At 67.7% G+C, this 55,533-nt stretch carries 59 protein-coding genes and 1 pseudogene; 27 read left to right on the top strand and 33 right to left on the bottom strand.

Annotated elements, in window-relative coordinates; all coding sequences use genetic code 11:
* Positions 1 to 6 precede the first annotated feature (6 nt).
* Positions 7 to 1,260: a formamidase gene (fmdA, locus tag G6N46_RS06940; protein WP_138248859.1), complete on the bottom strand. Its 1,254-nt coding sequence runs from the start codon at positions 1,258 to 1,260 to the stop codon at positions 7 to 9.
* A gap of 126 nt (positions 1,261 to 1,386) precedes the next feature.
* Here fmdA and G6N46_RS06945 point away from each other — a divergent pair, with 126 nt between their 5' ends.
* Positions 1,387 to 1,671, top strand: coding sequence for an FmdB family zinc ribbon protein (locus G6N46_RS06945; RefSeq protein WP_167526395.1), 285 nt, complete (start codon positions 1,387 to 1,389; stop codon positions 1,669 to 1,671).
* An 87-nt stretch (positions 1,672 to 1,758) separates the two neighbouring features.
* Here G6N46_RS06945 and tsf read toward each other — a convergent pair whose 3' ends face one another.
* Both tsf and rpsB read right to left on the bottom strand, forming a co-directional pair.
* Positions 1,759 to 2,574, bottom strand: a complete 816-nt coding sequence (tsf, locus tag G6N46_RS06950) for a translation elongation factor Ts (protein WP_020102030.1) — start codon at positions 2,572 to 2,574, stop codon at positions 1,759 to 1,761.
* Position 2,575: 1 nt separating this feature from the next.
* Complete coding sequence (gene rpsB / locus G6N46_RS06955; protein WP_064858018.1) at positions 2,576 to 3,391, bottom strand: 30S ribosomal protein S2; 816 nt, start codon at positions 3,389 to 3,391, stop codon at positions 2,576 to 2,578.
* A 288-nt stretch (positions 3,392 to 3,679) separates the two neighbouring features.
* Between rpsB and G6N46_RS06960 the strand changes: the two genes are divergently transcribed.
* Positions 3,680 to 4,168, top strand: a complete 489-nt coding sequence (locus G6N46_RS06960; RefSeq protein ID WP_138248858.1) for a murein hydrolase activator EnvC family protein — start codon at positions 3,680 to 3,682, stop codon at positions 4,166 to 4,168.
* A 117-nt stretch (positions 4,169 to 4,285) separates the two neighbouring features.
* Here G6N46_RS06960 and G6N46_RS06965 read toward each other — a convergent pair whose 3' ends face one another.
* From G6N46_RS06965 to G6N46_RS06990, 6 genes are all read right to left on the bottom strand, one after another.
* Positions 4,286 to 5,182 (bottom strand): tyrosine recombinase XerC, encoded by an 897-nt coding sequence (locus G6N46_RS06965; protein WP_138248857.1) that lies wholly within the window; start codon positions 5,180 to 5,182, stop codon positions 4,286 to 4,288.
* Between the two features lie 68 nt (positions 5,183 to 5,250).
* Positions 5,251 to 6,426, bottom strand: coding sequence for a Fic family protein (locus tag G6N46_RS06970; RefSeq protein WP_234880614.1), 1,176 nt, complete (start codon positions 6,424 to 6,426; stop codon positions 5,251 to 5,253).
* A gap of 75 nt (positions 6,427 to 6,501) precedes the next feature.
* Positions 6,502 to 7,668 (bottom strand): lactate 2-monooxygenase, encoded by a 1,167-nt coding sequence (locus G6N46_RS06975; RefSeq protein WP_138248856.1) that lies wholly within the window; start codon positions 7,666 to 7,668, stop codon positions 6,502 to 6,504.
* Positions 7,669 to 7,741: 73 nt separating this feature from the next.
* Positions 7,742 to 8,587 carry a siderophore-interacting protein gene (locus G6N46_RS06980; protein WP_138248855.1) on the bottom strand — a complete coding sequence of 282 codons (846 nt, stop codon included), beginning with the start codon at positions 8,585 to 8,587 and terminating at the stop codon, positions 7,742 to 7,744.
* Between the two features lie 37 nt (positions 8,588 to 8,624).
* Complete coding sequence (locus G6N46_RS06985) at positions 8,625 to 9,695, bottom strand: cellulase family glycosylhydrolase (RefSeq protein WP_138248854.1); 1,071 nt, start codon at positions 9,693 to 9,695, stop codon at positions 8,625 to 8,627.
* Between the two features lie 5 nt (positions 9,696 to 9,700).
* On the bottom strand, positions 9,701 to 10,306 hold the full coding sequence (locus G6N46_RS06990) for a TetR/AcrR family transcriptional regulator (RefSeq protein WP_138248853.1): 606 nt from the start codon (positions 10,304 to 10,306) through the stop codon (positions 9,701 to 9,703).
* 173 nt (positions 10,307 to 10,479) lie between these two features.
* Between G6N46_RS06990 and G6N46_RS06995 the strand changes: the two genes are divergently transcribed.
* From G6N46_RS06995 to G6N46_RS07025, 7 genes and pseudogenes are all read left to right on the top strand, one after another.
* Positions 10,480 to 12,237: an FAD-dependent monooxygenase gene (locus tag G6N46_RS06995; RefSeq protein ID WP_138248852.1), complete on the top strand. Its 1,758-nt coding sequence runs from the start codon at positions 10,480 to 10,482 to the stop codon at positions 12,235 to 12,237.
* Complete coding sequence (locus G6N46_RS07000) at positions 12,234 to 13,367, top strand: VOC family protein (protein WP_138248851.1); 1,134 nt, start codon at positions 12,234 to 12,236, stop codon at positions 13,365 to 13,367. Before G6N46_RS06995 ends, G6N46_RS07000 begins: the two co-directional genes overlap by 4 nt.
* Positions 13,364 to 14,302: a fumarylacetoacetate hydrolase family protein gene (locus G6N46_RS07005; RefSeq protein WP_138248850.1), complete on the top strand. Its 939-nt coding sequence runs from the start codon at positions 13,364 to 13,366 to the stop codon at positions 14,300 to 14,302. The genes G6N46_RS07000 and G6N46_RS07005 overlap by 4 nt, the downstream gene beginning before the upstream one ends.
* A pseudogene (locus G6N46_RS28345) lies at positions 14,299 to 15,687 on the top strand (AMP-binding protein); the annotation flags it as partial. The gene G6N46_RS07005 and the pseudogene G6N46_RS28345, both read left to right, overlap by 4 nt.
* 49 nt (positions 15,688 to 15,736) lie before the next feature.
* On the top strand, positions 15,737 to 16,489 hold the full coding sequence (locus tag G6N46_RS07015) for a cytochrome P450 (protein ID WP_407665083.1): 753 nt from the start codon (positions 15,737 to 15,739) through the stop codon (positions 16,487 to 16,489).
* 71 nt (positions 16,490 to 16,560) lie between these two features.
* Entirely contained in the window at positions 16,561 to 16,758 is a 198-nt protein-coding gene (locus tag G6N46_RS07020) for a ferredoxin (RefSeq protein WP_138248847.1), read from the top strand.
* A gap of 1 nt (position 16,759) precedes the next feature.
* Positions 16,760 to 17,845, top strand: a complete 1,086-nt coding sequence (locus G6N46_RS07025) for an S-(hydroxymethyl)mycothiol dehydrogenase (RefSeq protein WP_138248846.1) — start codon at positions 16,760 to 16,762, stop codon at positions 17,843 to 17,845.
* On the opposite strand, the gene dprA is transcribed toward G6N46_RS07025, so the two are convergent.
* From dprA to G6N46_RS07040, 3 genes are read right to left on the bottom strand one after another with little or no spacing between them, the layout of a single operon-like run.
* Entirely contained in the window at positions 17,842 to 18,978 is a 1,137-nt protein-coding gene (dprA, locus tag G6N46_RS07030) for a DNA-processing protein DprA (protein ID WP_138248845.1), read from the bottom strand. The two genes, G6N46_RS07025 and dprA, sit on opposite strands and share 4 nt — an antisense overlap.
* On the bottom strand, positions 18,975 to 20,483 hold the full coding sequence (locus G6N46_RS07035; RefSeq protein WP_138248844.1) for a YifB family Mg chelatase-like AAA ATPase: 1,509 nt from the start codon (positions 20,481 to 20,483) through the stop codon (positions 18,975 to 18,977). Before G6N46_RS07035 ends, dprA begins: the two co-directional genes overlap by 4 nt.
* Entirely contained in the window at positions 20,483 to 20,839 is a 357-nt protein-coding gene (locus tag G6N46_RS07040; RefSeq protein ID WP_138248908.1) for a YraN family protein, read from the bottom strand. The genes G6N46_RS07035 and G6N46_RS07040 overlap by 1 nt, the downstream gene beginning before the upstream one ends.
* Positions 20,840 to 21,085: 246 nt before the next feature.
* Between G6N46_RS07040 and G6N46_RS28245 the strand changes: the two genes are divergently transcribed.
* Entirely contained in the window at positions 21,086 to 21,253 is a 168-nt protein-coding gene (locus tag G6N46_RS28245; RefSeq protein ID WP_165605545.1) for a hypothetical protein, read from the top strand.
* A 57-nt stretch (positions 21,254 to 21,310) separates the two neighbouring features.
* Here G6N46_RS28245 and G6N46_RS07045 read toward each other — a convergent pair whose 3' ends face one another.
* Genes G6N46_RS07045 through G6N46_RS07055 form a run of 3 tightly spaced genes read right to left on the bottom strand, consistent with a single transcriptional unit; the run spans position 21,311 to position 24,917 of the window.
* Complete coding sequence (locus G6N46_RS07045; RefSeq protein WP_138248843.1) at positions 21,311 to 22,873, bottom strand: acetolactate synthase large subunit; 1,563 nt, start codon at positions 22,871 to 22,873, stop codon at positions 21,311 to 21,313.
* 44 nt (positions 22,874 to 22,917) lie between these two features.
* Positions 22,918 to 23,718: an acyl-CoA thioesterase gene (locus G6N46_RS07050; RefSeq protein ID WP_138248842.1), complete on the bottom strand. Its 801-nt coding sequence runs from the start codon at positions 23,716 to 23,718 to the stop codon at positions 22,918 to 22,920.
* The gene (locus G6N46_RS07055; protein ID WP_138248841.1) at positions 23,715 to 24,917 is read right to left on the bottom strand and encodes a CoA transferase; all 1,203 of its coding nucleotides are present in this window, start codon (positions 24,915 to 24,917) and stop codon (positions 23,715 to 23,717) included. The genes G6N46_RS07050 and G6N46_RS07055 overlap by 4 nt, the downstream gene beginning before the upstream one ends.
* 113 nt (positions 24,918 to 25,030) lie before the next feature.
* Between G6N46_RS07055 and G6N46_RS07060 the strand changes: the two genes are divergently transcribed.
* The 4 genes from G6N46_RS07060 (at position 25,031) to G6N46_RS07075 (ending at position 28,365) form a co-directional block, all read left to right on the top strand.
* Positions 25,031 to 25,870, top strand: coding sequence for an alpha/beta fold hydrolase (locus G6N46_RS07060; protein WP_138248840.1), 840 nt, complete (start codon positions 25,031 to 25,033; stop codon positions 25,868 to 25,870).
* 270 nt (positions 25,871 to 26,140) lie between these two features.
* Positions 26,141 to 27,529 (top strand): WS/DGAT/MGAT family O-acyltransferase, encoded by a 1,389-nt coding sequence (locus tag G6N46_RS07065; protein WP_138248839.1) that lies wholly within the window; start codon positions 26,141 to 26,143, stop codon positions 27,527 to 27,529.
* Between the two features lie 48 nt (positions 27,530 to 27,577).
* Entirely contained in the window at positions 27,578 to 27,907 is a 330-nt protein-coding gene (locus G6N46_RS07070) for an ArsR/SmtB family transcription factor (RefSeq protein ID WP_138248838.1), read from the top strand.
* Between the two features lie 2 nt (positions 27,908 to 27,909).
* Complete coding sequence (locus G6N46_RS07075; RefSeq protein WP_138248837.1) at positions 27,910 to 28,365, top strand: SRPBCC family protein; 456 nt, start codon at positions 27,910 to 27,912, stop codon at positions 28,363 to 28,365.
* Positions 28,366 to 28,395: 30 nt separating this feature from the next.
* Here G6N46_RS07075 and G6N46_RS07080 read toward each other — a convergent pair whose 3' ends face one another.
* The 3 genes from G6N46_RS07080 to G6N46_RS07090 form a co-directional block, all read right to left on the bottom strand.
* Positions 28,396 to 29,196, bottom strand: coding sequence for a mycofactocin-coupled SDR family oxidoreductase (locus G6N46_RS07080; protein WP_138248836.1), 801 nt, complete (start codon positions 29,194 to 29,196; stop codon positions 28,396 to 28,398).
* Positions 29,196 to 30,803 carry a flavin-containing monooxygenase gene (locus G6N46_RS07085; protein ID WP_138248835.1) on the bottom strand — a complete coding sequence of 536 codons (1,608 nt, stop codon included), beginning with the start codon at positions 30,801 to 30,803 and terminating at the stop codon, positions 29,196 to 29,198. The genes G6N46_RS07080 and G6N46_RS07085 overlap by 1 nt, the downstream gene beginning before the upstream one ends.
* A 67-nt stretch (positions 30,804 to 30,870) precedes the next feature.
* Entirely contained in the window at positions 30,871 to 31,140 is a 270-nt protein-coding gene (locus G6N46_RS07090; RefSeq protein WP_163692636.1) for a hypothetical protein, read from the bottom strand.
* A 250-nt stretch (positions 31,141 to 31,390) separates the two neighbouring features.
* Here G6N46_RS07090 and G6N46_RS07095 point away from each other — a divergent pair, with 250 nt between their 5' ends.
* The 6 genes from G6N46_RS07095 (at position 31,391) to G6N46_RS07120 (ending at position 37,786) form a co-directional block, all read left to right on the top strand.
* Positions 31,391 to 32,572: an acyl-CoA dehydrogenase family protein gene (locus G6N46_RS07095; protein ID WP_138248833.1), complete on the top strand. Its 1,182-nt coding sequence runs from the start codon at positions 31,391 to 31,393 to the stop codon at positions 32,570 to 32,572.
* A gap of 1 nt (position 32,573) precedes the next feature.
* A complete protein-coding gene (gene bphC, locus G6N46_RS07100) occupies positions 32,574 to 33,482 on the top strand; it encodes a biphenyl-2,3-diol 1,2-dioxygenase (RefSeq protein ID WP_138248832.1) in 909 nt (302 codons plus the stop codon).
* On the top strand, positions 33,479 to 34,942 hold the full coding sequence (locus G6N46_RS07105; RefSeq protein WP_138248831.1) for an FAD-dependent oxidoreductase: 1,464 nt from the start codon (positions 33,479 to 33,481) through the stop codon (positions 34,940 to 34,942). Before bphC ends, G6N46_RS07105 begins: the two co-directional genes overlap by 4 nt.
* Positions 34,943 to 35,192: 250 nt before the next feature.
* On the top strand, positions 35,193 to 35,993 hold the full coding sequence (locus G6N46_RS07110; RefSeq protein ID WP_020103748.1) for an IclR family transcriptional regulator: 801 nt from the start codon (positions 35,193 to 35,195) through the stop codon (positions 35,991 to 35,993).
* Positions 35,990 to 36,898, top strand: coding sequence for a LipP1 family hormone-sensitive lipase (locus G6N46_RS07115; protein ID WP_138248830.1), 909 nt, complete (start codon positions 35,990 to 35,992; stop codon positions 36,896 to 36,898). Before G6N46_RS07110 ends, G6N46_RS07115 begins: the two co-directional genes overlap by 4 nt.
* A 33-nt stretch (positions 36,899 to 36,931) precedes the next feature.
* Entirely contained in the window at positions 36,932 to 37,786 is an 855-nt protein-coding gene (locus G6N46_RS07120) for an SDR family oxidoreductase (RefSeq protein WP_138248829.1), read from the top strand.
* Here the strand turns inward: G6N46_RS07120 and G6N46_RS07125 are convergent.
* Positions 37,783 to 38,712, bottom strand: a complete 930-nt coding sequence (locus G6N46_RS07125) for an AraC family transcriptional regulator (protein ID WP_138248828.1) — start codon at positions 38,710 to 38,712, stop codon at positions 37,783 to 37,785. The genes G6N46_RS07120 and G6N46_RS07125 overlap by 4 nt on opposite strands.
* An 80-nt stretch (positions 38,713 to 38,792) precedes the next feature.
* On the opposite strand from G6N46_RS07125, the gene G6N46_RS07130 reads away from it, so the two are divergent.
* Positions 38,793 to 39,305 carry an anthrone oxygenase family protein gene (locus G6N46_RS07130; protein ID WP_234880613.1) on the top strand — a complete coding sequence of 171 codons (513 nt, stop codon included), beginning with the start codon at positions 38,793 to 38,795 and terminating at the stop codon, positions 39,303 to 39,305.
* A 69-nt stretch (positions 39,306 to 39,374) separates the two neighbouring features.
* Positions 39,375 to 40,790 (top strand): amino acid permease, encoded by a 1,416-nt coding sequence (locus G6N46_RS07135; protein WP_138248907.1) that lies wholly within the window; start codon positions 39,375 to 39,377, stop codon positions 40,788 to 40,790.
* Here G6N46_RS07135 and G6N46_RS07140 read toward each other — a convergent pair.
* Both G6N46_RS07140 and G6N46_RS07145 read right to left on the bottom strand, forming a co-directional pair.
* Positions 40,768 to 41,349 carry a TetR/AcrR family transcriptional regulator gene (locus tag G6N46_RS07140; protein WP_138248826.1) on the bottom strand — a complete coding sequence of 194 codons (582 nt, stop codon included), beginning with the start codon at positions 41,347 to 41,349 and terminating at the stop codon, positions 40,768 to 40,770. The genes G6N46_RS07135 and G6N46_RS07140 overlap by 23 nt on opposite strands.
* Positions 41,350 to 41,743: 394 nt before the next feature.
* On the bottom strand, positions 41,744 to 41,989 hold the full coding sequence (locus G6N46_RS07145) for a hypothetical protein (RefSeq protein WP_170215066.1): 246 nt from the start codon (positions 41,987 to 41,989) through the stop codon (positions 41,744 to 41,746).
* Between the two features lie 65 nt (positions 41,990 to 42,054).
* Here G6N46_RS07145 and G6N46_RS07150 point away from each other — a divergent pair, with 65 nt between their 5' ends.
* Together G6N46_RS07150 and G6N46_RS07155 are read left to right on the top strand one after the other, a co-directional pair.
* Complete coding sequence (locus G6N46_RS07150; protein ID WP_138248824.1) at positions 42,055 to 42,363, top strand: SMP-30/gluconolactonase/LRE family protein; 309 nt, start codon at positions 42,055 to 42,057, stop codon at positions 42,361 to 42,363.
* Positions 42,364 to 42,447: 84 nt separating this feature from the next.
* Positions 42,448 to 43,230, top strand: a complete 783-nt coding sequence (locus tag G6N46_RS07155; RefSeq protein WP_138248823.1) for an SDR family NAD(P)-dependent oxidoreductase — start codon at positions 42,448 to 42,450, stop codon at positions 43,228 to 43,230.
* A gap of 31 nt (positions 43,231 to 43,261) precedes the next feature.
* Here G6N46_RS07155 and G6N46_RS07160 read toward each other — a convergent pair whose 3' ends face one another.
* The 3 genes from G6N46_RS07160 to G6N46_RS07170 are packed head-to-tail and all read right to left on the bottom strand — an operon-like array spanning position 43,262 to position 45,478.
* The gene (locus tag G6N46_RS07160) at positions 43,262 to 44,062 is read right to left on the bottom strand and encodes an SDR family NAD(P)-dependent oxidoreductase (protein WP_138248822.1); all 801 of its coding nucleotides are present in this window, start codon (positions 44,060 to 44,062) and stop codon (positions 43,262 to 43,264) included.
* 4 nt (positions 44,063 to 44,066) lie between these two features.
* Complete coding sequence (locus tag G6N46_RS07165) at positions 44,067 to 44,345, bottom strand: hypothetical protein (protein ID WP_061004221.1); 279 nt, start codon at positions 44,343 to 44,345, stop codon at positions 44,067 to 44,069.
* A complete protein-coding gene (locus G6N46_RS07170) occupies positions 44,345 to 45,478 on the bottom strand; it encodes a 3-ketosteroid-9-alpha-monooxygenase, oxygenase component (RefSeq protein WP_061004219.1) in 1,134 nt (377 codons plus the stop codon). Before G6N46_RS07170 ends, G6N46_RS07165 begins: the two co-directional genes overlap by 1 nt.
* Positions 45,479 to 45,621: 143 nt before the next feature.
* Here G6N46_RS07170 and G6N46_RS07175 point away from each other — a divergent pair, with 143 nt between their 5' ends.
* Positions 45,622 to 47,328 carry a 3-ketosteroid-delta-1-dehydrogenase gene (locus tag G6N46_RS07175; RefSeq protein WP_138248821.1) on the top strand — a complete coding sequence of 569 codons (1,707 nt, stop codon included), beginning with the start codon at positions 45,622 to 45,624 and terminating at the stop codon, positions 47,326 to 47,328.
* Between the two features lie 3 nt (positions 47,329 to 47,331).
* On the opposite strand, the gene G6N46_RS07180 is transcribed toward G6N46_RS07175, so the two are convergent.
* Positions 47,332 to 47,718, bottom strand: coding sequence for a DUF2237 family protein (locus tag G6N46_RS07180; protein ID WP_064860423.1), 387 nt, complete (start codon positions 47,716 to 47,718; stop codon positions 47,332 to 47,334).
* Between the two features lie 3 nt (positions 47,719 to 47,721).
* Entirely contained in the window at positions 47,722 to 48,204 is a 483-nt protein-coding gene (locus G6N46_RS07185) for a PTS sugar transporter subunit IIA (RefSeq protein WP_138248820.1), read from the bottom strand.
* Positions 48,205 to 48,341: 137 nt separating this feature from the next.
* Between G6N46_RS07185 and G6N46_RS07190 the strand changes: the two genes are divergently transcribed.
* Positions 48,342 to 49,853, top strand: a complete 1,512-nt coding sequence (locus G6N46_RS07190; protein WP_138248819.1) for a PTS transporter subunit EIIC — start codon at positions 48,342 to 48,344, stop codon at positions 49,851 to 49,853.
* On the opposite strand, the gene G6N46_RS07195 is transcribed toward G6N46_RS07190, so the two are convergent.
* On the bottom strand, positions 49,850 to 50,518 hold the full coding sequence (locus tag G6N46_RS07195) for a PadR family transcriptional regulator (protein ID WP_138248818.1): 669 nt from the start codon (positions 50,516 to 50,518) through the stop codon (positions 49,850 to 49,852). The two genes, G6N46_RS07190 and G6N46_RS07195, sit on opposite strands and share 4 nt — an antisense overlap.
* A 60-nt stretch (positions 50,519 to 50,578) precedes the next feature.
* Complete coding sequence (locus G6N46_RS07200) at positions 50,579 to 51,112, bottom strand: TetR/AcrR family transcriptional regulator (protein ID WP_138248817.1); 534 nt, start codon at positions 51,110 to 51,112, stop codon at positions 50,579 to 50,581.
* Between the two features lie 142 nt (positions 51,113 to 51,254).
* Between G6N46_RS07200 and G6N46_RS07205 the strand changes: the two genes are divergently transcribed.
* A complete protein-coding gene (locus G6N46_RS07205; RefSeq protein WP_138248816.1) occupies positions 51,255 to 52,454 on the top strand; it encodes a cytochrome P450 in 1,200 nt (399 codons plus the stop codon).
* Here the strand turns inward: G6N46_RS07205 and G6N46_RS07210 are convergent.
* From G6N46_RS07210 to rplS, 5 genes are all read right to left on the bottom strand, one after another.
* Entirely contained in the window at positions 52,445 to 53,164 is a 720-nt protein-coding gene (locus G6N46_RS07210) for a trimeric intracellular cation channel family protein (protein ID WP_064860426.1), read from the bottom strand. The genes G6N46_RS07205 and G6N46_RS07210 overlap by 10 nt on opposite strands.
* Positions 53,165 to 53,167: 3 nt before the next feature.
* Positions 53,168 to 53,473, bottom strand: a complete 306-nt coding sequence (locus G6N46_RS07215; RefSeq protein ID WP_003893809.1) for a DUF2469 domain-containing protein — start codon at positions 53,471 to 53,473, stop codon at positions 53,168 to 53,170.
* An 83-nt stretch (positions 53,474 to 53,556) separates the two neighbouring features.
* Positions 53,557 to 54,240: a ribonuclease HII gene (locus G6N46_RS07220; protein ID WP_061004203.1), complete on the bottom strand. Its 684-nt coding sequence runs from the start codon at positions 54,238 to 54,240 to the stop codon at positions 53,557 to 53,559.
* 15 nt (positions 54,241 to 54,255) lie between these two features.
* Positions 54,256 to 55,107, bottom strand: a complete 852-nt coding sequence (gene lepB / locus G6N46_RS07225; protein ID WP_138248815.1) for a signal peptidase I — start codon at positions 55,105 to 55,107, stop codon at positions 54,256 to 54,258.
* 43 nt (positions 55,108 to 55,150) lie between these two features.
* Positions 55,151 to 55,492 (bottom strand): 50S ribosomal protein L19, encoded by a 342-nt coding sequence (gene rplS, locus G6N46_RS07230; protein WP_020103768.1) that lies wholly within the window; start codon positions 55,490 to 55,492, stop codon positions 55,151 to 55,153.
* Positions 55,493 to 55,533: the final 41 nt, after the last annotated feature.

Consider the following 55,533-nt stretch of genomic DNA (forward strand, 5'->3'; position numbering starts at 1 on the left):
GCGCGGTCAGAAGCTGGCGTGTGGCGCGCCCATTCCGGGATCGATCTGGTACGGCCCGGACGCCGACGGCGCCACCGGGAAGTCGAAGATCGCCGTCGGGATGTACACCGTCGCACAGGAATTCGGGATGTCCACCACCCCGGAGAGCCGCCCCTCGATCGGCGCGGACCCGAGCAGCAGGTAGGCCTGCTCCGGGCTGTAGCCGAACTTGGTCAGGTAGTCGATGGCGTGCAGACAGGCCCGCTGGTAGGCCAGATCCGAGTCGAGGTACTTCTGCTCGCCGTCGAGGGTCACCGAGGTGCCCGAGAAGGCCAGCCATTCCGAGTACTGCGGATCGGTGTTGCCCGGCATGAAGATCGCGTTCTCGTGCACGCCGTAGGTCTCCATGCCGCCCTTGATCAGATCCACGTGCAGGTCCATGAACCCGCCCATCTCGATCGCCCCGCAGAACGTGATCTCGCCGTCGCCCTGCGAGAAGTGCAGGTCGCCGAACGACAGGTTCGCACCGGGGACGAACACCGGATAGAACACCCGGCTGCCCTTGGTGACGTTCTTGATGTCCTGGTTTCCGCCGTTCTCCCGGGGCGGCGCGGTGCGGGCGGCTTCGGCGGCCGCCTTGGTGAAGGCGTCGCCGCTCAATGAGCCGAGGATCGCGTCCTGCGGTTCGGGCGGCAATGCCAGCGGTGGCACGCGGTCGGGATCGGTCGCGATCAGGGCGCCTTCGCGGGCGTTCCACTTGGCCAGCAGCGCGGCCGACGGCGCGGTACCCATGAGGCCGGGATGCACGATGCCGGTGTACTTCACCCCGGGCACGTGGCGTGAGCTGGCCTTCTGCCCGGAGAAGTCCCAGATCGCCTTGTAGGCGTCGGGGAACTGATCGGTGAGGAACCCGCCGCCGTTCTGCTTGGCGAAGATGCCGGTGTATCCCCAGCCCTGTCCGGCCAGTGGCCCCGAGTCTTCCTGCGGGATGGGCCCCACGTCGAGGATGTCGACGATCAGCAGGTCACCTGGCTCGGCACCCTCGATCGCGAACGGCCCGGACAGGCAGTGCACGCCCTTGAGCGGGGCATTGAGGATGTCCTCGGCCGAGTCGTCGTTGTGGATCGCGCCGTCGAACCACTCCCGGCAGTGCGCCCGGAAGCTGTCCCCCGGCTTGACGGTAACGGCGGGCGGGATATCCGGGTGCCAGCGGTTGTGGCCGACCAGCTTCTGGTCGGTGAACTTCTTCGTCGAATCCAGGGGGAACAGCAATTCCGGCACATTTACCTCCGTAGCGACACCAACACATACTTCCGAATGGAAGTATTCAATAATGAAGGTGTCTCGTCTGCGGATCGGGCAAGTTACATCCGGATGACGTTGCCCGAGAGGGCTTATGGTGTCGTTGTGCCTACCTACGTATTCCGGTGTGGCCGGGGTTGCCCGGACTTCACCGAACAGCATTCGATGGCGACCGCGCCCGCCGATACCCCCTGCCCGAGCTGCAGCGGCCAGGCCAAGCGCAGAATCGGCGCGCCCGCGCTGGGCGCCGGCAACTCATCGGGCATGCGGCTGCAGGACGCCACCCGCGTGACGGCGGACCGCCCGGACGTCGTCAGCAGCCTGCCCGCGAGTCGCCGTCGCACGCCGGTGACCGCGAATCCGTTGCACCGCAAGCTCCCCCGGCCCTAGCCGGAAAAGCAAAACCCCGCGCACTCCGGGATCGCCGGAATTGTGCGCGGGGTTTTGTCAGTGGGCAGCGGGTGAGCTGCCCAAGTTTTACTGCTGGCCGACCTCGAACCGCACGAAGCGGGTCACGGTGACGCCGGCCTCGTCCAGCAGGGCCTTCACGGTCTTCTTGTTGTCGGACACCGACGGCTGGTCGAGCAGCACGACGTCCTTGTAGAAGCCGGTGACGCGGCCTTCGACGATCTTCGGCAGTGCGGCCTCGGGCTTGCCCTCTTCCTTGGCGGTCTCCTCGGCGATACGACGCTCGTTGGCGACCAGGTCGGCGGGCACGTCCTCACGGGTGAGGTACTTGGCCTTCAGCGCGGCGATCTGCAGCGCGACCGCGTGCGCGGCCTCTTCAGAAGCACCGTTGTACTCGACCAGCACACCCACGGCCGGCGGCAGGTCCGCGGCACGCTTGTGCAGGTAGGTCTCGACGGTGCCGTCGAAGTAGGCGACCCGACGCAGTTCGAGCTTCTCGCCGATCTTCGCGGACAGGTCCGCGACCAGCTGCTCGACGGTGGTGCCGTCGACGGTGGCGGCCTTGAGGGTCTCCACGTCGTTGGCCTTGGCCGCGACAGCTGCGGTGAGGATCTGATCCGCGAGAGCCTGGAATTCGGCGTTCTTGGCGACGAAGTCGGTCTCGGAGTTCAGCTCGATGAGGGCGCCGTCCTTGGCGGCGACCAGGCCCTCGGCGGTGGCGCGCTCAGCGCGCTTGCCGACGTCCTTGGCACCCTTGATGCGCAGGACCTCGACGGCCTTGTCGAAGTCACCCTCGGTCTCAACCAGTGCGTTCTTGCAGTCGAGCATGCCGGAGCCGGTGAGCTCCCGCAGTCGCTTTACGTCAGCAGCGGTGTAGTTAGCCATCTCAGCTTTCTGTGGTGGTGGTTTCGGCGGTCTCAGCGGCCGCGGTGTCGGTGCCGGCGGTCGCGCCGGCGAGCAGTTCCTGCTCCCACTCGGCGAGCGGCTCGGCGCCTTCGGCCTCGGTCTTGGCACCCGAACGGGCCTGCAGACCCTCGGCAACCGCGGAGGCGATCACCTTGGTCAGCAGCGCGGCGCTGCGGATGGCGTCGTCGTTACCCGGGATCGGGTAGTTGACCTGGTCGGGATCGCAGTTGGTGTCCAGGATCGCGATGACCGGGATGCCGAGCTTGATGGCCTCGGAAACGGCCAGGTGCTCCTTGTTGGTGTCGACGACCCAGATGGCCGACGGAACCTTCTGCATGTCCCGGATACCGCCGAGGCTGCGCTCGAGCTTGTTCTTCTCACGCGTCAGCATGAGGATTTCCTTCTTGGTGCGACCCTCGAAGCCACCGGTCTGCTCCATCGACTCGAGTTCCTTCAGGCGCTGCAGGCGCTTGTGAACGGTCGAGAAGTTGGTGAGCATGCCGCCCAGCCAGCGCTGGTTGACGTAGGGCATGCCGACACGGGTGGCCTCGTCGGCGATGGACTCCTGCGCCTGCTTCTTGGTACCGACGAAGAGCACGGTGCCGCCGTGGGCAACGGTCTCCTTGACGAATTCGTACGCCTTGTCGATGTAGGTCAGCGTCTGCTGCAAGTCGATGATGTAGATGCCGTTGCGGTCGGTGAAGATGAACCGCTTCATCTTGGGGTTCCAGCGACGGGTCTGGTGCCCGAAGTGTGCGCCGCTGTCCAGCAGCTGCTTCATGGTCACTACGGCCATGGGTGTGCCTCACTTATATATCGGTTGTCGTCCGGCATCGGGTGATCCCGGACCCTGGCGTCTGCTGCGTGCCGGACCCAACTCGGTTGTCCGAGATGGGACCGCCCGGCATGCGGTGGCGACCCGAGATCGAGCCGCTGTGCAGGCGCGCGAAGTCAACCCACGAATGCGGATTGCAGGTGGAAGTTTACACGCTTCCCAGGGGTGCTTTGTCCACAGTGCGCCGGTTATCCACAGATCGGGTCTCTGGGGGTGCCGAAGCCTCGGCCGGGGCGCTGAACTGGGCTGATGCGAATCGTCGTGCTTGTGGTGCTCGCCACCCTCTGGCCGGCCGGCGTGGCGCGCGCCGACGGCGACCGGCTGGACTGGCCGCTGCGGCCGCGACCGGCGGTCGCGCGGGTGTTCGACGCGCCCCGGCCGAACTGGCAGCGCGGACATCGTGGCGTCGACCTCGCCGGCGCTGCCGGGCAGACCGTGTACGCCGCGGCCCCGGGCACCGTGGTGTTCGCCGGCGAGCTCGCGGGCCGGCCGGTGGTGTCGGTGGCTCATCCGGGTGGGCTGCGGACCAGCTACGAGCCGGTGCGTGCGGCGGTCCGGCCCGGCGCCGTCGTCGCCGCGGGTTCGCCGCTGGGCACGCTGGTCGCCGGCCATCCGGGCTGCGGCGGGAGCTGCCTGCACTGGGGCGCCATGTGGGGTGCGTCGTCCAATGCCGACTACGTCGATCCCCTGGGCCTGCTCGCCACCACCACGATCCGCCTCAAGCCCGATGCCCCCTAACCGCGAGAATCCCCTAACCGCGAGCGGCCGTGTTTGTACGCCGACACGCCGCAATTGGCGTGCAGGATGCGCACGTTCACCAGCCGCGAGTGGCCCCGAAATGCTCGCGACGGCGAGTTACGCCCGGGGGTGGGCCTGGTCGTGGACGGCACGCAACCGGGCGACGGTCACGTGCGTGTAGAGCTGCGTGGTCGCGAGCGACGAATGGCCGAGCAGCTCCTGCACCACCCGCAGGTCGGCGCCGCCTTCCAGCAGATGGGTGGCCGCGCTGTGCCGCAGGCCGTGTGGCCCGATGTCGGGCGCACCGTCCACCGCCGAGATCGTCTGGTGCACGACGGTCCGCGCCTGACGGGGGTCGAGGCGCCGCCCCCGCGCCCCGAGCAGCAGCGCCGGGCCGGATGTCGCGACCGCCAGTGCGGGGCGGCCGTCGGACAGCCACGCCCGCAACGCGTGCGAGGCCGGCTCACCGAAGGGCACGGTGCGCTCCTTGTCGCCTTTACCGAGGACGCGCAGCAGCCGGCGACTCTGGTCGACGTCGTCGATGTCCAGGCCGCAGAGCTCGCTGACGCGGATGCCGGTGGCATACAGCATCTCGACGATCAGCCGATCCCGCAGCGCGAGCGGATCACCTTGCTCCGCACCGGAATTCGCCGCCGACATGGCATCGACCGCCTGATCCTGACGGAGCACGGCGGGCAGCGCACGGTGGGCCTTGGGGGTCTGCAGCCGCACGGCCGGATCGGTCTCGAGCAGCCCGCGCCGCACCGCCCACGCGGTGAAGGTCTTGACCGCCGACGTCCGGCGGGACAGCGTGGTCCGCGCCGCGCCCCTGCCGGCCTGCTCGGCGAGCCACGACCGCAGCGTCATGAGGTCAAGGTCGGCGATGGTGGCGCCGTCGCCGAGGAATTCCCCCAACGACCGCAGGTCACCCAGATAGGCACGCCGGGTGTGCTCGGAACGCCCGCATTCGAGTTCGAGGAACTGATCGAACTCGTCGAGAACCGCCTGGTGCACTCCCCTACGTTGGCAGAACGCCCGCCCGATCGCCCGTCACGCCACCCGTCGGTGGCCGAGCTGTGACCTCAAGCGTCGACGCGCCTGCCCGCACGTTCGGCAAACGCATCGAGTGCGGCAAGAACTTCCGCGGATCGCCATACGCGATTGCGGCGGCCGGCGGTGGTCTCGATGATTACGCCTGCCTCAACCAATGGGGTCAGCACTCGCTGGGCATGTGCGGTTTGGGCCACGATGCCCGCGTCCACGAGCAACGCGGCATTGATCACTGGGCGGCTGGTCAGTAGGTCGGCCACCTTCCACGCTCCGGAATCCGCGCGCGCGGTGATCCTGTCGTTCCAGCTGGCGCGGATGGTGCGCAGGTCTGTGACCAGCCGCCGACCGTTGACCGTCGCGCGCACGCTCGCCTCGGCAAATAGCTCCACGATGGGCGCGGCGTCACCCTCTCGGTACGCCATCAGTGCCCCGATATATCCGTCCGTATCGGCCAGCAAGCCCGCCGACACCGGCACAGTGATCTGACGGGTCAGTGCCTTGTTGCGCAGCAGCGCTTGCACCAGTGCCCGCCCCGTGCGGCCGTTGCCGTCAGTGAACGGATGCAGTGTCTCGAACTGCGCGTGGGCCACCGCGATGAGCGGCAGTACTGCAGTGTCGGTTCGCTTCGTGAACGCGATGAGGTCGTCGATCGCAGCGGGAATGAGTTCGTGGCGGGGGCCTACGAACGTCGCTCCGATCGGTGTCGACCCGCGACCGATCCACACCGGCTCAGTACGCCACTGCCCCGGGGTGTGCCGCGGCTGATTAGCCATGAGCGCAGCGTGCATCGCCAGGATGGCAGCGGCGTCGATGGTCCCCGACAGCGCCAATGCCGCCTGCATCGCGGCGGTGTTCGCGACGATGTCGGCGGCGTTGCGCTTGCCAGTGCCACCGACGAGCTCTTCCTCAGCGATAGATCGTGCCGACGCCGAGAGGTTCTCGATCTGTGAGCTGGCAGCGGACTCTGACCGCAGCAGGACTGCAGCGAACGGCGCGATCTCACCGCCCAGTTCGGCGTCGAACCGGGCAATCTCGCGGCTCGCCGCTTCAGCCTCGGCCACCACGGCGTCGGGCAGTGCCAGGTCGAGTTCGGCGATGCTTGCGGGTATAGCCGGGTGATAGGTGCCGTACTTTGGTGGCATACCTGCGTAACGAACCTGCGGCTCCCAGCGCACATCCTCATAAGTGACGGCGCCAAGTGGATGCACACCGACATTTTACATCCATTTATGCATTAAGTGGATGTAATATCAATCCTTGCATCCACTTATCAAGTACGCGCCTCAATGCACCTCGACGCGACGCAAGGCATCCGGCGTCAGGTCGGACAGCGAACGGTAGCCGTCGATGGCCATGGTCAGGTCCGTTTCGGCCAGCAGGGACCGCACCACATGAACGACGCCGGCGGTGCCGGCGAGCGCCATTCCGTAGGCGTACGGCCGCCCGATGCCGACGGCGGTCGCCCCCAGCGCCAGTGCCTTGACGACGTCGGCACCGGTCCGGACGCCGGAGTCGAACAGCACCGGCAGACCGTCGGCCGCCGCGACGACCCCAGGGAGGCAGTCGATGGCCGGAATTCCGCCGTTGGCCTGCCGGCCGCCGTGGTTGGAGCAGTAGATGCCGTCGAGCCCGGCATCGCGGACGCGCCGCGCGTCGTCGGGATGGCAGATGCCTTTGACCAGCAGCGGCAGCTTCGTCAGCGACCGCAGCCACGGCAGGTCATCCCAGGTCAGCGGGTTGCCGAAGTCCTGCACCCACTGCATCACCACGCCCTGCGGGTTCTGCTCGGGCGGCGCGGGCAGTTTGGCCCGGAACACCGGGTCACTGGTGTAGTTGGACAGGCAGTGGCCGCGCAGCTGCGGGAAGTTGGCCGTCGAGAGGTCGCGGGGACGCCAGCCGGGCACCCAGGTGTCGAGGGTGACGACGATGCCCTGGTACCCCGCCGCCTCGGCACGGCTGACCAGGCTGGCCGCGAGGTCCCGGTCTTTCGGGGTGTAGAGCTGGAAAAAGCCTGGGGTGTCACCGAATTCAGCGGCGACATCCTCCAGCGGATCACTGGTGAGCGTCGAGACCATCATGGGGACACCGGTTTGGGCCGCGGCCCGCGCGGCATGCAGGTCACCGTGGCCGTCTCGCGAGCAGATGCCCATGACGCCGATGGGCGCCAGGAACAGCGGCGACGGCAGCTTCAGCCCGAACAGGTCGACGGTCAGGTCGCGCTCGGTGGCCCCGACCAGCATGCGCGGCATGAGGCCCCAGCGGTCGAACGCGCTGACGTTGACGCGCTGCGTCCGCTCGTCACCGGCGCCGCCGGCGACGTACGACCAGATCGACGGCGGCATCGCGGCCTGGGCGCGCTCCTCGAGTTCTACGAACGAGATCGGCAGCGTCGGCACGACGCCGCCGAGTCCCTGCAGATAGATCTCGAGTTGGTAGTCACCGAACGCCATCAGGCCCGCCCTTCCGTTGCAACTTCGGCTGAGGATCGCACACTAGCGCCGGCCTACGCGTCGGCTTTTCGGCCTATGCCTCGGCTTCGGCCTTGGCCAGCTCCGCCTTCCACTGCCGGAAGGTTTCTTCGGTGCGGCCACGGCGCCAGTAGCCGGAGATGGACGCCCATTCGGCGCCGACGCCGCGCTCCTTACGCAGGTACGGCCGCAGGTTGTGCATGACGGCCTGCGCCTCGCCGTGGACGAACACCTGGACCTGGCCGGGCAGCCAGTCGGCCGCGCGGACCGCCGCGATGAGCGGCGCGTTGTCGCCGGCCTGGTCGTCCGGCACCAGGTCGGCGCGGCCGCCGCGGTGGATCCAGTGGATCGTCACGCCTGCGGGCGCGGTCAGGTCGAGCTCGTCATCGGGTCCGTCGACCTCGATGAAGGCCTGGCCGATCGCGTTGGGCGGCAACGCTTCCAGCGCGGTGCTCAGCGCCGGCAGCCCGGCTTCGTCGCCGGCCAGCAGGTGCCAGTCGGCGGCCGGGTTCGGGCTGTAGGCCCCATTTGGCCCCATGAGGTAAGCGGGGTCGCCCGGTGCCAGCGACGCCGCCCACGGTCCCGCCACACCGGTGTCGCCGTGCACCACGAAGTCGACGGTGAGTTCGCGCTGCTCGGTGTCGACGCTGCGCACGGTGTAGGTCCGCACCGTCGGGCGCTGGTCGGCCGGCAGCTCCTCGAAGCTGTCCAGCGTCAGGGGCTGCGCCAAGCCGGCCACCTCGACGCCCGCGGGCACGATGGCGAACTTGACGTAGGAATCTGTGAATTCCTTGGGAGTGAAGGTGTCGAACCCGTTGCCGCCGAACACAACACGAATCATGTGCGGGGTCAGGCGCTGGGTGCGGAGTACTTCGAACGTATGAATCGGACGGCCTGCCACGCCTCGACTATACGAGCGGCACAGCCGCGGTGGTGGGCTACCGAGCCAGCACCGCCGCCGTGTACTTGGGCTTCCAGCCCGACGTCAGCAACGCGCCGACGTTCGACTCGAGGTCGTCGCGCTTGGCCGTGTCGGTGTCGCGCACCGCGAAGATGAAGGCCGGTCCACTCCAGGTGATCTCGGCCAACCGTGCTAGCACCTGCAGGATTTGTCGCGCCTGTTCGTCCTGGCTGACGCCCCGGCTCTCCGGCGAGGACGTCGGGGCACCGAATTCGGTCATCCAGATTTTCTTGTCACCGTCTCCGTTGGCAGCCATCAAGTCGTGCACACGAGCCAGATCCGACCATCCGTTGTCACCGTCTTCGGCAATACCGCCCGGAAAAACGTAGGGATGCATCGCGGTGGCGTCGAAGAAGTTCCGCGCCCCGTTGGCGTACATGTCGGCGACGAATGTCGTCGGCGCGTCGGGTCCGGCCGCGCGACTCAGCCCGGCGGTGATGACGGTGGCGTCGGGCTGAATGGCCTTGATCGCCGGGTACGCCGCCTTGAGCAGCCCGGTGTAGACCGCGGCGCGGTTGTCGGTGAAGCCGAAGAACAGCGGCAGGTTCGGCTCGTTCCAGATCTCCCAGTCGGCGACCCGGTCGCCGTAGCGTTGCACGACGGCCGTGACGAACGCGGCGTAGTCGGCCGGATTGATCGGTGGCGCACTGAAATACGAGCCCGGCGCCCGAGCCCAGGCAGGGCTGTACGCGATCAGTCCGAGTACCTTCAGACCCCGCTTCCGGGAGCCGTTCACCCAATGGTCGACGTAGTGCCAATTATATTGACCCTTAACGGGTTCCACGATGTGCCAGTCGATCAGCACCCGCATCCACTCCGCCCGGGTCCGGGCGACGGCATCGAGTTCGCGGTCGGCGTCGGCGTCGCTCATCCAGGACTGCGGCGCACCGACACCGAACCCATAACCGCCCGCGGGCACCGCCGGCGTCGCCACCGGCGACGGGCGCAGCCACAGACACCCGCCGATCGACAGCCCGCCGAATAAGACGATGACGGCGGCGAACCGCCCGAAGCTGCGGCGTACCCGGCGGGTCACTAGAGCGGGCACGGCATTCAGGCGGTTGCCGGCAGGACGGGCAGCGGATCGGTGGCGATACGGTGCGCCTCTTCGGCATCAATGCCCAAGGCGCGCAACACGAGTTCGGCAGTGGACGAGCCGGCCTCACGCCACGTCTGATGGCCTTCCAGCACCATCCACATGGCGCTGACGGTGGCGCCGAGGACCAGCGAGGCGACACTGTCGACGCCGACCTCGCCCAGCTGGTAGCGGCCGGCCGCGACACCTGCGTCGACATCACTGCTCGGCGGTCCGGTCATCCACGACCGCAACGTCTCCTCGCCGAGGCCGAACTTGACGGCGAACCTGCCCAGTTGCGGATTCTCGTGCGCGTACCGGACCCACATCCGGATGCCGGTGGCCAGCCTTGTCGCGGAATCGTCAATTGTGGCGAACGAAGCCGACACGCGCCGATGAAGGTCCGCGGTGACCTCACCGACGACCCGGTCGAACAAATCGTCCATCGAACCGACGTTCCGGTACAGGGTGCCGCGGGCGACGTTGGCCTCTTGCGCCAGCTCGCTGATGGTGACCTGCGTGGTGCCCTTCTCGACGAAGAGCCGCACTGCCGCCGTCACGATCCGGTCGTCAGTCGTGGTCATCGCGCCGCTCCTTCCGAACCGCCCGCATCACCTGTCCAATCCAAAACGATAGCAACAGTGATTGCACATATCGCCAGCCTTCTGAACAACTGTGTTCAAAATACACCCTTGACTTACGTTGAACACTTCTGTTCAATTCAGTACATAGTTGTTGCCACTCGAAGGGATCAACGATGATCGAACCCTCGCCGCTCGACCGAGTCCCGGTATTGATCGCCGGCGGCGGACCCGTCGGCCTCACCCTGGCGCTGACCTTGGCCCGCCAGGGTGTGCCGGCGCTGCTCGTCGAACGCAATCCGTCGACGACGACCCACCCCAAGATGGACATCACCAACGGCCGCAGCATGGAGCTGTACCGGCAGCTCGGCATCGCCGACGATCTGCGCAAAGTGGCTGTGCCGGAAGACAATCCGTTCGACGTCGCGTGGGTCACCAAACTCAGCGGCTGGGAGTTGGCACGATTCCCCTACCCCGACGTGGTCGCGCGCCGGGACGCGATCCGCGCCTGCACCGACGGCACCATGACCTTGGAGCCGCCGATGCGAGTTTCGCAGGCGATTCTCGAACCGGCGCTCAAAGACATTCTGGAGACGCGCACCGACGTCGACGTCCGTTACGGCTGGGCCCTGCAGTCGTTTCGCCAGCATGCCGACGGCGTCGACGCCGTCATCAACTGCAGCGCGACCGGCGAGACCCGCACCGTCCGGGCCGACTTTCTGGCCGGATGCGACGGCGCCGGCAGCATCGTGCGCCGCGGACTCGGAATTGCGTTGCACGACATCGACATCCGCCGGATGGCCGCGCGTGAGATCGGGCTGCGCAAGGTTCTCGCAGGGACCGCCCGGGAATTCATGGAACAGCGGCAGACGCCGATGGACGGCCGCGTCTACATGGTGCATTTCACGTCCACGGCCCGCGAGGTGCTGGAGCGGTTCGGCACCACCTGGCACACGCAGTCCCCCGAAGGCTGGACCCTGATCTCGCAGAACGACCGCGACACCTGGACGTTGCACACGCTGATCGGCATGGGCGTCAAGACCGAGGAAATCGATCCGAAGCAGTTCCTGTTCGCCCGACTGGGCGTCGAATTCGATTGCGACATCGTCGTTGCCAACGAGTGGCGGCCCCGGCTGTCGCTGGCCGATTCCTACGGGCACGGACGGGTGTGGCTGGCCGGCGACTCGGCTCACCAGGTCGTACCCAACGGCGGCTACGGCATGAACACCGGCGTGGGTGACGCTGTCGGATTGGGCTGGGCACTGGCGGCCGTCGTCAACGGGTGGGGCGGCCCGCGCCTGCTCAGCGCCTACGCCGCCGAGCGCCGCGCGGTCGGGATCGCCAACCGGGATGCCTCGGCCCGGCACACCCTGGTGCGGCTGGCCATTCAAATGGCAAACCGCGCAGCACTTTCCGGACAGGGCTGGGCCGGCGAGCGCGACCGGGCCCGGCTGGGACGCGAGATTCTGGACCTCGGCAATCTCGAAAACGAGGCCGACGGAATCGAATACGGATACCGCTACGACAATTCACCGGTCATCTGTACGGAACCGGGCCAACCGCCGGCCGGCCCCTCGCACCGGTACATCCCGGGCACCACGCCTGGCGCCCGGCCACCGAGCGTCTTCCTGCCCGACGGCACGCCGCTGTTCGACCTGTTCGGGCCCGGATTCACCCTGCTGCGTTTCACCGACGTCGACGTCACAGAGCTGACGTCCGCGGCAGCGGATCGCGGCGTCCCCGTGACCGTCGTCGACGTCCGCGACGCGCACACCCGCAGGCTCTACGAACGCGACCTGGTGCTGATCCGTCCCGATCACCACGTGGCATGGCGCGGCGACCACAGCCCCACCGACGCGGCAGCCGTGATCGACAAGGTCCGGGGTGCGGTCGACACCGCAATCCGAACGTCGCAGAAGGAGTACTCGCGGTGAGCAGCAACACCATTGGCGCCCACAACGGCCTGCACAGCGCTCAGGGGGCCTTGGCCGGCGAGCACCCGGGACGCTCACGCAACCCGCTGATCAAGGTGACGGACCTTGCCTGGCTGGAATTCGACAAACCCGACCTGGCGCGCGCGGAGGCCTTCGCCCACGCATTCGGCTTCGGGACCGCACTGCGCACCGACACCGAATTGCATTTGCGCGGTAGCGATCCCGACGCGCCGTGCGTCCTGATCCGGCGCGGCCCGCATACCCGTTTCCGCGGCATGGCGTTCGCCGCCGCAGACGACGCGGACCTGGTGCGACTGGCCGACAAGACCGGCTCGCGGGTCACTGCCCTACCGGAATCGATCGGCGGAACGGGCGTGCAACTGACCGACCCCAGCGGCATTCCGGTACGCGTGGTGTCCGGCACCCATCCGCTGAGCCCACTGCCTGCGCAAGCACCGCACACCTTCAACCTCGGCCACGACGTCGAACGGATCAACGCCACCCAGCGGCCGCCCCGGGTGCCGACGACGGTGCAGCGCCTCGGCCACGTCGTCGTCCAGTCCACCAGATACCGTGCGGCACTGGACTGGTACCTCGATACGCTCGGCTTGATCGTCAGCGACTTCTTGTACTTCCCGGGACAGCGCGGACGCGGTCCGACGATGAGCTTCATCCGATGTGACCGCGGTTCGATCCCGACCGACCATCACACGTTGGCGCTGGCGCTGGGACCGGCGAACCGCTACGTCCACTCGGCGTATCAGGTCAGTGACCTCGACGCCCTCGCCGCCGGCGGCGAATACCTCAAAGACCATGGCTACCAACGGTCCTGGGGCATCGGGCGGCACATCCAGGGCAGCCAGATCTTCGACTACTGGCGCGACCCCGACGGGTTCATGGTCGAGCACTTCACCGACGGCGACATGTTCGACAGCACCCTCGAACCCGGATGGGCGGAGTTCAGCGCCTCCGGACTGGCGCAGTGGGGACCGCCGGCCACCGCCGACTTCCTCGGCACCAGTCCCCGGCACGCGCGCGGCGAGGTGCGAGAACTGCTCACCGCACTGCGAAGCAACAACGAATTCGACGTCAACCGCCTCATCGGCCTACTGAAAGCAGCCAAGTCATGACCATCTCCGTTCTGCGCACCGCCGACGCCTGGTGGGTGCACACCGCCACCGGCGCCGCCAAGATCCCCACCGCCGCGACCACCACCGGCGCCCTGCTGGCCGACCGCGCCGCCATCGAAGCAGCTGCCTCCGACACCACCACGGTGCCGGTCGACAGTCTCGATCTGCTCTCCCCCGTGACCGCGCCCTGCCGCGTGGTGGCCCAGATGACCAACTACGCCTCGCACGTCAAAGACGCCGGGATGGAACCGGCCTCGATCCCGTTGACGTTCTTCCGCAAGTCGTCGGCGTCGATCACCGGCCCGTCGGACGCGATCGTCAAACCCAGCCACGTGCGGTTCCTGGACTACGAAGTGGAGATCGGTCTGGTCATCGGCACCGACATCCCGGTGGGCAGCACCATCGACGAGTCCAACCTCGCCGACTACGTGGCCGGGCTGGTGGTCACCAACGACGTGTCCGCGCGCGACATCCAGCTGCCCCAGACGCAGTTCTACGAAGCCAAGTCCTACCCCACCTTCACGCCCGTCGGTCCGGCCCTGGTGCTGCTCACCGCCGCCGAGCTCAAGCGCTTCGGCGAGCTGCGCCTGCAGCTGCGCGTGAATGGCGAACTGCGGCAGGACATGCGCGTCGCCGGTGACATGATCTACTCGCCGCTGCAGGCCCTGCAATCGCTGACCCGCTTCCAGGATCTCAGCGCCGGCGACCTGGTCCTGACCGGCACGCCCGTCGGCACCGCGCTGAGCGCACCGCACAAGGTGGTCGCATTCATCGGGTCGCTGCTGCCGCCTGCCATGAAATGGAAGGCCTTCTTCAAGAGCCAGGCGCGCAACCCGAAATACCTGCACGACGGTGACATCGTCGAGACGACCGTCGCCACCGACGACGGGGCCGTCGACCTCGGTGCCCAGCGCAACATCGTGAAGTACGCATGAGCCCGAACCTGTTGTGGCCCAGCTACTCCAGCCCGAACGACCTCGCCACCATCGAATCCGTCCCGCTGTCCGAGCGGGGGCTGCCGAGCTCCACCTACGCAATGCTGGTGCGGGCCGCGAAGCTGTGGCCGGAGCGCATCGCTGTCACAGTCCTGCCCGACGGCACGCGGTGGGAGCACCCGGTGCGCCGGACTTTCGGCGAACTGCTTCACGACGTGCACCAGAGCGCAAACCTGCTGTACCACTTGGGCGTTCAGCGCGGTGACGCGGTCGCGCTCATCGCACCGAACTGCGATGAGCTGATCACCGCAACGCTGGCGGCCCAGGTGGCCGGCATCGCCGCGCCCATCAACGGCGCACTCTCGCCGGAGCACGTCAGCGAGCTGGTCCGGCGCTCCGGCGCTCGGGTCCTCATCACGGCGGACGCTCAACTCGACACCTCGACATGGGCGGTGGCAGAGCGCCTCGTCGACGCCGGCTTGATCGACACCATCCTGCTGATCGGACCGACCGGCGCCACACCCGTCGACGTCCCCGCGGTGCCGGGCGCGAAGGTCGACTACCTCACGCGACTGTCCGCCGCGCACGACGGCACTCGATTCCACGGCACCACACCGGAATCCACCGATCTGGCCGCGCTGTTCCACACCGGCGGCACCACCGGCGCACCGAAGCTGGCCGCCCACACACACGCCAACGAGGTGGCCGATGCCTGGATGATCGCCGCCAACACACCGCTCGACGAATCGTCGGTGTTGTTCGCCGCGTTGCCGCTGTTCCACGTCAACGCACTCGTGGTGACGCTGCTTGCGCCGCTGCTACGCGGACAGCAGGTGCTGTGGGCCGGCCCGCTCGGATACCGGGACGTGGGGCTGTACGGCAACTTCTGGAAAATCGTTGAGCGCTACCGGATCTCCACCATGAGCGCGGTACCGACGGTGTACGCCGTGCTCAGCCAGCTCCCCGTCGATGCCGACATCTCCAGTCTGCGGATGGCGATTGTCGGTGCCTCCGCGCTGCCGCCCGCGGTGCGCAGCGATTTCGAGTCGCACACCGGTGTCCCCCTGCTGGAGGGTTACGGCCTGACCGAGGCCACCTGCGCCAGCGCGCGCAGCTTCCCCGACCATCCCCGGCCCGGCTCGGCCGGTCAGCGGCTCCCCTACCAACAACTCAAGACCGTCGACATCGACGACAACGGCGGCTGGCACGACCTGCCGCCCGGCCAGATCGGCACCCTCGTGGTCGGTGGCCCCACCGTGTTCCCGGGCTACGTCACCGACCGCAGCTCTGACGGTTTCGTCCTCGACGGCAACGGCAAGCTCGTCGACGGTTGGCTCGACACCGGCGACCTCGCCTGGGTCGACGACGAGGGTTTCGTCCATCTGTAATGTCGACGGTGTCGACGATCTCGCCGCAGCGCTGCCGTTGGCCGTCGTGCCCGACCTCATCGGTTGGCCGCGCGACCAGCGCGACCACCTGGTTGCCTGGGCGGGCGCAACATTCGACGTACTCGGGCCGCTCAACTGGCAGGCGATCAAAGCGGTACCCAACACTGTGCTCATGCTGCGCTTCGCGCGGCGCGTGGTGCGCGAACGCAACGTCATCGAGGGCAGCATGGCAGATGAGCTGCTCGCCGCCGCAGACGAAGGCAAGTTGACGCACGACGAATGCCCGAAGCTGCTCGTCGACTACATCGCCCCGTCGATCGATACCACCATGAGCGCCATCGCCAATGCGTTGAAGCTCTTCGCGATGCACCCCGACCAGTGGCAACTGCTCAAGGAGGAACCCGGCCTCATGCCAAACGCCATCAATGAGGTCGTCCGCTGCGAGCCACCGCTGCGCGCCTTCGCGCGGTGCGCGGCACAGCAGACCGAGATCGCCGGCGTCCGGATCCCCTCCGGTGCACGGGTCCTGGTGATCTATGCCTCCGCCAACCGCGACGAACGCGAGTGGGAAGACCCCGAGGTCTTCGACATCCGGCGTGACGCCGGCCGGCACCTCGGTTTCGGACACGGTGCCCACGCTTGTGCCGGACAGGGCCTGGCGCGCCTGGAAACAACCGCGATGTTGCGGGCGCTACTCGATCGCGTGGACCGGATAGAGCTGGCCGGTACGCCGACGTGGGCGGTCAACAACATCATCCGCCGCTATGAACGCCTGCCGCTCAAGCTGATTGCTGCTTAGGCGCGCGTAATCGACAACTCACCGCTTCGAGCGACTACCGCTCGAGCTCGCCATCACCAGTTAGGACAACCATGAAAGTAAACGTCGACTACAACCGCTGCGAGGGCCACGGCGTGTGCGTCGCACAAGCACCCGACGCCTTCGAACTCGATGACGATGGAAATCTGAACTACCACTTCGAGGGGCGAGAGGTCCCGACCGGAATCGAGCCAGCGGTTCGCTCGGCAGTCGATGCGTGCCCGGTCGCGGCGCTCAGCGAGGCACCCTGAGATGGTTCAGACAGTGCGTGGTGTGATTTCCCGGGCCAAGAAGCAGCCCATCGAGCTCGTCGACATCGTCATCCCCGATCCCGGACCCGGTGAGGTCATCGTGGACATCATCGCGTGCGGGGTGTGCCATACCGACCTCACCTACCGCGAAGGCGGCATCAACGACGAGTATCCGTTCCTGCTCGGCCACGAAGCCGCCGGCACCGTCGAGTCCGTCGGCGAGGGCGTCACCCACGTCGCACCCGGCGACTTCGTCATCCTCAACTGGCGCGCCGTGTGCGGTGAATGCCGCGCCTGCAAACGCGGCCGCCCCCACCTGTGCTTCGACACCTTCAACGCCACCGGGAAAATGACCCTCACCGACGGCACCGAACTGACCCCCGCCCTGGGCATCGGCGCCTTCGCCGACAAAACCCTCGTACACGAACGCCAGTGCACCAAGGTCGATTCTGAAGCCGACCCGGCCGTCGCCGGCCTGCTCGGCTGCGGGGTCATGGCCGGCATCGGCGCCGCCATCAACACCGGCGCCGTCACCCGTGATGACACCGTCGCGGTCATCGGCTGCGGCGGCGTCGGCGACGCCGCCATCGCCGGCGCCGCCCTCGTCGGCGCCAAACGCATCATCGCCGTCGACACCGACAACCAGAAGCTGCACTGGGCCCGCGACTTCGGCGCCACCCACACCATCAACGCCCGCGACCTCGACCCCGTCGAAACCATTCAGGACCTCACCGACGGCAACGGCGCCGACGTCGTCATCGACGCCGTCGGCCGCCCCGAAACCTGGAAACAAGCGTTCTACGCCCGCGACCTCGCCGGAACCGTTGTCCTCGTTGGTGTTCCGACACCCGACATGACACTCGAAATGCCGCTCATCGACTTCTTCTCCCACGGCGGATCCCTCAAATCATCCTGGTACGGCGACTGCCTACCCGAACGCGACTTCCCCACCCTCATCAGCCTCTACCTCCAAGGCCGCCTCCCACTGGAGAAATTCGTCACCGAACGCATCGGACTCGACCAGATCGAAGACGCCTTCCACAAAATGCACAGCGGCGAAGTCCTGCGCTCGGTGGTGGTCCTCTAGCCCGCCCGCCTGATCCGCCACTGCCCGTCCTGCTTCTCGACCAACCCGCTGATCTCCAGCAGCGCCAGTGGCCCGAGAACCCGTTCGGGCGGCAACGCGGCGCCGACGGAGATCTGTTCCAGGCTGCGGAAACCCCGCGCCGGCAGCGCCTCGTACACCAGCAGCTGTTCAGGGGTCAGATCATCCAGGGGCGTCTTCGGATGCTCGGGTTCGTCAGCGAGTTCGCCTATCCGTCCGATCAATTCGACGACCTGCTCGGCCCGGTCGACCAGCGTCGTGCGCCCGTTGCGGAGCAGGACGTGACACCCCGCCGACGCGGCCGACGTCACCGGTCCCGGTACCGCACACACATTGCGGCCCATCGCATCTGCCCACGCCGCCGTGTTGGCCGCCCCGCTGCGCAACCCCGCCTCCACCACCACGGTGGCACCGGATAGTGCGGCCGCCAAGCGGTTTCGGGTCAAGAACCGGTATCGGGTCGGCCGCTCCCCCGGCGGATACTCACTGAGCAGCAGCCCGGAAGTGGCCACCCGATGCAACAATGCGGAATGCCCGGACGGGTACGGTACGTCGACACCACCGGCCAGCACCGCCATGGTGACCCCATCCGACGCCAGCGCCGCGCGGTGCGCTGCCCCGTCGATGCCGTAGGCACCGCCCGAAACCACTGCGGTGTCACGCTCGACGAGGCCCGCCGTGATCTCGGCAGCGACATGTTCGCCGTACGACGTGCAGGCCCTGGTGCCCACGATCGCGCAAGCACGCTCGGCGATGTCATCGAGCCGGGCCGGGCCGAGTGCCCACAGCACCATCGGCGGATAACCCGACGGCCGGTCCCGCACGGCCTTGTTCGCGAACGCGACGAATGACAGGTACGGCCACTCGTCGTCGTCGGGAGTGATCAGCCGCCCACCGCGGCGATCGAGAATCTCCAAATCCCTTTCTGCACAGTCGACCTCCCGGCGGGCGGCGACACTGCCGGTGAGTTCTTTGTCCTCCCGACCACGGCGAATCATGTCCGCCACCTCGACCGGTCCCTCGTCGGCCACCAATTGGGTCAGCCGTGGGCACGGCGGCTCGACCACGCGCGACAGATACGCCCACGCCCGTCGTTCCAGATCGTCGCCACTCATCGCACATCTCCCTCACGGAAACCCAGCGCCGTACTGACGTCCTCGAGGTTGGGCGACTCGCGGCCCGCCAGATCGGCCAGAGACCACGCGACGCGCAAGGTGCGGTCGACACCGCGGATACTCAGCCGCCCCGAATCGAGCGACTTGCGCAACGGCTCCATCGCATCCCGGCTCAGCCGAAATTTGCGGCGCAGCACCGGCCCCGGCACCTCGGCATTGGTCCGGACCCCGACGTCCTGCCACCGCTCGGCCGCGGCCGCCCGGGCGGCGGCGACTCGCGCGCGAACGGCACTGGTGGATTCGGCGGCGTGATCACCGAAGGCCCCGGCCAGCACCGGATGCATGTCGACCCGCAGGTCGACCCGATCCATCAGCGGCCCGGACAGTTTGCCCAGATACCGGCGCCGGTCGGCCGACGGGCACACGCAGTCCCGCGGGTTCGGCGGTGCGCACGGGCACGGATTGGCCGCGAGCACCAACTGGAAGCGCGCGGGATAGCACGCCACGCCGTCTCGGCGGGCCAGCCGAATCTTGCCTTCCTCCAACGGGGTTCGCAGGGCTTCGAGCACGCTGGTCCCGATCTCGGCGCACTCATCGAGGAACAACACGCCGCGGTGTGACCGGCTGATCGCGCCGGGTCGCGCCATCCCGGAGCCGCCGCCGACCAGCGCCGAGACGCTCGACGTGTGATGGGGCGCGACGAACGGCGGGCGGGTGATCAGGGGCGTATCGCCGGCTAGCAACCCCACCACCGAATGGATGGCGGTGACCTCCAACGCCTCGTCGTCGGTCAGGTCGGGCAGCAGGCCCGGAAGCCGTTGGGCCAGCATCGTCTTGCCGATGCCCGGAGGGCCCGTGAGCATCAGGTGGTGGGCGCCCGCGGCGGCGATCTCCACTGCCCACCGCGCTTGCGTCTGCCCCACCACGTCGGCGAGGTCAACGCTGTCGTCGGCGGCCGGCGCCGTCGTGTCGACCCTCTCGTCCAAGGCCGCCTTCCCATTCAGCCACGCCTGCAGCTGACCCAGCGTGCGGACGCCCCACACCTCGATGCCATCGACCAGGCTGGCCTCGGCCAGGTTCTCCGCGGGCACCACCACCGACGGCCAGCCCTCGCGCTTGGCGGCCATGACCGCAGGCAGCACGCCCTTGACCGGGCGCACCCGACCGTCCAGCGCCAATTCTCCGAGCAGGACCGTCTTTTCCAGCCGCCCCCAGTGCGTCTTCAAATGTGCCGACAGCACCGAACAAGCGATGGCCAGGTCGTACATGGATCCACCTTTCGGCAGCGTGGCCGGCGACAGCCCGAGCGTGAGGCGTGACATCGGCCAGCTGTTGCCGCAGTTCGCCACCGCCGCCCTGACCCGATCCCGCGACTCCTGCAGTGCCGCGTCGGGCAAGCCGACCAGATGCACTCCCGGCAGCCCTGAGGTGATGTCGGCTTCGATCTCGACCATGACGCCGTCCAGGCCGCGGATGGCCACCGAGTAGGCCCGTCCCAGCGCCATCAGCCGATGCCCTTCAGGTGCACCAGTTCCGGCTGCCGGCCACCGAGGCGCACGCCGATCACATCGATCCGGATGTCGTGCCAGCGCGCGTCCTGCTCGGCGAGCCACAGACTGGCCAGCCGGCGCAGGCGGCGGGCCTTTTCCGGCGTCACGGCTTCCTCGATGCCGCCGAACTCGGCCGTGGTGCGGGTCTTCACCTCCACGAAAACCACCGCACTGTGGTCCCGTTCGGTGGCGATGATGTCGAGTTCACCCCACCGGCAGCGCCAGTTGCGAACCAGGACGGTCATTCCCAGCGAGATCAGGTGGTCGACCGCGAGTTGTTCGCCGAGCGCTCCGATCTCGGCGCGGGTCATACGTGGTGGTGTGTTCATGCCGCCACCGTGTCCGGTGCCACCGACAGATCACGCGGCGAAGACCCCGGGATACGACGACTGGAAGGCAGTTGTGCACAGTGCGCGATTCATCCACAGGGCCGTGTTACCGACTGATTACTGCCGAGAAACGATCAATTGCTGCCAACGCCCCAGCTGCAGAAATACCCCGGGCGCTCGTCCCGTTGAACCGAGCATCAAAGCTTCAGTTACAAGGAGTTGGGGACAATGAAGAAGCTCGGAATCGCCGCACTGGTGGCAAATGGTTTGGCAGCAGCGGTGTTGGGTCTGGCCGCACCGGCATCGGCCGACTACTCCCACCACGACTGGGTCAACGACATCCACCCGCGCGCTGAGGCGCCGCAGGTCGACAACAGCGTGCATCAGAGCCGCTGAGCGTCAGAACGATTCGGGGCCCCTCACCGAGGGGCCCCGAATTTTTTTGCCCATCCGCTACACCAGCGCAGGCACCGCCGCGTCGATGAGGTACGGCCCCGGTGTGGCGTAGCCGACGCGGAGCTGTTCGGCCAACTCCGCCGTGGTCGTCGCCTTCGCCGACGGCACACCCATGGCCGCTGCCAACGCGGCGAAATCCGTGGTCGGGCCCGAGAGGTCGAGCATCGCCGCGGCTTTCGGCCCGCCGGCTTCCGCACCGACGCGCTGCAGCTCCATGCGCAGGATCGCGTAGGCGGCGTTGTTGAGGAGCACCGTCACCACGTTGAGCTGCTCGTGCGCCATGGTCCACAGCGCCGAAATCGTGTACATCGCACTGCCATCGGCCTGCAGGCACAGCACCGGGCGGTCGGGACAGGCCACCGCGGCACCCACCGCACTCGGCAGCCCGAAGCCGATGGCCCCGCCGGTCAGGGTCAGCAGGTCGTGCCGCGGCGCGCTCATCGTCGCCTGCGGCAGGAGGAACCCGCCGGTGTTGGACTCGTCCACGATGATGGCGTCGACGGGTAACGTCGCGGCCACCACGTCGACCCAGTTCTGCGTCGTCAGCGCCGAATCTGCCGGCAGCTCCGGCACTTTCAGCTCCATCAGCGCCGGCGCCGTACCCGGCGCCACCGCGTCGGCCAGTTCTTCCAGGCGTGCGACAAGGTCGCCGCCGACGGTGTGCACCTGACAGCCGCCCGGCACCAGATCGCTCGCCTTGCCCGGGTAGGCGAAGAACGACACCGGCGACCGGGCACCGGCCAGCACCAGGTGCTCGGCGCCGGTCAGCTGGAACTGAGCGGCTTCGGCCAGATACGCCAGCCGCTCGAAGTTGGGCAGGCCGGCGCCGCGTTCCAGCCGGGCCGGGAAGGTCTCGATCAGCACCTTGGTCCCGGTGGCCGTTGCAATGCGGCCGGCGGCGCGAAGACCGCGTTCTCGGCACGCCGCACTACCCAGCAGCATGACGGTGCCGGGGCCGAAGACGTCGGCACCGGCGTCGAGCAGCTGGTGTTCGTCCGGGTCGACGCCGGCGCGGTAGTCGAACGACGCGGCCCTCGCGGCCGGCTCCCCGACCGCCGGCTCAGCGCCCTCGGTCCACGAGACGTCGGCCGGGAGGATCAGGGTGGCCACCTGCCCTTGCTGTGCCGCCTCGATCGCGGCCACCGCGTCGGTGGCGATGTCAGCCAATTTCTCGCACCGACGCACCCAGCCCGACACCGTGCCCGCCATCGCGTCGATGTCGGATTCCAGTGGCGCGTCGTACTTCTTGTGCCCCAGCGCGTGGTCACCGACGACATTGACCATCGGAGAACAGGCCCGCCGGGCGTTGTGCAGGTTGGCGATGCCGTTGCCCAGGCCGGGGCCCAGATGCAGCAGGGTGGCGGCCGGCTTGTCGGCCATGCGGGCATAACCGTCGGCGGCGCCGGTGACCACGCCTTCGAAAAGGCAGAGCACACCACGCATCTCGGGCACCGAGTCCAACGCCGCGACGAAGTGCATCTCGCTGGTTCCGGGGTTACCGAAGCAGACGTCGACGCCGGCGTCGACCAGTGTGCGGATCAGTGCCTGTGCGCCGTTCATCGTTCTCCTTCGCCGATTCCGTCACCTGCCTGCGGACGACGGTACTACCGGTCCGCGATCAGACCTTCCTGCACCAAGGTGGCGACCCGGGTTCCGTCCGCGCCAACCAGACTGCCGGTGATCACGCCACGTCCCCGTCCCGCCGCGGGCGACCGTGATTCCAGCAGATTCCACTGATCAGCCCGGATCGGGTGATGGAACCAGATCGAGAAATCGGTCGTACCGCTGCGATGGGTGCGCCCCTGCATGGAATGTCCGTGCACCTGCAGCGCCGGATCGATCCCGTAAAGGTCGGTGATGTAGCAGGCAATCATCATGTGCGGCAACTGTTCCGGTGGCATCGGCACGGTGGCGCGCCACCACATGCGTCGCACGAACTCGCCCGACGACCGGTCGTCGACGATCCGGATGTCGATCTCGTCGAGCGGCACCGCAGGCGCGGGCCCCGGCGGGCCGGTCAATGGCAGCAGCTCGGGATCCTCTGGCAGCGAACGGGATTCGTCGTGCTCGGGACCGGCCAGGTCTGTCGATAAGGACACCGTCGCGACGGTCAGCAGCCGCCCGGCCTGAAAGGCCTCGACCCGCCGCGCCGCCGCGGTCCGCCCGTCGTACACCCGGGCCACCGCGTAGTCCGTTGCCGCGCCGGCCTCACCACCCCGCAGATATTGCAGATGCATGGCCGTCGGACGCATCTCCGGATTCACGGTCTGGCATGCCGCGGACAGACTCTGTGCCATGAGCAGGCCGCCGAAGGCGCGCTTGCCGTCCGGTCCCCCGGCCTCACCCACCCAGGCATCGGGCCCGGCACCGGGCGACACCACCAACAGATCGGGCAGCACGCTCACGCCACGGTCCCCGCTTCCGTCAACCGGGCGACGTCGTCTGCGGTGAGGCCCAGCCGTTCGGTCAGCACCGCCGCGGTGTCGTCGCCGAGTGCCGGCGCCGGCCGCGCCGGCGGATACTCACCATCGATCCGCAACGGCAGTCCCGGCGCCAGGTGGCGGCCGATGCGCGGCTGATCCAGTTCGGTGAACAGTGGGTTCTCGGTCACTCTGGGGCTCGCGACCACCTCACTGAAGTCCCGGTAGCGTTCCCACAGGATCGACGTCGCACCCAGCGCCGCCGTGATCTGTTCGGCGGTGTGCGCGCAGAACCACCCGGTGAACAGGCCGGTGAGCGCGTCGCGGTGCAGGTACCGCTGCCCTTCATCGGTGAAGTCGACCCCCAGCGATTCGGACAGCGCCGCAACAGCTTTCGCCGTACCCGTGACCTCGACGAGGTCCCGGAAGTGCCGGCCGGTCAGCGCGACGATCATGAACGCGGTCCCGTCAGCGCTGACGAACTGCTGTCCGTACTGTCCGAAGATCGAATTGCCGATGCGCTCGCGACCCACGCCGTTGACCATCACCTCGGTCAGGAAGCTGAGATTGCCCGCGGTGGCCAGGGCCACGTTCTCCAACGGGATGCTGACCCGCTGGCCCTGGCCGCTGCTATCGCGGTGCCGCAGCGCCGCAGTCACCGCCAACGCCAGGTAGAGGCCGCACGACACATCCCAGGCGGCCAGCACGTGATTCACCGGCGTCTGCAGCTCAGCGGGCCCGGTCACCAATGGAAAGCCCAGCCCCGCGTTGACGGTGTAGTCCACGGCCGTGCCGCCGTCCGCCCGACCGGACACCTCGGCGTGGATCAGGTCGGGCCGCAGCGCGGACAGGGTCTCGTACGAATGCCATTGTCGGCCCGCCACATTGGTGATGAAGACACCGGCGTCGACGATCAGCCGGGTCACCAGGTCCTGGCCTTCCGGTGCGCGCATGTCCACCGCGACGGACAGCTTGCCCTTGTTCAGGCCCGCCCAGTAGATGCTCTCGCCGTCGTCGGTGACGGGCCAGCGGTGATAGTCCGCGGCGCCACCGACCGGATCGATCCTGATCACCTCGGCGCCGAGCTGCGTCAGCGTCATCCCCGCCAGGGGCACTGCGACGAAACTGGAGATTTCGACGATGCGCACACCCGCCAGCGGACGCGCAGACTCCGGCACGGTCATCTGGACACCATAAAGGCCACCCGCAGCACAACCGGGCGACCCCGGGCACGTCGCGTCCCGCCGGACGGGAGGTGGTCGCGACCGCGTGACATCCGCACCGTAATTTGGAACGCATGACAGAGCTGAAGGAAGTCCAGACCGAGCGCGGAACGCTGCGTTATTACGACGAGGGAACCGGGCCTGTAGTGCTGTTTCTGCACGGTTCCGGCCCTGGCGTGACGGGCTGGCGGAACTTCCGCGGCATTCTGCCGACGTTCGCGGCGCACTTCCGCTGCCTGATCCTCGAGTTCCCCGGTTTCGGCGTCAGCGACGACTTCGGTGGCCACCCGATGATCGACGCGCAGTCCGCGGTGGTGCCCTTCCTCGACGCGCTCGGCGTCGAGAAGGTCGACATCGTCGGCAACTCGATGGGCGGCGGTGTCGGCATCAACTTCGCCATCAACAACCCGGATCGCATCGGCAAGCTGGTCACCATCGGCGGTATCGGCACCAACATCTTCAGCCCCGGCCCGTCCGAGGGCATCCGGCTGCTGCAGGAGTTCACCGAGGACCCGACCCGGCAACGGCTGATCGACTGGCTCAACTCGATGGTCTACGACGAGAAGATCGTCACCGAAGAGCTGATCGAGGAGCGCATGAAGCTGGCCTCCGACCCGGAGACGCTCGAATCGGCGCGCCGGATGTACGGCAAGGCCGCGTTCAAGATGATGATGAAGTTCATGCAGTCGGCCGACGCGCCGCCACAGCCGTGGGCACAGATGCACAAGGTGAAGGCGCCGACGCTGTTGACGTGGGGCCGCGACGACCGCGTCAGCCCGCTGGACATGGCGCTGATCCCGATGCGCACCATCTCCAACGCCGAGCTGCACGTGTTCCCGAACTGTGGGCACTGGGCGATGATCGAGGCCAAGGAGGCGTTCGAGAGCACGGTGCTGGGCTTCCTGCAGCGCTGACCTTCTCCCACGAGCGGCCGCGGCCGCGCACCGGTCCGATGGTGTGCGGTGCGCGGCCGTTCGCTTGCCTCTGCAAGCCCGGAATATATTGTCCGGCTTACCAATTGACTGTGCCGGCACATCGACATCGACCGCTGATGCGGCGGGTCACGTTGCGCGCCAAGATGATTGCCCGCCCTGCGCGCGCGGAGACAACCATCACACCCCGAAGTTCGTACCAATCCGCCGATTTCACGCAAGGCACAGTGTGCGCGCCCTAGGATCAGGCCCATGAATCGCTTGTCCGGCGCCGACGCCACCTTCTGGTTCGCGGAGACCAACAGTTGGCATATGCATGTCGCCGCATCGTCGATCTACGACCCCACCGACGCGCCGGATTTCAGCTTCGAGTCGGTCAAGGCACTCATCGCGGCCCGGTTGCCGGAAATGCCGCAATTGCGCTGGCGAGTGACCGGCGCGCCGCTCGGCCTCGACCGGCCGTGGTTCGTCGAGGACGAGGAACTCGACCTCGACTTCCATGTCCGCCACATCGCGGTCCCGGCACCCGGCGGCCGCCGCGAGCTCGATCAGTTGGTGGGGCGCCTGATGTCCTACAAGCTGGACCGGTTGAGGCCACTGTGGGAGCTCTGGTTCATCGAGGGCGTCGAGGGCGGCCGGGTCGCCGTGCTGATGAAGATGCACCACGCCATCATCGACGGCGTATCGGGCGCCGGACTCGGGGAGATTCTGCTCGACATCACGCCGACCCCGCGGCCGCCGGCCGCCGAACCGAGCGGGTCACTGGTCGGCATCAAAGCCCCGGGGATCGAACTGCAGGCCCTGGGCGGGCTGATCAACATCGGCATCAAGACGCCCTACCGTGTCGTGCGATTCCTGGAACAGACCGTACGCCAGCAGATTGCCGCGCTCGGCGTCGCCAACAAGCCGCCCGGCTACTTCGACGCACCACCCACCCGGTTCAACGGACCCATCTCACCGCACCGCCGCGTCAGCAATTCCGGCGTGTCCCTCGAGCGGGTGAAAGCGGTCAAGGAAGCGTTCGGGGTCAAGCTCAACGACGTTGTGCTGGCACTGGTCTCGAGCGCCATGCGGACGTATCTCGAGGACCGCGGCGAGCTGCCCGACAAGTCGCTCATCGCTCAGGTCCCGGTGTCGACCCGGACCGAGAGTTCCAGCGATCAGGTGGGCAATCAGGTCAGCGCGATGTCGGTGTCGCTGGCGTCCGACATCGTCGATCCGGCTGAACGGATCAAGGCCATCTACGCAAGCTCCCAGAGCGCCAAGGAAATGGCGAAAGCACTTACGGCACACCAGATCATGGGGTTGACGGACACCACCCCGCCGGGCCTGGTGGCCCTGGCCGCCCGCGCCTACACCGCGAGCAAGCTCGGCGGCACGCTCAAGCCGATGAACCTCGTCGTCTCCAACGTGCCCGGGCCGCCCGTGCCGCTCTACATGGACGGCGCGGTCCTCGAACAGATGATGCCGATGGGCCCCTTGGTGATGGATGTGGGACTCAACGTCACCTGCTTCAGCTACCGGGACCGGATCGATTTCGGCTTTGTCACCACGCCCGAGATGGCCAACGACATCGACGCCATGGCCGACGCCATCGAGCCGGCGCTCGTGGAACTCGAGATCGCGGCCGGACTCAAATAGTTCAGTAATTCCTCGACTGTCGACAGGCGTCGGCGGATAGTTAAGTATGTGCCTAACCATTTGGGATCCGACGAACTCGGCCAGGTTTTTCATGCACTGTCCGACCCGACCCGCCGGGTGATCGTGGAACGGCTCGTGCAACGGCCCGCATCGGTCAAGGCCCTGGCGGAGCCGCTGGCGATGTCCCTTCCCGCGGTCATGCAGCACCTGAAGGTCCTGGAGGACGCCGGTGTGATCGCTACCGAGAAAGCCGGCCGCGTGCGCAGTTGCCGGGTCGAACCGACGGCGTTGCGCGCAGCCGAACACTGGCTCGGAGAGCAACGCACGCGTTGGGAAAGGCAACTTGATCAACTCGACGACTACCTGAAAGGACGATGATCATGACGGTCACGCATTCGACGTTCACGCTGGAACGGCGCTTCCCGGCTTCGGTCGAGAAGGTGTTCCAGGCATGGGCAGATCCGCAGGCCCGCAAGCGCTGGATGGCCCGAGGAGCGGAGCACTCGCAAGACTTCGTCGTCGGTGGGCTCGAGACGGTCACGGGGTCGGACCCGCAGGGCCGACCGTTGACCTACCAGGCGCAGTACGCCGAGATCGTCGCCAATGAACGGATTCTCACGACGTCAACACTGCACACCGGAGCGCAACTGTCGACCGTCTCGGTCACAAGCGTCGAGTTTCACGACGAGGGCAGCGACACCCTGATCGTCCTGACCGAGCACGGAATCTATCTCCCCGGCCAGGAACAACCCGCATGGCGTGAGCACGGGACCGCAGTACAACTGGAAACCTTGGCCGCGGAGTTCACCACCACCGCCGCACCAGAGGAGAACTGAGCGCGGGCCGCGTCGACCGACGCCGACACGTCACGCCTTCTGCGTCAGCCCCGCGTCGACGACCAACTGGGTGCCGGTGATGTAGCGGGCCTCGTCCGACGCCAGGAACACCACCGCGTTGCTGACGTCCTCGGGCTCCACCCACGGCACCGGCAACAGATTGCGCGCGGAAAGGACCTCGGCGACGTCCTCTTCGGTCGGATTCTCCAGATCGGGCCGGATGCGCTTGAAGGTCTCCGGGTTGAGCACCATGGGAGTGCCCACCGCCCCGGGATGGACGGTGTTGACCCGAATTCGCTTGGGCCCCAATTCGTTCGCCAAGGTGCGCGCCAGGCCGACCACCGCATGCTTGGTCGCGGTGTATGCCGAGGTGTTCGCGGTACCGCGAAGACCGTTGGTGGAACTGATGATCACCACGGATCCACCGCCCGGCCCGAAATGCGGAACACCGGCCTTGACCGTGTGCCACACCCCGGTCAGGTTGACGCCGATGACGCGCTGCCAGTCCTCGGCGCTCACCTCCCAGGCGGGCGCCGACGCCGAATGGATACCGGCATTGGCGACCACGACGTCCAACCGGCCGAACTCCCAGACCCCCTCGTCGACCGCGGCCTGCACCTCGTCGAACGACGACACGTCGGCCACCCCGGTGTAGCAGCGCTGACCACGCTGCTTCACCGCGGCGGCCAGGTCGGCCAAATCTGCTGCGGCACCGGCGACATCGAGAGCGATGATGTCGGCACCCTCGTCGGCAAACCGCTCGCAGTGAGCCCGGCCGGTACCGCGGGCGGCGCCGGTGACGAGCACGACCTTGTTCAGTAGCCCCGACATCAGCCGGCCTTGGTCAGTTCGAATCCCTTGTACCCGGCGGCCGCCACCTCGGCGCAGATGTCGTTGTAGGCGGCGAAGCCACCGATGAACAACATGAAAACCCTTGGCTTGCCGGGCACGTTCGCGCCCATGTACCAGGAGTTCGCCTTGGGGAACAGCGTCTGGTCGGCACGGCGCACCAGTTCGGCACCCCAGGCGTCGACCGCATCGGTGGTGGCCTCGATGGCCGCGTAACCATGCTTACCCACGTACTCGATCGCGTCGGCGATCCAGTTCACGTGCGCTTCGGCGTGCAGCACCATGTTGGCCAGCACCGCCGGCGCGCCGGGTCCGTTGACCAGGAACATGTTCGGGAAGCCGTCGACGCCCAGACCCAGGTAGCTGCGCGGTCCGTCGACCCAGTTCTGCTTGAGCTTCTCACCACCGCGGCCGGTGATGTCGATGCGTCCCAGCGCGCCGGTGAGCGCGTCGAACCCGGTGGCGAAGATGATGGCGTCCAGGTCGAACCGGGCCTCGGTGGTGGTGATGCCGGTGGCGTCGATCTTTTCGATCGGCGTCTTCTTGACGCTGACCAGCTTCACGTGCGGCTGGTTGAACGTCTGAAAGTAGTTGGTGTCGGTGCAGATTCGCTTGGCGCCGATCGGGTGGTCGTTCGGGATCAGCATGTCGGCGACAGCCGGGTCGTCGATGACCGCGCGCACCTTCTCCTCGTAGAATTTCTTGGCCTCGGCGTTGGCCACCGGGTCCACCATCTGGTCCAGGAAGGTCTTGCTGAACAGCACACCGCCCAGCTGCCAACGCTTTTCGAACTCGGCGCGGCGCTCTTCCTCGGACAGTTCCATGGTCAGCTTGGGGTGCGCCAGGTGCGGAGAGCCGCCGCCGCTGCGCCACGACAACTGACGCCGCTCGTCGTAGTTTGCCTTGACCTCCGCTTCGCGCTCGGCCGTCAGCGGCTCGTTGCCGGCCGGCACCGAGAAGTTCGGAGTGCGTTGGAAGACAACGAGTTCGGCGGCCTGCGCGGCAACGATCGGCGTGCTCTGGATGCCCGACGAACCGGTGCCGATGAGGCCGACGCGCTTGCCGGTGAAGTCGACGCCCTCGTGCGGCCAGTTCGCGGTGTGGTACGTCTCGCCCACGAAGGTCTCGACGCCCGGGATGTTCGGCAGCAGCGGATCGGACAGCGCGCCGGTGGCCATGACGCAGAACTGCGCGTCCACCGTCTGACCGGTGTCGGTGGTGACCGTCCAGCGCAGCGTCTCTTCATCCAGGGTCGCAGACACCACGCGGGTATCGAGCCGGATGTCGCGGCGCAGGTCGAACCGGTCGGCGACATGGTTGATGTACGTGAGGATTTCGGCCTGGGTTGCGTACTTCTCGGTCCAGGTCCACTCCTGCTGCAGGTCCTTGTCGAACGAGTAGCAGTAGTCGATGCTCTCGACGTCGCACCGCGCACCGGGGTACCGGTTGTAGAACCACGTGCCGCCCACATCCGAGGCCGCCTCGAACACCACGACCGAATGGCCTTCCGACCGCAGTTTGTGCAGTGCGTAAAGACCGGCGAACCCGGCACCGACTACTACGACGTCAACCTGTTCTGCGCTGCTCATAGTGCGAAGTTAGCCGTCCTCGCGATGCCCCAGTATGAGGCGTCCCGGTGAACGGACGACCCGATATTCAGGGCACAGTCAGGTCGGATTCCGCCGGGCCGCCGGGCACGATCATGGCGCCCGGTGCGGCCGTTGTTGAGTCCGGTCCCCACTCACCGTGTCCGTACGGGCCGGGTCCCAGGCAGTCCGAATCCACCCCGTGGGGACCCCAACAACCCGGCGGTTCCGCGACCGGCGATGCCAACCCCGCCGGCACGGCGCCGGCGAGCACCAGTGCGGCGGCGACGGACACGGTCGGTCCGATCGCCTGCTTCCAACGGCTTGTCCATCCGTACATCGCGCTGCCTCGGCTCAGTCTGGTCGTCAACCTTCGGGCTCGACGATTCGCCGATTCCGGGCGAAGGGGTAGAGCCCATCGGTCCGGCGACGAGAGCCTTAGGTCCCTCCTGTGGCAAGCCAGGAACGCGATGGGACAACCAGATCCACGTCGCTCGAGGAATTTCGTCCGCTGACCGGGAACAGCCTCCCGGCGTACCGCGGGTGAGGTAAACCATTAGTTAGCCCATCACAGGAGTTAGGAAAAGACCATGACCCAGCGGGTTATCGACAAACTCGGTGACATCGCCGACCAGCTTCGCGAACAGGCTTGGGAGGCAGAGAAGTTGGGCCAGCTGCCCGACGAGACCGTGAAGCTGATGAAGGCCGCCGGCAACATCAAGTTGCTGCAGCCCAAGGAATACGACGGCCTGGAGGTGCATCCGCGCGAGTTCGCGGAGACCGTGATGGCGACCGCCGCCCTGGACCCCGCCGCCGGCTGGATCAACGGCGTCGTCGGTGTGCACCCGTACCAGCTGGCCTACGCCGACCCGAAGGTCGCCGCCGAGATCTGGGGATCCGACACCGACACCTGGGTCGCGTCGCCGTACGCGCCGCAGGGCGTGGCGCGGCCCGTCGACGGTGGCTACATCTTCAACGGCCGTTGGCAGTTCAGCTCGGGCACCGACCACTGCGAGTGGATCTTCCTGGGCGCCATGCTCGGTGACGCCGAGGGCAAGCCCCTGATGCCGCCGCAGATGCTGCACATGATCCTGCCCCGCAGCGACTACGAGATCGTCCAGGACTCCTGGAACGTGGTGGGCCTGCGCGGCACCGGCTCCAAGGACGTCATCGTCAAGGACGCCTTCGTGCCCACCTACCGGACCATGGACGCCACGAAGGTGATGGACGGCCGGGCCCAGATCGAGGCCGGCATGACCTCGCCGCTGTACCTGATGCCGTGGTCGACCATGTTCCCGCTGGGCATCTCCTCGGCCGTCATCGGTATCGCCGAAGGCGCCCTGGCGGCCGCTCTCGACTACCAGCGTGAGCGGGTCAACTCCAGCGGCGTGGCCATCAAGGACGACCCGTACGTCATGTACGCCATCGGTGAGGCCGCCGCCGACATCAACGCCGCGCGCCAGGAACTGCTGGCCAACGTCGACCGCATCTACGACATGGTCGAGGCCGGCAAGGAAGTGTCGTTCGAGGACCGCGCCGCCGGCCGGCGCACCCAGATCCGGTCGGTGTGGCGCGCGGTCTCCGCGGTCGACGAGATCTTCGCCCGCTGCGGCGGTAACGCCACCCGCATGGACAAGCCCCTGCAGCGGTACTGGCGCGACGCACACGTCGGCCAGGCGCACGCCATCCATGTTCCCGGCACCACGTTCCACGCCTCGGCGCTGAGCAGCCTCGGCGTCGATCCGCAAGGCCCGCTGCGAGGCATGATCTGACGTGACCGATCTGAAGAGCCTGGGCTATGTGAAGGTCCAGACCGCCGATATCGAACGCTGGCGCCAATTCGCCTTCGACGTACTGGGTTTCGCAAAGGGCAGCGGCCCCGACCCCGACGCGCTGTACCTGCGCATGGACGAACGCACCGCGCGCATCATCGTGGTGCCGGGCGACGCCGACCGCATCGTCACCGTCGGCTGGGAGGTCCGCGACGGTGCCGCGCTGCGCCGGGTGCAGGCCACCCTGGACGGCGCCGGTGTGCCGTGGAAGCAGCTGTCCCTCGAGGAGGCCGACGCGCGTCGCGTCGACGAGGTCATCGCGTTCACCGATCCGGCAGGCAACGACGTCGAGGTGTTCCACGGTGCGGTGCTGGATCACAGCCCCGTCGTGACGCCGTTCGGGGCCCGCTTCGTCACCGAGGGTCTGGGCCTGGGCCACGTGGTGCTGCCGGCGCAGGATGCCAAGGGACTGTTCACCTTCTACACCGATGTGCTGGGCTTCCTGCCCCGCGGTGCCTTCCGGGTGCCGGCTCCCCCGGAGTTCGGCCCGTTGCGGGTGCAGTTCCTGGGCATCAACGAGCGGCACCACAGCCTGGCGATCTGCCCGGCCGCGACGCTGCGCGATCCGAAACTGATCCACCTCATGGTCGAGGTCGACACGCTGGACGCCGTCGGGCAGGCGCTCGACCGCGTGAACCGGGATGGCTTCCAGCTGTCGTCCACACTGGGCCGCCACACCAACGACAAGATGGTGTCGTTCTACGTGCGGTCGCCCGGCGACTGGGACATCGAGTTCGGTACCGAGGGCATGAAGGTCGACGAACGGTATTACACCGCAGAGGAAATCACCGCCGACAGCTACTGGGGCCATGAGTGGATGGGCGTTCCGCCGCGGGCGATGCTGCCATGAGCGCCGCCCTGTCACCGGTCCCGGCGTCGTCGATCACCACCTGGGATGACGAGGCCGACGTCGTCATCGTCGGCTACGGCATCGCCGGTGCGGCCGCCGCGGTGGAGGCCTCGGCGGCCGGCGCGGACGTCCTGGTCGTCGAGCGCACCGGCGGCTGGGGCGGTGCTGCCGCCATGGCCGGCGGGTTCATCTACCTCGGCGGTGGCACCGACCTCCAAAAGGCCTGTGGCTTCGACGATTCCGTGGAGAACATGGCCGCCTTCCTGAAGGTGGCCATGGGTCCCGGCGCTGACGCGGCACGGATCGACGACTATTGCGCCGGCAGTGTCGCCCACTACGACTGGCTGGTGAGCTGCGGCGTGCCGTTCAAGCCGGTGTTCTGGGGCGAACCGGGCTGGGAGCCGCCGAGCGACGAGGGCCTGATGTTCACGGGCGGCGAAAATTCGTTCCCGTACAACACGATTGCCACTCCCGCGCCGCGCGGTCACGTGCCGCAGATGACCGACAAGGTCGCCGGCGAGCGCAGCGGCGGCTACATGTTGATGAAGCCGCTCGTGGAGACCGCCATCGCGCAGGGCGTCCGGTCGATCTACGACACCGAGGTGCAGTCGCTCGTCACCGAGGCCGACGGCCGGGTGGTCGGCATCGTCGCGCGCCGGTACAGCGACACCGTGGCGATCAAGGCCCGCCGCGGCGTGGTGCTGGCCTCGGGCAGCTTCGCCTACAGCGACGCGATGGTCGCGCAGTACGCGCCCCGCATCGCGGGGCGTCCGGCGGCGAGCATCGAGCAGCATGACGGCCGGGCGATCCGGATGGCGCAGGCGCTCGGCGCCGACCTGGCACACATGGATGCCACCGAGGTGGCGTTCTTCTGCGACCCGCAGCAGCTCGTCCGGGGCATCCTGGTCAACGGCTACGGCCAGCGCTACATCGCCGAGGACACCTATGCCGGACGCATCGGTCAGCAGACGCTGTACTACCAGGACAACACCGCCTACCTGATCATCGACGGCGATGCTCAGGAGGAGGCCATGGCGGCGACCTCGGCGACGCCGTTCCTGCGCCGCCCGGCCACCTGGGTGTGCGAGACGGTCGCCGAGCTCGAAGCGGAGATCGGCCTGCCCGAGGGCGTCCTGCAGCACACCGTCGCCTATTACAACGAGCACGCCGCGAACGGTGCGGACCCGCTGCTGCACAAGAAGCCGCAGTGGCTGCGTCCGATCGGGTCCCCGGTCGGTGCGATCGACCTCCGCAACAGCACCGGCGGCTTCACTCTCGGCGGCCTGCTGACCACGCTGGACGGCCGCGTCCTGCACGTCGGCGGCGAGCCGATTCCCGGACTGTTCGCGGCCGGCCGGACGGCGGCAGGGCTGGCTGCCTGGGGTTATGCCAGCGGCGTGTCCCTGGGCGACGGCAGCTTCTACGGGCGCCGTGCCGGGAGGTCCGCGGCACAGAGCTGATCCCGTCCGGCGTGTCGCCGGTGCGCGTGTCGCCGACCCGCAACACCCACAGCCGTGTCCCAGATTTGGGCCATGAGCTGCAGAATTGACACACGAGGCGCCCCCTGCCAGCCCGGCTCGGGGCGCCTTGTCGTGCATATATTCTCCCGCGCTCCCGCGAAATGTGTGACAAGCCCCACCGGCATGTGATACAAACAGGCATATTCCTAATAGGAATATCGCCACGGAGCAACGGAGCTTGGAGGCCGACATGACAGCAGCAGTCGAATCCACCACCCCCAGCGCGGTCATCGACCGGGTATCGCTGGTCCTGGACGCGTTCGACGGCCCCGGCCGCCTGACCCTGGCGCAGATCGTGCGCCGCACAGGGCTGCCCCGGTCCTCCGCCCACCGGATGCTGGAGCGTCTGGTGCAGCTGCGCTGGCTGCGCCGCAACGGCCGCGACTACGAACTGGGGATGCGTCTCGTGGAGCTCGGCTCGCTGGCCGTGCACCAGGACCGCATGCACCGTGCCGCCGGCCCGCTGCTACACGAACTGCACCGCGCCACCGGCCTCGTCGTGCACCTCGCCGTGCTCGACGGCGGCGACGTCGTCTACCTGGAGAAGGTGGGCAACGGCATGATGACCGTGTTGCCGTCGCGCGTGGGTGGCCGTCAACCGGCGCACTGTACTGCCGTCGGCAAGGCCATCCTGGCCTACAACCAGGACGCCGAAGTCGACCTCATGAGCCGCAAGACCAAGTACTCGATCGCCAACCGTGCCCAGCTCGCCACCGAGCTGGCCAAGGTCCGCGCCCACGGCGTCGCCTTCGAGCGCGAAGAGTCGGTGCCCGGATTCGGTTGCGTCGCAGCGCCGATCGGCCGCCAGGGTGAGGCCGTCGCCGCCGTCTCGGTGTGTGGTCCAATGAACCGCATGGCCTTCGAACAGTTGACCGCCCCGGTGCGCATGACCGCCATGGGCATCTGGCGCAACGCCGAGGATTCCCGCGTGGCACCGACGCTGCAGCCGATGCGCCCCCTGCGCATGGGCCCGGCGCTGCAGTACGCGTGAGTCTCGACCCACAGATCGCCGGCCTCCTCGAGGCACTCAACGGCGGCTTCCCCGACCTGCCGAACATGACCGGCGCGCAAGCGCGCGCCGCCATCCGCGCGCGGTTCGTCGGACCTGCCGAACCCGAAGCGGTCGGCTCCGTCACCAATACGGAGGTCGACGGCATCGGAGTGCGGATCTACCGGCCCGCGTCCGATGGTCCCCTCCCGATCTTCGTGTTCGCGCACGGCGGCGGCTTCGTCTTCTGCGATCTGGACTCGCACGACGGACTCTGCCGCAGTTTCGCGAATTCGATTCCCGCCGCCGTGGTTTCGGTCGACTATCGGCTCGCGCCCGAGCATCAGTGGCCCGCGGCAGCCGAAGACGTCTATGCGGTGACGCAGTGGGCCGCCGCCCACGCCGCCGAACTCGGCGGCGACCCGACCAAGCTCATCGTCGGCGGCGACAGCGCCGGCGGCAACCTCGCCGCCGTCACCGCCCTGATGACGCGCGACCGCGGCGGTGCCCCGCTGGCCGCGCAGGTACTGCTCTACCCCGTGCTGACCGCTGACTTCACCTATGGCTCGTACCACGAGTTCCGCACCGGCTACTACAACACCACCGCGGCCATGCAGTGGTACTGGGACCAGTACGTCCCCAACACCACCGACCGCGAAAACCCCTATGCCGCACCGCTGTCCGCGTCCGTCGAGGGCGTTGCCCCGGCCGTGCTGGTGGTCACCGGCTACGACCCGATGCGCGACGAGGCCCTGGCCTACGCCGAAGCACTGCGCGAGGCCGACGTTCCGGTGGCCGAACTGTACTACGGCGCCATCCACGGCTTCCTGACCATGCCGGTGCTCGACATCGCACACCGTGCCCGCCGTGACGTGGCCGACGCGGTCACCAAGCTGCTCGCCGACTAGACGGCGATTCCCCAACCAATCGAGGAGTTCATCATCGGCACCTACGCTGTGACCGGTTCGGCATCCGGCATGGGCTACCAGGCGGCGGAACAATTACGCGCGCAGGGCCATACGGTCGTCGGCGTCGACCTCAAGGACGCCGACGTCATCGCGGACCTGTCGACCGCCGACGGCCGGCGCACCGCCGCCACCCGGGTGCTGGAACTGGCCGAGGGCAAGCTCGACGGTGCCGTGCTGGCCGCGGGGATCGGCCCCGGTGCCGGCGCCGACCGGGCCCGCTTGATCGCCCAGATCAACTACCTGGGCACGGTTGAGCTCCTGACCGCCTGGCGCCCGGCACTCGCCGCCGCCGGTAATGCGAAAGTCGTTGCGCTGGGCAGCAACTCCAGCACCACGGTGCCCGCTGTCCCCCGCCGCGCCATCAAGGCGCTGCTGGCCGGTGACGCCGACCGCGCCGCCCGGGCGGTGCGGTTCTTCGGCGGCGGCGCCTCGGCACTGATGTATGCCGCGTCCAAGATCGCGGTGGCCCGCTGGGTCCGGCAGACCGCGGTGACGGCCGACTGGGCCGGCCGTGGCATCCGGCTGAATGTCCTGGCGCCAGGGGCCATCATGACCCCGCTGCTGCAGGCGCAGCTCGATTCGCCGCGTGAGGGCAAGGCCGTGCGCGCCTTCCCGATCCCGACCGGCAGCTTCGGCGATCCCGTGCACCTCGCGAACTGGATCACCTTCATGCTGTCCGACTCGGCCGACTTCCTGTGCGGCAGCGTCATTTTCGTCGACGGCGGCACCGACGCCTACTTCCGGCCCGACGGCTGGCCCAAGGGTGTCCCCCTGCGCGGCATTCCGCGGTACGTGTGGCGGCACCGCCGGTTCGCCAAGACCCGCTAGGGGGACGCGGCGCGAATCGCCTTGGGGCTCATGCCGTAGCGGCGCTTGATCGCGGTGCTCAGCGCGAAGGCGGTGCCGTAGCCCACGCGGCCCGCGACGGCCTCGATGGTGGCATCGGATCCGCGCAGCAGGTCGACGGCCAGCGCCAGCCGAATCTCGGTCAGCAGTGCCATCGGCGGCTCCCCGACGAGTTGGGTGAATCGCCGCGCCAGTGCCGCTCGGGACAACCCCACCTCGGCGGCCAGCGCCCCGACGGTCCAGGGATGCGCCGGATTGTTCTCGATGAGCCGAAGCGCCGTGCCCACCTGGGGATCTCGGTAGGCGCGATACCAGGCCGGCGCGTCTTCACGGGAGAACCAACTGCGCAACGCGGCAATGGTGAGCAGATCGAGCATGCGGTCGAGCACCGCACCCTGGGCCGGCTCATCGCGCGACATCTCTTGGAGCAGCAGATCGACCAGCATGCTGTTGATCTCGCCCCGCCGGACCACCACCAACTGCGGCAGCGCGGCGAGTAGCCGCCGGCACACCGCGCCCACCTCTTCGTAGGCTCCGGTGATCAACAAGGTCTCCGCGTCGGGGCGGGTGCCCCAGCTCCGGATGCCCAGACTCAGTGCCTCGCACAGTGGTTCACCGTCGATGGTCGTCGTGATCTGCCCCGGGTGTACGACGACTTCGGGCGCGGTCGCCGCGTCATCGGCGACGGTATAGCAGTCGGGCCCGCGGCAGATCGCGATGTCGCCCGCCTCGAGTCGCCGCCCTGCGGCACCATCCGGGAGGACGATCGCCGAACCGCGGGCCACCACGACGATGGTGAGCGGAGCCTGGTCCTGCACCCGCAGCGACCACGGCGGGTCGAGCAACGACCGCATGAGAAATGCACCACGCGCACGTGGCCCCTCCAACAACCCGGCCAGGGCATCCACATGGAAAGCGTAGACGCTCGCGTATGGAAGTGAGGCTTTTGACGATGGATCGTCCAACCTGGGATCCATACGGTCGGTTCATGACCTTCACCAAGCTCCCCCAGCCGCTCGGCACGACGGCGCTCATCGTCGCTCTGCTGTCCTCCGGACTGCTCGCCGGCCTCTACTACGCGTACGCGGTGTCGGTGATGCCCGCGCTCGGCGCGTTCGACGACCGGACCTTCATCGACGTCATGAACAAGATCAACGTCGTCATCGTCAATCCGCCGTTCCTGCTGACCTTCCTGGGATCGGTCGGCTTCACCGCGCTGGCCGGCGCCTGCTACCTCAGACCCGGCGCCCGCCCGGTCCTGATCTGGATCGGTATCGGGTTGGCCCTCAACATCGCCAGCCTCGTCATCACGTCGGTGGTCAACGTGCCGCTGAACGACAAACTCGCCACGGCGGCCGGATCGACCAGTACCGCCGACCTCGCCTCGCTCCGCGCGCAGTTCGAGTCGTCGTGGTTGCGCTGGAACATGATCCGCGCACTGGCCAACACCGCGGCCACCGGCGTCCTGGGCTGGACGCTTGCGATGCCGGTCCGCGGTTGATGCGTGATTAACGCACGGTGACCACAACCCTGGGCCGGCGCGCAGAACTGCGGCATCGTCGCGGCGGTGGTGAGTTCGGAGCTCAAGGCCAGTGATGCGCAACTGGCGAAAGGCCTGCGGCGCAGGCATTTGAACCTGATCGCGCTCGGCGGGGTGATCGGCGCCGGGTTGTTCGTCGGCAGCGGCGTCGTGATCGGCAGTGCCGGACCCGCGGCCATCGTGTCGTTCCTGATCGCCGGCATCATCACCCTGCTGATCATGCGGATGCTCGCCGAGATGGCAGTGGCGCAACCGGTGGTCGGCTCGTTCTATGTCTACGCCCGGCAGGCGCTGGGACGCCGTGGCGGTTTCGTCACGGGCTGGATGTACTGGTACTTCTTCGTCATCGTGGTCGCCGTCGAAGCCGTTGCGGGCGGACGCATCCTGCATCTGTGGCTGCCCGCGGTGCCGCTGTGGGTGCTCAGCCTCGGCTTGATGCTGGCCCTGACCGCGAGCAACCTGGTGTCGGCACGCTCGTTCGGCGAATTCGAGTACTGGTTCTCGTCGGTGAAAGTCATTGCCATCGTGGTGTTCCTGGGCATGGGTGCACTGTGGATCACCGGACTGTGGCCGCACTCCACACCCGGGCTGGCCAATCTGATCGACAACGGGGGCTTCGCGCCGCTCGGCTGGGGCGCGGTGCTGGCGGCCGTGGTCCCCTGCGTCGCGTTCTATACGGGCGCCGAGATCGTCACCATCGCCGCCGCCGAATCAGACGAGCCCGAGCGCGCGGTGACGCGCGCGATGAAGTCGATCGTGTTCCGCATCATCGGGTTCTACGTCGGATCGATCCTCGTGGTGGTGGCCATCCAGCCGTGGAACACCAAGAGCGTGAGCATCAGCCCCTATGCCTCGGTGCTCACCGTGCTGGGCATCCCGGGCGTCGCCACGATCATGAACTTCATCGTGCTGACCGCGGTGCTGTCCTGCCTCAACTCGGCGCTGTACACGACCTCACGAATGCTGTTCGCGCTCACCACCTCTGGCGACGCGCCCCGGTTCTTCACCAAGCTGTCCCCCAGCGGCGTCCCGCGCCGCGCGATCCTGCTGGGCACCGCGGTCGGCTACGCCTCGGTTGCCGCGACCTACGTGTGGGGCGACGTGGTGTTCAACTTCCTGATCAACTCCTACGGCGCCGTCGCACTGTTCGTCTACCTGATCATCGCGATATCGCAGGTTGTCCTGCGGCGCCGGATCGAGCGGTCGGCGCCGAGCACGCTGAAGCTGAAGATGTGGCTTTTCCCGTGGCTGAGCTACGCCACCATCGCCCTGATGGCGACGGTCATCCTGGCGATGGCGTTCCTGCCCGACACCCGATCCCAGTTCCTGATGAGTGGCGTCACCCTGGCCGTCATCCTCGTCTCCTTCGAGGTGGTCCGGCGACGCCCGTCACCGGCGGCCGAGCCCGCGACGCCGGTTGCGGTCACGGCGCCGCAAGGATACTGATCGCGATATCGGTAGCCGGGCCGATGACGCTTTCGATGTCCAGGTCGTCCTCGGCGGTCTGGGCGGCCAGCTCGCGCACACCGGCCAGCAGCATCACGGCTTTGGGCTTGGTGATCGGCGGCAGACCGGCACGCTGAAATCCCGGGTTGGATGCGAGTTCGCCCAGCAGCGCGGCGAGTTCGGCGAAATTGCGCCGCTGAATCGGACGGGCGGCCGCGCCCAGCGCGGGCAGGTCGCGGATCCAGCTCAGCGAAATCGCCGGGCGCGCAGTGAGATGCGCGATGTACGCCGTGAACATTTGGCGAATCTGATTGTGCCAGTGCGCATCTGAGTCGACGGCCTGCCGGATGTCGGCGACCAGATCGTCGGTCACCGAGGCCAGCAGCGCCAGGTAGCACTCCTGCTTGTTCGCGAAATACAGGTAGAAGGTGGTCTTGGAGGCCTGGGCCACCCGCACGATGTCGACGACGGACGTCGCGGCGTACCCGCGTTCGGCAATCAACGTGGCGAGGGCGTCCACGAATCGCTGACGGGCGTCGTCATCCTCCGTGTTGCGCATGACAGTACGTTATCGTACTGTCCCCTGACGTGCGAGTACGACCTCGTACTCGGAGCTGGGGGTAGACGATGATCCGTGCTGTGCGACGCCCGAGACGCGGCGCCGTGGCCCGCCTGGCAGCGACGGTGGCGCTGGCGTTGCTGGCCGCCGTCGGTGTCCCGCCGACACCCGCTGCCGCCGTGGCGATCACCCGCTGCCCGTGGCGAGCCACCACCGTCGCGAGTGGACTCGGTTCGCTGGAGAACCTCGGGTTCGACGGTTCGGGCACCATGCTGGTCTCACGCACCGTCGGCACTTCCGGGCAGTTGTACCGCCTCACGCCCGACGGCAAGGGCAGCACCTTCGTACCCAATGTCGCTGCGCCGGGCAGCATCACCGTCGCCGACGGCGCCGCCTACTTCACCACCGGAAACAACTTTCTCTCCGGGGTCTTCGGCAGCAAGGACGGCACCATCGCGCGCGTGGACCTCGGCACCGGCGCGCTGACGACGATCGCCACCAGACTCACGATGCCCAACGGGATGGTCCGGTTGCCCGACGGTTCGTTCGTCGTCTCCCGCAACATCGGCTGGACCACCGGGCTGACCAGGATCAGCGCCGACGGCACCCGCGAAACCCGACTCGCGCCCTCGGTGACCATGGCCAACGGCCTGGCATACGACGCCGCGCACAACGCCGTCGTCGCGTCGATGGACCTTGCATCCCGTGAGCACCCTCGCCATCGTGGACATCAACGACCCCAGCCACATCCGCACCGTCAACCTCGGGCTGTTCGGGCTGTTCGGATTCCCCGACGACCTCACGGTCGGGCCGGACGGCCTCATCTACCTGGCGATGGACGGCGGCGACATCGTCCGCGTCGACCCCGACCGGCACGCCGCGTGCATTCTGGCCTCGGGGATGTTCGGCAGCACCTCGGTGCGCTTCGGCGCGGGCACCGGCTGGGACCCACAGGCGTTGTACAGCACCGACCTCTTCGGCACCGTCCGCAAGCTGACGCCGACCGCCGGTTGAGAAGACATCCCGGTGACCGGACCACAGCCGTCCAGCGGCACACGGGGGCCGCAAGAATCCTTCCGCGACGAAAGGACTTGCAGCATGGATAGATTCAGCGACCGCCGGGTCATCGTGACCGGCGCCGGGTCGGGCATCGGCCAGGCCACCGTGGCCCGCCTGCTCGATGAGGGCGGCACCATCGTCGCGTGCGACATCTCCGCTGACGGCCTGGCCCGCACGAAGGAAGCCGCCGAAAAGGCCGGCACCGCAGCACGTCTCACCACCACGGTGCTCGACATCTCATCCGAAGAAGACGTCGCCAGGGGCGTCGACGCCGCGGTCGCCGCCATGGGCGGACTGGACGTGCTGGTCAACGTCGCCGCGATCGAGACCTGCTCGCACACCCACCAGACGACCCTGGCCGACTGGAACCGCATCATCGCGGTCAACCTCACCGGCACGTTCCTCATGACCCGCCAGGCGCTGCCGGCACTACTGGCATCGGGGCGCGGTGTGGTCATCAACTTCACCTCGACCTCGGCGAGCTACGCCCACCCCTACATGGCGGCCTACTCCGCCAGCAAGGGCGGCATCCTGAGCTTCACCCACTCGCTGGCGCTCGAATACGCCAAGCAGGGGCTGCGCGCCGTGAACATCCAGCCCGGTGGTGTCTCGACCCCGCTGGCCAACGGCACGTTCGCCAAGATGCCCGAGGGCACCGACTACGGGTTGTGGACCAAGCAGGTCCCCATGCTCAACACCGGCAACGACGCGAACCTGGGTGACCCCAGCGCGGTCGCCGCGGTGGTCGCCATGGCGGCTTCCGATGACGGCGCGTTCCTCACCGGCACCGAGATCCGGATCGACGGCGGCGCCCACTGTTAGACCATCCGCGGGTGCCCAGCTGAATCAAGTCTCAGCGGACGACGACCTCGCTGGGCACCCGCGGATCACCAAGCATCGCCCGATGTGACGGCGGCGTCCGGCCGTCGACATCGGTGATGCCATAGCGCTGGGCTTCCTCCGCCGCGATCACCGTCTGCCCGCTGATGCCCTCCAGATCCGGGTCCCGGTACAGCGCGTTGATCACATGCCCGATGAACTCCGGCGTCTCGAAATTGCCCGCGGCCTTGGCCAGCGTCTCGGCGTCGAACGCCTGCTTGAACTTGTCGGTCAGCAGGATGCCCATCCAGATCGACAATGTCGACACGCCCGTGCCGTGGAAGTCGACCGCCATATCGGCCGCCATCTTGTCGACGCCGGCCTTCTGCGCACCGTAGGCGGGGCCGTGCATGTAGCACACCCCGCCCGGCGACGAGGTGAACGCGATCAGGCCGCGCCCTTGCGCCACCAGCAGCGGCGCGGCATGCCACGACGCCACATACGCCGACCGCAGCCCGACGTCGAGGACATCACCGAGGCCGATCGGCTTCTCCCAGAACGGCTTCGGGTCGACGAGGTTGTCATGGACCACCGCCGCGTTGTTGACCAGCAGGTCGAGCCGGCCGGACTCGTCGGCCACCCGCGCGAACAGCGCAGCCACGGCATCGTCGTCGCGGTGATCCACCGGAACGGCGATGCCGCCGTCGCCGGGATCGGTGACGGTGCGTCCCGTCAGGTACACCGTCCACCCGTCAGCCACCAATGCGGCGGCGATGCCCTTGCCGGCACCCCGGCTGGCACCGGTGACGACCGCGACCCGCTTCTCTGCGCTCATGCCGTTATGGTGCCACGCCCAGTTCGTCCTGAACGACGTGCACGACACCGGCCGCCACCGCATCCGCGATGGATTCCTTCAGCTGGCCGCATGCCAGGAAGATCCGGCCCGGCAGGCATTCGGCGCGCTGCCGTTCCTCGCACCTCGCGGCCGACTCACGCGTCCACTGCACACTGGTCTGCTGCCAGCTGCCCTTGCGCGCCAAAACCTCTGCGCCACAAGCGCGGCAGGTCACCGGCACCATCGGCATGTCGGCCAGCCGGATGTCGGGCCGCGCGGTCATCAGACCGACTCCGCGGCCCGCGCGGCGGCGATGTTGGCTGCCATCTCTCTGGTCCACGCCTCCCGCGGGACGGTGGTGTCCAGCTCGTATTCGAACCGGTCGGTCATCTCCGGCACCACATCGGCGACGTCGACGTAGAACTGCTCGTACCACCGGCGCAGCTGGTAGACGGGGCCGTCCTCCTCGACCAGCAGCGGATTGTCGATGCGGGCCTTGTTCTTCCAGATCTGCACGTCCTGCTCGAAGCCCTGCTTCACCCAGTCACCGAGCGCGTGCGCCGTCGCGACGGCCGCGTCCTCGGGCAGGCCTGCCATCTTCTTCACGATTATTCCGTACTGCAGCACAAAGGAATTCGCGTCGATCGGGTAGTGGCAGTTGATCAGGATGGTCTTGTGATCGGCTTCCGGGTAGTGGTACGTCAGGTCGTCGATCATGAAGGACGGCCCGTAGTACGACGCCACCGACGTCGACCCCAGCATCTTCGCCCCCTCGGTGCCCTGCATGTCCTCGCGGCCGCCACCGTTCATGTACTGCGTCGCGACCTGGCCTTCGAAGATGTTCTTGAAGTGCGACGGCACCGAGCCGTGGATGTAGAAGAAGTGCGCCATGTCGACGACGTTGTCGATGATCTCGCGGCAGTTCACGTTGACAACCGTTGTGTACCAATGCCAATCGGTCCACTCATCGCTGCCCGCCTGCTCGATGCGCGGGATGTAGACGTCCGCCGGCGGCGCGCTGCCCTCGGGGTCGTTCCAGATGAACAGCATCCCGTCCTGCTCGAGGGTCTCCCACTTCGCGGTGCGGGCAAGCCGCGGTGTGCGCTTGGCGTACGGCACCAGCTTGCACTTGCCGTCGCCACCCCAGCGCCAGTCGTGGAACGGGCAGGCGATCTCGTTGCCCTTGACGGTGCCCTGGCTCAGGTCACCGCCCATGTGGCGGCAGTAGCTGTCCAGCACGTTGAGCTCGCCGTCCGCACCGCGGAACACGACGAGCTTCTGCCCGAAGGCGTTGATCGAGTGCGGTTTGCCGTCACCGAGGTCCTTGGTCAGGCCAAGGCAATGCCAGCCGCGGGCGAACCGGGTCGGTGCCTCACCGGCTTCGATCTGGCGAACATCGACATCCTCCAGCGACATCTGATGACCATCCTCACATTGAAAACTGGGCTGCAGTTTGATGTTTCAGGTCTAACAGCAACGGGGTGGGCAACGCACGTGTTCTCCCGCTGGCAGGGACGTCCGAGGCCGGAAACCCGTCTGCCGCAATACGCTCAGCGGCCGTGACGACATCTGCCGCGGCCACGATTCCGGCCGGCCTCGACATCGCTGACACCACCGTCGATCTGCTGGTGATCGGTTCCGGCACCGGCCTGGCCGCCGCGCTGAGCGGCCACGAGTCCGGGCTGAACGTCCTCGTTGTCGAGAAGGCCCCCGACGTCGGCGGTTCCACGGCCCGCTCGGGCGGCGCCCTCTGGCTGCCGACCACTCCCCTGGTGACCGACAAGGGCACCCCCGACACCGCGGACCGCGCCGCGACCTATCTCGACGCCGTCGTCGACGGGACCGCGCCGGCGCCCCGCTCCACCGCCTTCCTGAAGCACGTCAACGCGACCGTCGACATGCTGGGGCGCACCACCCCGATGCGACTGTTCTGGGCCCGCGAGTACTCCGACTACCACCCTGAGCGGCCGGGCGGCCGCGCCACCGGCCGCACCTGCGAATGCCGGCCACTCGACGCGCGCGTGCTCGGCGAATACCGGGACCGGTTGCGCGGGGGTGTCATGGAGGTCAAGGTCCCCATGCCGACGACCGGCGCGGACTACAAGTGGATGAATCTGATGACCCGGGTGCCACGAAAAGGTCTGCCGCTCATCGCAAAACGGCTCGCGCAGGGTGTCGGCGGCAAGCTGCTGGGGCGCGAATACATCGCCGGCGGCCAGGCCCTGGCGGCCGGGCTGTTCGCCGGTGTGCTGCGGGCCGGCATCCCGATCTGGACCGACACCGCACTGGTCCGGCTGACCGGCGACGGTCAGCGGGTCACCGGCGCGGTGCTGTCGCACGGTGGCCGTGAGGTCACCGTCAGCGCCACGCGCGGTGTCGTGCTGGCGGCCGGTGGCTTCGACCACGACATGGCGATGCGCCACAAGTACCAGTCCGATTCGCTCGGCGCCCACGAGAGCCTCGGCGCCGATTCCAACACCGGTGAGGCCATCCGGGCCGCCACCGACGTGGGTGCCGCCACGGCACTGATGGAGCAGGCCTGGTGGTTCCCCGCTGTCGCGTCCGCGGACGGCCGCCCGCCGACCGTCTTGCTGGCCGAGCGCTCGCTTCCCGGCTCGCTCATCGTCGACCAGGACGGCAAGCGCTTCGCCAACGAGTCGACCGACTACATGTCGTTCGGCCAGCGCGTGCTCGAACTCGAGCGGGCCGGCACCCCGGTCGAGTCGATGTGGATCGTGTTCGACCAGAAGTACCGCAACAGCTACGTCTTCGCCGCCGGCTCGTTCCCGCGGATGCCGCTGCCCAAGTCCTGGTACCGGGCCGGTATCGCCGCCAAGGCCACCACCTTCGCCGAGCTGGCGGCGCAGATGGGTGTCCCGGTCGCCGACTTCGAGCACACCATGACGCGGTTCAACGAGAGCGCGGCCGCCGGCATCGATCCCGACTTCGACCGCGGCCTCAGCGCCTACGACCGGTACTACGGCGATCCGACGGTGACGCCCAACCCGAACCTGCGTCCACTGGTCAAGGGCCCCTTCTACGCGGTGAAGATGACGCTGAGCGACCTCGGCACCTGCGGCGGCGTCGTCGCCGACGAGCGTGGGCGGGTACGCCGCGAGGACGGCGGCGTCATCGACGGGCTGTACGCGCTGGGCAACACCGCGGCCAACGCCTTCGGCGCGGTGTACCCGGGCGCGGGCGCAACCATCGCCCAGGGCCTCGTGTACGGCTACATCGCCGGGCGGGATGCCGCGGGGCAGCTCTGACGCTCAGAGACTGCCGAGATCGTCGGGCACGTCGACGGCGTATGCCCTGAGCACCTCGAGCGGCACGACCTCGAGGGTCCGCTCGTGCGTGGAGGCGAGCACCACCGGTGCCGCGTAACCGTCATTGTGCGCCCGAAGCCAGTTGACGGCGGTCACGCACCAGCGGTCGCCGGGAGACAGGCCCGGGAAGCGGTATTCCGGCATCGGCGTGGACAGGTCGTTGCCTATCGAACGCTGGTGCGTCAGGAACTCGGCGGTCACGACCGCGCAGATGGTGTGCCGGCCGGCGTCCTCGGGTCCGGTCGAACAGCAGCCGTCGCGGTAGAAACCGGTCAGCGGTTCGGTGCCACACGGGTCAAGCGGGGCACCGAGCACATTGCGATCTGCCACCGGTCAATCCTGCCTTACCTGGTGCGCAGTGAAAAGAATTGCCCCGCAATCGATGTCCGCACCCGAGGTGACCGCGGCGGACAAGGTCACGTGCTCCGGCACGCGTTCGTCCATGACCACCACGGCGACAATGGGATTGAGCCCCGTGGCCTCGACCGCGGGAACGTCGTAACCGATGACGACCTGCCCCGCGGTGACGTCGTCACCCTGACTGACATGGGCCGTGAAACCGGCGCCGTTCAGCGTGACGGTGTCCAAACCGAGGTGTACGAGAACGCCCACGTGGTCCGATGTCACCACGATGTACGCGTGTGGCATCAGCTTGAGGAGCCTGCCGCTGACCGGGGCGACCGCCTCGATCACCCCGCGCGGCGGGTCGATCGCGGCGCCGTAGCCGACCATGCCCGCCGAGAACACGGGATCCGGGACGTCCTCGAGCCGCACCGCACGCCCGGCCACCGGGGCGAGAACTGACGTCTGACTCACTGTCGCATCTCCTCTGCTGTTGCGCTCCAACAATACGAGCGGCGCCCAACGCCCTCTCACTGGTGCGTGTTCTCGTCTAAGCTTCCGCACAACTTGCGCGCCGAGTGGCGTTTTTGCGGCAGAGAAGGGTCTCGCACATGAACGGCACGGCGAAAATCGCAGGTGCACAGGATAAGTCGGACCTGCGGATTCCCGGCTTCGCTCAACTGCAGCGGCTCGGCAAGAGCCTGATGTTGCCCATCGCGGTGCTGCCCGCGGCGGGCATCCTGCTCCGACTGGGTCAAGATGATCTACTGGGCAGGATCAAGGCTCCCGTCATCGGACCGTTCGTCCACGCCATGAGCGCGGCCGGCGACGCGATATTCACCAATCTCCCGCTGTTGTTCGCCGTCGGCGTGGCCATCGGGTTCGCCAGGAAGGCGGACGGCTCGACAGCGCTGGCCGCCGTCGTCGGCTACCTCGTGGTGCAGTCGGTGTTCAAGACCATGTCACCGGTCGTGCTGGCCGGCGAGGTCGACAAGGCCGGCGGCCAGGCCCAGATCAACTACAGCGTGTTCGCGGGCATCGTGGTCGGTCTGCTCACCGCGTGGCTGTTCGACCGCTACCACACCATCCAATTGCCCGCGTACCTCGGGTTTTTCGGGGGCAGACGGTTCGTGCCCATCGTGGTGTCGCTCGCCTGCCTGTTCCTCGCGTTCGCGATGAGCTACTGCTACCCGCTCTTCGATGCCGGCCTGACAGGCCTCGGCAAGTTCATCGGCGGCTCGGGTGCCTTCGGCGCCTTCGTGTACGGATTCGCCAACCGCATGCTCATTCCACTGGGCCTGCATCACATCCCGAATTCCTACGTGTGGTTCCTCTACGGCGACTACCAGACTCCCGACGGCCACGTCGTCACCGGTGAACTCACGCGCTTCGCCGCGGGCGACCCGACCGCGGGCATCCTCACGTCGGGCTTCTACCCGGTGCTCATGTTCGGCCTGCCCGCCGCCGCGCTGGCGATGATCCACGTGGCGAACAAGAAGCAGCGGAAGGTCGCCGTCGGCATCCTGTCGGCGGCCGCGCTGACCGCGCTGCTGACCGGCGTGACCGAGCCGCTCGAGTTCGCATTCATGTTCGTGGCGTTCCCCCTGTACGTCATCCACGCCGTGCTGACCGGGCTGTCGCTGGCGGTCGCGTACCTGCTCGACATCCACCTCGGCTTCTCGTTCTCGGCCGGGCTGGCCGATCTCCTGCTCTACGGCACGGCCCCCGCCGCGAAGAACATCCCCCTGCTCATCGGCATGGGTGTGGTGTTCTCCGTCGTCTATTACGTACTGTTCCGATTCGCCATCACGAGGTGGAACCTGCGGACCCCGGGACGGGAGCTGGAAACCGAATTCGAGGCGGAAGAGCAGGAAAACCTCGGCGAGAGCGCGGACTCGAGGCCCGAGCAGGTGATCGCGGCATTCGGCGGCCGGGACAACCTCGTCAGCGTCGACGCGTGCATCACGCGGCTGCGCATCGAGGTCGCCGACAAGAGCAAGGTGGATCAGGACCGGCTGAAGAGTCTCGGCGCCGCAGGCGTCATCGAGGTCGGCAACAGCGTTCAGGCGGTTTTCGGCACCGGCTCCGAGGCCCTGAAGAACGACATCACCGCCGTCCTCTAGGCGTCGTGGCGGCCCTGAACCTCGCGCTCGACCTCACGCCACAGGCCCGGCATCGAACGCGGCATCCCCGCAACGCCTTTCGCCGCGGTCTGTAGCACCGCGTCGGCGTCGTCGATGTCCTTCATCAACTCGAGCGCCAGTTCCCGCTCGGCGGCGTAGTACTTGGCCGCCCAGCGCAGCGCGATCACCGAATACGCCCACACCGGCTGCGCTTTTGCACCGTCGGAGTCCTCGGCGGCCTGCCGCTCCATGGCCTCGCAGTAGGCGACGTGCTGCTCGAGCAGCTCCCGCAGCCGGGTCGGGTTGCTCAGGTGGCCGAACGTAACCCGCAGCAGCACACTGTGTTTGAGCACCGGCGGGTCGACGGGGGCGTTGTTGGTCCAGTCGGTCACGGCAGCCATGCCCGACTCGGTGATCTTGTACAGGCGACGGGTGCGCAGGCCTTCGTCCTGCTCCACGCGGGACTCGAGATAGCCAAGTCCCTCAAGCTTTTTCAGCTCGGTGTAGATCTGGCTGTACGACGGACTCCAGTAGTAGAAACCGACGCTCCAGTCGATCCACTTCTTGATGTCGTAACCGCTGAGTTCCTCTTCGTACGACAACATGCCCAGCAGCGTCCAACTCGTCGCCGCCAGCGACGGTTTGCTCTGGGGCTTGCCTGCCATCTGCTTAGCCTAACAATCTATTGCCGCAAAGGCCCTAGTCATGACCGCCTGTCGGGACAGTCAGTGCCGGGCCACCGGCGGGGCTACGGCGGCGACGTACCGCCGTACCACCTGCTCTTCGGCCTTTTCGTCAGCCAACGGCCAGCACAGCAACGACAGCACAACCCGCACGATCCAGTCCGCGAGGAGCGGATCCGTGATTCCGGTCAGCTCGGCTGCCGCCTGCGAGAGCCGGGGTGAGTCGAAGTCGACGAGGGCTCCGGCACGCACCACGCCCGAGGCCAGCGGGTCCGCCCGGACCACCCGCAGGGACGTCAGCACGGCCACGGCGATCCGATCGGGCCCGGTGTGCCCGGCGACCGCCTGCGCGATCTCCTGACCGACCCGCATGACCGCGCGCGCCAGCACCCCGTCGCGCAGCGCCTGTTTACCGCCGACGTGCCGGTACACCGTGGCGCGCGAACAGCCCACGCTCGCCGCGACCTCGTCGATGTTCAATCGGTCCAGACCCCGGGCCGCGGCGCTGGCCGCCGCGGCGGCATAGATGCGTTCGATGCCCGCGTCGCGGCGATCGGCGCCGATCAACCAGTCCATCTGCCTGATACTAATCCATCGATTTGTCTCATAGCGAGACGAAACTTCTGATTCCGTCTGCATCACCGCAGCTCGCGGACCGTGCGTGAGACGGCCGAATTTCGGCCTTGACATGCTGTTGCATGAGCCCAAAACTCAAGGCGTGCAATTGGTTTCAGATCTGCTCAGCCCGTCCGCGCTGGACGATCCGTATGAGTGTTACGCGCAGCTTCGCCTGGCCGGTCCGGTCCACCGGGTGCCCGGCACCGACTTCTACCTGGCCACCACGTGGGATGCCGTGCAGGAAGCCGTCAGCCGCCCGGAGGACTTCTCCTCAAACCTCACCGCCACCCTGGTGACGCGCGGGTCGCAGCTGGCGGCCTTCGACATGGGCGCCGTCGACACCGCCGGACACGTCCTCGCCACGGGCGACGACCCGCGGCATGCGCACGAACGCAAACTGGTGCTGCCGGCCCTGGTGGCCAAGCGAATTCGGGCCCTCGAGCCGGCGATCGCCGACATCGCCCGGCAGCTGTGGCAGGACGGGGCCGCGGCCGGCAGCATCGAGTGGATGTCCGCCATCGGCGACCGCCTGCCGATGACGCTGGTCGCCAGGCTGATCGGGCTGCCCGACGACGACGTGCCGCAGCTGGTGCAGTGGGGCTACGGCAGCACCGAACTGCTCAGCGGCGTCTTCGACCTCGATCACATCGCTGCCGCGGTGGAGACGTCGACACAACTCGCCGGCTACCTGTACGCCAAATTCGCTGAAGCGCAAGCGAATCCGGGCGACGACGTGCTCGGTGACCTCGCCCGCGCGGTGGCCGGGAACGCCGTCGCGCCCGAGGTGGCGGTGCTGATGCTGGTTCAGCTGGTCGGCGCCGGCGGCGAATCCACCGCCGGGCTGATGGGCAACGCCGCCCGGCTTCTCGCCACCCATCCCGATGTCCAGGAACAGGTGCGGAACGACCCGCAGCTGGTGCCCGCGGTGTTGGAGGAGACGCTGCGGCTGGAGTCGCCGTTCCGCAACCATCACCGGCACATCCGGCAGGACACCACGCTGGACGGCGTTCCGTTGCCCAAAGACGGTCACCTGCTGCTGCTCTGGGGGTCGGCCAACCGTGATCCGGCGGCCTTCGACGACCCCGACGTGCTGCAGCTGGGCCGGCCGAACCTGCGCAATCACCTGGCGTTCGGGAAGGGCCTGCACTTCTGCGTCGGTGCGGCCCTGGCGCGCACCGAGGCCCGTATCGGGATCACCACACTGCTGGAGGCCACCGACTGGTTCGAGCTCGCCGACGCCGAATGGGTACCCAGCCTCATGGTGCGCCGGCACCGGCGCCTGGAACTGCGCTACCGCTGACCGTCACCGGGGGTGCCGCCGGCCTCGTCACGCAGCATCCGCACCGAGATGTGCGGCAGCCGCTGCCCCGGCTTGCGGCCGAAGGTGTACTCCCACGACAAACCGCCCCACAGCTGCCAGCCACGGCGGCGCGAGATCAGGCACAGCCCCGCGCCGACCGCCGTGCCCACCAGGACGCCCGTCTGCGCCAGCCCCAGATTCCAGAACCCGGCCACCACCGCACTGGCTGCCAGCGCACTCGTCGCGTACAGAGTGTTGCCGCCGAAAATCTGCGGAACCCGGTGCGTCGTGAGATCCCGCAGCGCGCCGCCGCCGACCGCGGTGATGGTGCCCAGCAGCAGGGCCGGTACCCAACCGAGCCCCAGGGACAACGTCTTCTGCGCGCCGGCGGTCGCCCAACAACCGAGGGCCAGCGCGTCCACGTAGGGAAACACCGCCCGCCAGCCGCGGCCACCGATCGGCATCAGGAAGGCGATGGCCGCACCGATCACCGCGCACAGCGCGTAGCGAAAGTCGGTGAGCGCCACCGGCGGTCCGTGCTGCAGCAGGGTGTCGCGGATGATGCCGCCGCCCAGCCCCGACATCAGCGCCAGCGTCAGGAAGCCGATCGGATCCATGCGCTCGTCGCGGGCGACGATGCCGCCCAAGATCGCGTTGGTCAGGACGCCGACCAGGTCGATGACGGCGAACAGCTCGCCGATGGTCGACACGGGCTATTCGGGCAGGCGCAGTTCGGGCTTCTCGACCTCTTCGATGTTGACATCTTTGAAGGTGATGACCCGGACCTGCTTGACGAACCGCGCCGGCCGGTACATGTCCCAGACCCAGGCATCGGCCAGGCGCAGCTCGAAGTAGACCTCGCCGTCCGCGTTGCGCGGGATCAGCTCGACGCTGTTGGCCAGGTAGAAGCGCCGCTCGGTCTCCACGACGTAACTGAACTGCCCGACGATGTCCTTGTACTCGCGGTACAGCGAGAGCTCCATCTCGGTTTCATACTTCTCGAGATCCTCGGCACTCATCGGCACAGACTCATCAGTTCAGCGGTCCTTCGGTTCTTGCGGGCCATGTCTTGTTCGGATTGGCGACTAGTTCCCATTTTTCCTCACCCCGATCGGCAGCGCTGCCCTATCGCCGGGTTGGCAGCGAGCTTGCGCACATTGGCGAACGAGAACCGGTGCTCCGGGCAGGGCCCCAGCTCCGCCAGTGCCGCGGTGTGCGCGGGCGTGCTGTAGCCCTTGTGGATCGCGAAGCCGTAGCCCGGATGGACGGCATCCATCTCGACCATCAGTCGGTCGCGGCTGACCTTGGCCAGCACGCTCGCCGCGGCGATGCAGGCGGCCGCGGCGTCCCCACTGACCACCGGCAGCGACGGCACCGACAGACCCGGCACCCGGAACCCGTCGGAGAGCACATAACCCGGCCGCAGCGACAGGCCCGCGACCGCGCGGCGCATGCCTTCGATGTTCGCGATGTGCACCCCGCGCCGGTCCACCTCGACCGACGGGATGAACACCACGTGGTACGCCAGCGCGTAACGCCGGATCAACGGGAACAGCCGTTCCCGTTCGGCTTCGTTCAACTTCTTCGAATCATCGAGCGCCGCCAGGCTTTCCAGCCGGTTGGGGCCCAGGACACAGGCCGCCACCACGAGCGGGCCGGCACAGGCCCCGCGGCCGACCTCGTCAACCCCGGCCACCGGCCCGAGGCCGCCGCGGTACAGCGCGGACTCCAGGGTGCGCAGGCCCGCGGACTTGCGGATCACTGTGCGGGGCGGCCAAACCGGCAACGGAAATCCTAAAACCTATTGTCCGGTCTGCGGATTGACCGTGACGACACCGCCCCAGCGCGACGGCGGCCAGGCGATGAAGCGGGCTTTGCCGATCACATTGGCGACGGGCACCGTGCCCGCGGTCGGGTCACCGGTGCACATCAGCGCGTTGATGGCGTCCGTCGGCGTGTTCGTGCAGTGCGCGCGTGAGTCGGCCGAGTGGGTGCGGTTGTCCCCCATCACCCAGAGCCGACCGTCCGGCACCTTCACGGGACCGAACTCGTTGCCCAGGCACGGGTCTGTCGCCGGGTCGACCATCATGGTCGCCGGGTCCAGGTACGGCTCCTTGAGCTTCTTGCCATCGACCGTCAGCCCCGTCGAGTTGCGGCACTGCACCGTCTGGCCACCCACCGCGATGACGCGTTTCACCAGATCGTTCTCATCGGGCGGCACGAAGCCGACGACCGAGAGGGCGTTCTGAATCCAGCGCATGGTCGGGTTGTCCGACCGGATCGACTTGTAGCTGATGTTCCAGTTCGGCGGCCCCTTGAAGACCACCACGTCACCCGGCTCCGGCGAGCTGAACCGGTAGGTCAGCTTGTCGACCATGATCCGGTCGCCGACGCAGCCGCTGCAGCCGTGCAGCGTGGGCTCCATGGACTCCGACGGAATCAGATACGGCCGCGCCACGAACGTCAGCACGAGGTAGTACAGCAGCACAGCGGTGACGACGAGGACGACGCCTTCGCGCAGCGCGGCCAGCTTCGACTTCGGCTTATCGTCGGCCTCTTCGGCCTTGGCGGCCGAGTCGGCGGTCGCTGTCGGGTCGGCGTCGTCCGTCGTCGGACTGTCCGGAGTGGTGCTGTCTTCGCTTGGGCCGGTCACGGCACCAGGCTAATCAGTTCGGCGGAAAGGTCGCCGAACAAGCTCAGCGCTTTTCCTTGATCTTGGCCTTCTTGCCACGGAGCTCGCGCAGGTAGTACAGCTTGGCGCGACGGACGTCACCGCGGGTGACGACGTCGATGTGGTCGATGTTCGGCGAGTGCACCGGGAAGGTCCGCTCGACGCCGACGCCGTAGCTCTCCTTGCGGACGGTGAAGGTCTCACCGATGCCGCCACCCTGACGACGGATCACGACGCCCTTGAACACCTGGATGCGGTGCTTGTTGCCCTCGATGACCTTGACGTGCACATTGAGGGTGTCGCCGGGGTTGAAGGCCGGGATGTCGTCGCGCAGCGACGCCTGGTCGACGAAGTCCAGCGTTTTCATCGGTGACACTTCCTTGCTAACTCGCGGGCTGCAGCCGCCGG

It is taken from the genome of Mycolicibacterium phocaicum (assembly GCF_010731115.1).
Classification (GTDB): Bacteria; Actinomycetota; Actinomycetes; order Mycobacteriales; family Mycobacteriaceae; genus Mycobacterium; species Mycobacterium phocaicum.

Bases quoted from the DNA above. Each gene is read 5' to 3' on its own strand.
- G6N46_RS07040 (WP_138248908.1), bottom strand. From the start codon at position 20,839: ATGACCCGCGCCGAGATCGGAGCGCTCGGCGAACAACTCGCGGTCGAC.
- tsf (WP_020102030.1), bottom strand. From the start codon at position 2,574: ATGGCTAACTACACCGCTGCTGACGTAAAGCGACTGCGGGAGCTCACC.
- G6N46_RS07045 (WP_138248843.1), bottom strand. From the start codon at position 22,873: ATGAACGGCGCACAGGCACTGATCCGCACACTGGTCGACGCCGGCGTC.
- G6N46_RS07155 (WP_138248823.1), top strand. From the start codon at position 42,448: ATGGATAGATTCAGCGACCGCCGGGTCATCGTGACCGGCGCCGGGTCG.
- G6N46_RS07200 (WP_138248817.1), bottom strand. From the start codon at position 51,112: ATGGACTGGTTGATCGGCGCCGATCGCCGCGACGCGGGCATCGAACGC.
- G6N46_RS06960 (WP_138248858.1), top strand. From the start codon at position 3,680: ATGCGAATCGTCGTGCTTGTGGTGCTCGCCACCCTCTGGCCGGCCGGC.
- G6N46_RS07080 (WP_138248836.1), bottom strand. From the start codon at position 29,196: ATGTCGGGGCTACTGAACAAGGTCGTGCTCGTCACCGGCGCCGCCCGC.
- G6N46_RS28245 (WP_165605545.1), top strand. From the start codon at position 21,086: ATGAAGAAGCTCGGAATCGCCGCACTGGTGGCAAATGGTTTGGCAGCA.
- G6N46_RS07140 (WP_138248826.1), bottom strand. From the start codon at position 41,349: ATGCGCAACACGGAGGATGACGACGCCCGTCAGCGATTCGTGGACGCC.
- rplS (WP_020103768.1), bottom strand. From the start codon at position 55,492: ATGAAAACGCTGGACTTCGTCGACCAGGCGTCGCTGCGCGACGACATC.
- G6N46_RS07105 (WP_138248831.1), top strand. From the start codon at position 33,479: ATGAGCGCCGCCCTGTCACCGGTCCCGGCGTCGTCGATCACCACCTGG.
- G6N46_RS06995 (WP_138248852.1), top strand. From the start codon at position 10,480: ATGATCGAACCCTCGCCGCTCGACCGAGTCCCGGTATTGATCGCCGGC.
- dprA (WP_138248845.1), bottom strand. From the start codon at position 18,978: ATGAGTGGCGACGATCTGGAACGACGGGCGTGGGCGTATCTGTCGCGC.
- G6N46_RS07055 (WP_138248841.1), bottom strand. From the start codon at position 24,917: ATGACCGTGCCGGAGTCTGCGCGTCCGCTGGCGGGTGTGCGCATCGTC.
- G6N46_RS07095 (WP_138248833.1), top strand. From the start codon at position 31,391: ATGACCCAGCGGGTTATCGACAAACTCGGTGACATCGCCGACCAGCTT.
- G6N46_RS07195 (WP_138248818.1), bottom strand. From the start codon at position 50,518: ATGGCAGGCAAGCCCCAGAGCAAACCGTCGCTGGCGGCGACGAGTTGG.
- G6N46_RS07035 (WP_138248844.1), bottom strand. From the start codon at position 20,483: ATGGCGCTGGGACGGGCCTACTCGGTGGCCATCCGCGGCCTGGACGGC.
- G6N46_RS07145 (WP_170215066.1), bottom strand. From the start codon at position 41,989: ATGGTCACCGAGGGCGCGAGTCGGGTTTCGCGGGTGCCGTCGGCGCTG.
- G6N46_RS07085 (WP_138248835.1), bottom strand. From the start codon at position 30,803: ATGAGCAGCGCAGAACAGGTTGACGTCGTAGTAGTCGGTGCCGGGTTC.
- G6N46_RS07160 (WP_138248822.1), bottom strand. From the start codon at position 44,062: ATGAGCGCAGAGAAGCGGGTCGCGGTCGTCACCGGTGCCAGCCGGGGT.
- G6N46_RS07165 (WP_061004221.1), bottom strand. From the start codon at position 44,345: ATGACCGCGCGGCCCGACATCCGGCTGGCCGACATGCCGATGGTGCCG.
- G6N46_RS07090 (WP_163692636.1), bottom strand. From the start codon at position 31,140: ATGTACGGATGGACAAGCCGTTGGAAGCAGGCGATCGGACCGACCGTG.
- G6N46_RS07060 (WP_138248840.1), top strand. From the start codon at position 25,031: ATGACAGAGCTGAAGGAAGTCCAGACCGAGCGCGGAACGCTGCGTTAT.
- G6N46_RS07075 (WP_138248837.1), top strand. From the start codon at position 27,910: ATGACGGTCACGCATTCGACGTTCACGCTGGAACGGCGCTTCCCGGCT.
- G6N46_RS07190 (WP_138248819.1), top strand. From the start codon at position 48,342: ATGAACGGCACGGCGAAAATCGCAGGTGCACAGGATAAGTCGGACCTG.
- G6N46_RS07065 (WP_138248839.1), top strand. From the start codon at position 26,141: ATGAATCGCTTGTCCGGCGCCGACGCCACCTTCTGGTTCGCGGAGACC.
- G6N46_RS06990 (WP_138248853.1), bottom strand. From the start codon at position 10,306: ATGACCACGACTGACGACCGGATCGTGACGGCGGCAGTGCGGCTCTTC.
- G6N46_RS07130 (WP_234880613.1), top strand. From the start codon at position 38,793: ATGACCTTCACCAAGCTCCCCCAGCCGCTCGGCACGACGGCGCTCATC.
- G6N46_RS06975 (WP_138248856.1), bottom strand. From the start codon at position 7,668: ATGGCGTTCGGTGACTACCAACTCGAGATCTATCTGCAGGGACTCGGC.
- G6N46_RS07170 (WP_061004219.1), bottom strand. From the start codon at position 45,478: ATGTCGCTGGAGGATGTCGATGTTCGCCAGATCGAAGCCGGTGAGGCA.
- G6N46_RS07025 (WP_138248846.1), top strand. From the start codon at position 16,760: ATGGTTCAGACAGTGCGTGGTGTGATTTCCCGGGCCAAGAAGCAGCCC.
- G6N46_RS07215 (WP_003893809.1), bottom strand. From the start codon at position 53,473: ATGAGTGCCGAGGATCTCGAGAAGTATGAAACCGAGATGGAGCTCTCG.
- G6N46_RS07110 (WP_020103748.1), top strand. From the start codon at position 35,193: ATGACAGCAGCAGTCGAATCCACCACCCCCAGCGCGGTCATCGACCGG.
- rpsB (WP_064858018.1), bottom strand. From the start codon at position 3,391: ATGGCCGTAGTGACCATGAAGCAGCTGCTGGACAGCGGCGCACACTTC.
- G6N46_RS07005 (WP_138248850.1), top strand. From the start codon at position 13,364: ATGACCATCTCCGTTCTGCGCACCGCCGACGCCTGGTGGGTGCACACC.
- G6N46_RS07020 (WP_138248847.1), top strand. From the start codon at position 16,561: ATGAAAGTAAACGTCGACTACAACCGCTGCGAGGGCCACGGCGTGTGC.